We start from the raw sequence: 41,521 nt of genomic DNA, 5'->3' as shown, positions 1-41,521 counted from the left end.
GCGGCGCGGCTGCCGCCGCCCCGCTGGACGACGGCCTTGCCCGCGGGCGTCGCGCCGGCCCGCCGGCTGCCGCCGGTCGTGCTGGCGCACTGGACGACGACGGCCTTGGCGTGCCGGTGGATGAGGATCGTGTTCGCGGGCGTCGGGGCAGTGGCGGTGGTCGTGCCGGTCGGTCGGGCGGCGCTGGCGCGGCGGACGACGGCGATGACTGGCTGGAGGGTCTCCGGCCGGGGGCCGACGAGCGGGGAGCGAACGGTGGCGGCCGCCCGCCGGGCGCGCGCCGCCCCGCTGACGAGCGCGTGTGGTCCGCGGAGGACGGTGCGGCGGCCGGTGGTCGCGGGCCGGGTCCGCGCCGCCCCGCTGACGAGCGTCTCTGGTCCGGGGACGACGGCGCGGTGGCTGGTGTTCGCGTGCCGGGTCCGCGTCGCCCCGCGGACGGGCGCACGTGGCCAGCGGAGGACGGCATGGCCGCCGAGGAAGCCCGCCGCCGCTCGGGTGAGCGTCCGCCGCCGGATGGCCGCCGGATGGCGGGGCGCGACGAGGCGCCGTCCGGGCGTTCCGGGGCGGGTCGCGGCGGGGCGCCTTCGGAGCGTCGTGAGGCCGGTCGCGCTGAGGTGTCGGACGGGATCTACCGTCCGGCCGACCCTCCGCCGTTCGAGCAGAGCGGGCGCCGCGGGCCGCGTCCGCCGTCCGGGCCGCGCCCGGCGAACGGCCACGGCGCGCCGGTCGACTACTACCCGCCACCCATTCCCGACCGCCCGGCCCGCCCCGACGACCGGTCACGCGGCGAGCGCCCGGCGTCCGGCCAGCGGGACGGCCGGTCGTCCGGCGAGCGTCCGGCCCCCGGCGAGCGCCCGGCGCTAGGCGGTCGGGCCGGCGGCGAGCGTCCGGCTCCCAGTCAGGCGCGCGGCGAGCGCCCCGTGCCGGGCCAGCGGGATGGTCGGGCCGGCGGCGAGCGCCCGCCCTCCGGTCAGGCGCGTGGCGAGCGCCCGGCCGCAGGTGGTCGGGCCGGTGGCGAGCGGTTGGGCCCGGGTCAGCGGGACGGTCGGGCCGGCGGTGGGCGTCCGGTCCGGCAGCCGCCGGGGGAGGGCTACCCACCGCGGGAGGCGGAGGGTTACCCGCCGCCCGAACACCGGTTACCAGCCCAGCGCCGCCCATCCGGCGGCCAAGGCATGGACGGCCACTACGCGGCGCCCGGCGACGGCCGCTACGCGCCCGGCGACCGCCGTGCCCGCCCCTCGGGCGACGGTCGCGCGCGCCCGGCCGGGGAGGGCCGCGGTCGTGGCCCGGCCGCTCCGGACTCGTACCAGTCGAGCCGGGACGACGGCTGGCGCTGAGCAGCGTCGCGGTCGGCGTGCCGGCCGGTTCTGGAACGCCGCCTTTGGCGGCGCCCGCCGGTGGCGGGGAGCGGCGGAGCGTGGTTGTTGGGGGGCCCGCGGGGGCTCCGCGGGCGCGCGGGCGGCGGCCCGCCCGGTTGGGCACCGCCGCGTGGGGCGGCGCCCGCCGGTGGCGGGGAGCGGCGGATCGTGGTACTTCGGTGCCCCTCCAGGGGCACCGAAGTACCACGATCACCGATCGCGGCGCTGGGAGCGTAGGCGGGGCAGCTCTGTAGGCCGGCGGACGACACATGCCCGCCTGCCCCGAGCGGGCGCCGGTGCCCGCGGGCCGGCTGGGGCCGCGGACGGACCGAACGGGCAGGCGGGCGCGGTCAGCGGGAGGCGGCCTTCTTGTAGCGGTTGACGGCCAGTGGCACCGACACGATCAGCAGCACCACCACCCACGCCAGGCTCGTGAACACCGGGTGCCGCAGCGGCCACGCGTCCGGCTGGGGCACGGCCGGGTTGGTGTTGCCGAACAGGTCGCGGGCGGCCTGGGTCACCGCGGAGACCGGGTTCCACTCGGCGAACGCCTTGAGCGGGCCGGGCAGGTCGGTCACGCCCACGAACGTGTTGGCGATGAACGTCAGCGGGAAGATGAAGATGAAGCTGGCGTTGTTGACCACCTCGGGGCTGCGCACCGAGAGGCCGACCACCGCGAACACCCACGAGAACGCGTACGCGAACAGCAGCAGCAGCGCGAAGCCGCCCAGTGCCTCCAGCGGGGAGGAGTGGATGCGCCAGCCGACGATCAGGCCGGTCACCGACATCACGATGATGACGATGACGTTGTTGACCAGGTCGCTCGTCGTGCGGCCCACCAGCAGGGCGGAGCGGGCCATCGGCAGGGAGCGGAAGCGGTCGACGATCCCCTTCTGGATGTCTTCGGCCAGGCCGTATCCGGTCAGCGTCGACCCGAAGAGCATCGTCTGGGTGAAGATGCCGGCCATCAGGTACTCCCGGTAGGAGACGCCGGGAACGTCGATCGCGCTGCCGAAGACGTATGCGAACAGCAGCACGAACATGATGGGCGAAAGCGTGGTGAAGACCAGCAGGTCCGGTACCCGCTTGATTTTGATGAGGTTGCGCCGCGCGACGGTGATGCCGTCGCGCAGTGGCTTGAAGGCCGGGTTGGCCAACATGGACTCGGTCGTCACGACGACTCCTCCTCAGCGGCGTGGCCGGTCAGCGTCAGGAACACGTCGTCGAGGCTGGGCCGCCGCAGCCCCACGTCGAGCACCTTGACGGCCTCGGCGTCGAGCCGCCGCAGGCTCTCCATCAGCGCGGACGCGCCACCGGTCACCGGGACGGTGACGCGGCGGGCCGGCTCGTCGACGGTGATCTCGCCGGAGGCGAGCGGGGCGAGCACCGCGCGGGCACTGTCGATGTCGGCGGGCGTGCTGACGGTCAGCTCCAGCCGCTCGCCACCGACCTGGTTTTTCAGGTCGTCGGAGGTGCCGAGCGCGATCACCTTGCCGTGGTCGATCACCGCGATCCGGCTGGCCAGGTGGTCGGCCTCCTCGAGATACTGCGTGGTGAGCAGCAGCGTGCTGCCGGCCGCGACGAGCTCGGAGATCACATCCCACATGCCGAGGCGGCTGCGCGGGTCGAGCCCGGTGGTGGGCTCGTCGAGGAACAGCACCGGCGGCTGGGCGACCAGCGCCCCGGCCAGGTCGAGGCGGCGCCGCATGCCCCCCGAGTACCCCTTTACCGGGCGGTCGGCGGCGTCCTCCAGGTCGAACCGGGCGAGCAGCGCCCGCGCCCGCTCCCGGCTCGCCTTGGCCGTGAAGCCGTAGAGGCGGCCCACCATGTCGAGGTTTTCGAAGCCGGTGAGGTGCTCGTCGACCGCCGCGTACTGCCCGGAGAGGCCGATCAGGCCGCGCAGGCGGCGCGCGTCGGCGACCACGTCGAGTCCGGCGACCCGGGCCCGGCCGGCGTCCGGCTTGAGCAGCGTGGTGAACACCCGGACCGCGGTGGTCTTGCCGGCCCCGTTGGGCCCGAGCAGGCCCATCACCGTGCCCTGCGGCACCGAAAGATCGAAGCCGTCGAGCGCCACCACGGCGCCATATTTCTTGACGAGGCCTTCTGCCTCGATCGCGATTTCCATCATCACCCCTTCCGGAACGGCCCCATAGTGCCGTACCCGTCCGACATTTCGCGGCCCATTTCCGGCCTGCCGTCACCGGTAAGACCGCCCACACCCTGGGAATTCATCGCTGCCACGGATAACTCTTCCGGGTACCGTGGCGGCCATGCAGATCGGGATTGTCGGCGCCACCGGCCAGGTCGGTGGCGTCATGCGGCGGGTGCTGGCCGAGCGGGCCTTCCCCGTGGACCGGCTCCGCCTCTTCGCCTCGGCCCGCTCCGCCGGGCGCGCCCTGCCGTGGGGCGACACGCAGGTGACGGTGGAGGACGCGGCTACGGCCGACTACCGGGGGCTCGACGTCGTCCTGTTCTCGGCCGGCAAGGGCACCGCCAAGGAGCTGGCGCCCCGCGTGGCCGAGGCCGGCGCGGTCGTGATCGACAACTCCTCGGCGTGGCGGATGGACCCGCGGGTACCCCTGGTCGTCGCGGAGGTCAACCCCGACGCCGCCGCCGACCGTCCCATGGGGATCATCGCCAACCCCAACTGCACCACGATGGCCGCGATGCCGGTCCTGCGCCCGCTGCACGCGGAGGCCGGGCTGGTCAGCATGGTGGTCGCCACCTACCAGGCGGTCTCCGGCAGCGGCCTCGCCGGCGTGGCCGAGCTGGACGAGCAGGTGCGCAAGGTGGCCGACCGGGCCTCGGAGCTGGCGTTCGACGGCGAGGCGGTGCAGATCCCGGCCCCCCGGGTGTACGCGCGGTCGATCGCGTTCAACGTGCTCCCGCTGGCCGGCTCGATCGTCGAGGACGGCTCCGACGAGACCGACGAGGAGCAGAAGCTCCGCAACGAGAGCCGCAAGATCCTCGGCATCCCCGAGCTCAAGGTGGCCGGCACATGCGTGCGGGTGCCGGTGTACACGGGGCACTCGCTCCAGGTCAACGCCCGCTTCGCGGCGCCGCTGACCCCCGCGCGGGCCCGCGAGCTGCTCGCCGCCGCGCCCGGTGTGGAGCTCTCCGACGTGCCCACCCCGATCCAGGCGGCCGGCAAGGACCCGACGTACGTGGGGCGGATCCGCGCCGACGAGACCGTCGAGCACGGCCTGTCGTTCTTCTGCTCCAGCGACAACCTGCGCAAGGGCGCCGCCCTCAACGCGGTGCAGATCGCGGAGCTGGTGGCGAAGGCCTGAGGGTCAGGGGTCGACCGGGCGCCAGGAGAGGGGCGTGGAGAGGACCATCGTGCTGGAGGGCTGCCCGTACGGCGCCAGCCGGTCGATGACCGTCTCGAAGTCCTCCATGGCGCCCGTCGCCACCTTCAGGATGCAGCAGGCGTCGCCGGTGACCCGGTGGATCTCCAGCACCTCCGGCCAGGTGGCGACGTCCGGGTCGCGGAGTACGCACTTCGCGCCGTAGCAGGACATCCGGATCACGGCGACCACGTGGCGGCCGGCCTTGGCCAGGTCGACGTGCGCGTGGTAGCCGGTCACCACGCCGATCCGCTCCAGCCGCCGTACCCGCTCCGCCACCGCGGGCGGGGAGAGGTGCACGCGGCGGGACAGTTCGCTGTACGAAAGCCGGGCGTCGCGCTGCAGCTCGCGCAGGAGCGCCCAGTCCATCTCATCCACCGCCACCAGCCTAAACGCACTCACCGGTAACCGGCCGGGCGGCGCTGCCGCGTGCCGGGGCGGGCGGCGGGCGGCGCGGCTCAGGCGAGGGCGGCGAGCAGCTCCTCGCAGGCCCGCTGGCAGCGGCGGCAGGCCTCGGCGCAGACCCGGCAGTGCTCGTGCCGGCTCGCGTGCCGCTCGCATTCGAAGGCGCAGGTGGCGCAGACGGTGGCGCACGCCTGGACGGTCCGCAGCGCGACCGCGGCGTCGAAGCCGGTCGGCCGGGACATCATCCGCCCGGTGGTGTCGCAGATGTCGGCGCAGTTGAGGTTGAGAGCTACGCAGCGGACGAGGTCGGCGACCATGTCGTCGGCCAGGCACGCGTCGGCGCACGCGGTACACGCCTGCGCGCAGTCGAGACACGCCTCGACGCAGCGCGTGACCAGCCCTTGGTCGACGCCGGCCAACCCGTCCGGATGGGTTTCCAGCATCGCGCTCGCGTGACCCATCAGGTTCTCCTTCCGCTCGCGGAGTCGTCCTTCCGAGAAGGGGTACCCGACCCACGCGGCGGGTAACGGTGGCGCCGGCAGCCACTCAGGAAGCTACGGAGCGGGGAGGTGGGCACCGGTCTTCCCTTGGGGGCGGTGAATACTACGGCGGGTAGTATTAGAGTGCTAGCGTGTCGATCGAAGGTGGCTGCTGGCACGACGACCTCGCCGGCCGGGTCGCGGTGATCGTGCGTACCGAGCGGGACCGGCTCGCGCGGCGGCGGCCCGACCTGGACGCGGCGGATCTCGCGGCCGTCGAGGACACCCTCTGGCGGATCGCCGACCACCTGCTGCTGCGCCGCGCCCGCCAGGTCACCGTCGACCCGGTCGCGGCCGCCCGCCTCTGGGAGGTGCCGGTGCCGCGGCCCCGGGCGGCGCCCCCGGCCTGAGCGCGGGTCACGGGGTGCTGCCGACCGCCGGGCGGTTCTCCAGGTGGGCGGCGGCCACCGTCACCGCCACCAGCGCGGCCACCAGGAGCGCCACCGCCGGTACCGGCGCGGGGGTCAGCGGCGCGAGCAGCGCCAGCACGGCGGCCACGGGGTAGGCGGCGACGATCAGCCCGTGCTGGTGCGGGCGTACGTGCAGGAGCCAGACGCTGGACAGGTACAGGGCGACCGGCACCGCCACCGCGTACCCCACCGCGACACCGCCCAGGTGCGCCTCGTGGATCTCGTGGTCGACGGCCACCGACAGCCCGGCGCCGACGGCCGCGGCCGACGCGAAGATCAGGTAGTGGCCGTACCCCCAGAAGAGGGCGACCCGCATCGACGTGAGCAGGCCGCCGGCCGGGCGGTCGAAGTAGAGCCACCACATCCCGAACACGATCACGATCCCGGCGCCGGCGCCCCACAGCAGCCCGGCCAGCTCCTTGTGCTCGTCGACCGCGCTCTGTACGGCGATGCCCGCGGCCAGGATCGACTCGCCGAGCACGATGATCGTGAACAGCCCGTACCGCTCGGCGATGTGCTCCGGATGCCACGTCGTCTCGGCGACCCGCTCGGCCCAGATCGGCACCGCGAGCTCGGCCAGCACCAGCACCAGGAAACCGGGGACGAGCAGGTCGTCCGGGAGCGCGAGGCGCAGCACCCAGCCGACCTGGACCAGCGCGATGCCGATCGCGTACCGCCGGCCGCACGCCCGCCGCCCCGGATGCACGTCGGTGCGGGCGACCCGCAGCCACTGCGCGACCATGGCGAGTCGCATGAGCACGTAGCCGTACGTGATCACGGAGAAGTCGGCGTCCGCGAACGCGCGCGGCACTCCCGCGGCCAGCACCAGGGCGCCGGTGACCTGTACGAGCGTGGTGATCCGGTACAGGTCGTCGTCGGTGTCGTAGGCGGAGGCGAACCAGGTGAAGTTCATCCAGGCCCACCAGATCGCGAAGAACACCATCAGGTAGCTGGGCACCGCGTGCCCGATGTGGTCCTCGGCGACGTCGTGGTGCAGCTGGGCCGCCGCCTGCGCGACCGCGACCACGAAACACAGGTCGAAGAAGAGCTCGAGCGGCGTCGAGGCGCGGTGCGGCTCGTCCGGGCGGCGGGCCACCATCGGCCGGTACCAGGGGCGTCTCGCTGGCGTGTGGGTCACGATCGACACCCTAAGCCGCGGCGACGCCACCGGGTCGTACGAGCACGCGATCGCGGTAACGTCGGAGGGGCCGGCGATTCTCGCCCGCCGTGGCCCTTGTGCCGACCTCTGGCGGCTGATAAACATCGGATGTATGAGGATCGTCGCGCTGGACACCTACGACATCCGGTTCCCGACGTCCCGGGAGCTGGACGGCTCCGACGCGATGAACCCCGATCCCGACTACTCCGCCTCCTACGTGGTGCTCCGCACCGACGCGCCGGACGGCCACGAGGGGCACGGCTTCGCGTTCACCATCGGCCGCGGCAACGACGTGCAGTCCGCGGCGATCGCGGCCCTCGCGCCGTACCTGGTCGGCCGCCCCCTGGAGGCCACCCTCGGCGACCTCGGCGGGGTGTGGCGGGAGCTCGTGCACGACTCGCAGCTGCGCTGGCTCGGCCCGGAGAAGGGCGTGATGCACATGGCGGTCGCCGCCGTGGTCAACGCCCTCTGGGACCTCAAGGCCAAGCGCGCCGGCCTGCCGCTGTGGCGGCTGCTGTCCCGCATGTCGCCCGAGGAGCTGGTCGCCCTGGTCGACTTCCGGTACCTGAGCGACGCGCTCACCCCCGACGAGGCGCTCGACATCCTGCGCCGCGCCGAGCCCGGCCGCGCCGAGCGGGAGGAGGCGCTGCTCGCCGCCGGCTACCCCGCCTACACCACCTCGCCCGGCTGGCTCGGCTACGACGACGACAAGCTGCGCCGCCTCTGCAAGGAAGCGATCGAGCAGGGCTTCTCACAGGTCAAGCTCAAGGTCGGCGACGACCTCGCGGACGACCTGCGGCGGATGCGGATCGCCCGCGACGCCTGCGGGCCGGACGTGCGCATCGCCATCGACGCAAACCAGCGGTGGGACGTCGGCCCGGCCGTCGAGTGGGTACGCGCGCTCGCCGAGTTCGAGCCGTGGTGGGTGGAGGAGCCGACCAGCCCCGACGACGTGCTCGGCCACGCCACGATCGCCCGCCAGATCGCGCCGATCGGGGTGGCCACCGGCGAGCACGTGCAAAACCGCGTCGTCTTCAAGCAGCTGCTCCAGCTCGGTGCCGTGTCGTACGTGCAGATCGACGCGGCCCGGGTCGCCGGCGTCAACGAAAACGTGGCGATCCTGTTGCTGGCCGCCAAGTACGGCGTGCCGGTCTGCCCGCACGCCGGCGGGGTGGGGCTCTGCGAGCTGGTCCAGCATCTGTCCATGTTCGACTTCGTGGCCGTCTCGGCGAGCCTGGACGACCGGGTCATCGAGTACGTGGACCACCTGCACGAGCACTTCGTCGACCCGGTCGTCGTGCGGGCCGGCCGGTACGTCACGCCGACCGCGCCCGGCTTCAGCGCTACCATGCGGCCGGAGACGCTGGTCGACTACGCCTACCCGGACGGTCCAATGTGGAAGACACCCAGATGAACGACTTCGCGGGACTGCGGGCCCTGGTCACCGGCGGCGCGTCCGGCATCGGGCTGGCGACGGCCCGGCTGCTCGCCGCGCGCGGCGCCCGCGTGGCCTGCCTCGACCTCAAGCCCGACGGGCTCCCCGAGCCCCTGCTGGGATTCGGTTCCGACGTGCGCGACGACACGTCGGTGCGCGCCGGGGTCGCCACGGCGGCGGACGCGCTCGGCGGCCTCGACGTGCTGGTCAACAACGCCGGAATCGGCGCGCAGGGGACCGTCGAGACCAACCCCGACGACGAGTGGCTGCGGGTCTTCGACGTCAACGTGGTCGGCATCGTCCGGGTCACCCGGGCCGCGCTGCCGCACCTGCGCGCCTCCGACCACGCCGCGATCGTCAACACCTGCTCGATCGCGGCCACCGCCGGCCTGCCCGCCCGGGCGCTCTACAGCGCCAGCAAGGGCGCCGTGCAGTCGCTGACCCTGGCCATGGCCGCCGACCACGTGCGCGAGGGCATCCGGGTCAACTGCGTCAACCCCGGCACCGTCGACACGCCGTGGGTGCGCCGCCTGCTCGACCCCGCCGCCGACCCCGCCGCCGAGCTCGCCGCGCTCCGCGCCCGGCAGCCCACCGGACGCCTGGTCAGCGCCGAGGAGGTGGCCGCCGCGATCGCGTACCTCGCCAGCCCGGCCGCCGCCGCCACCACCGGCACCGCCCTCGCCGTCGACGGCGGCATGCAGGGCCTGCGCCTGCGCCAGCCCTAGGGCCTGAAGACATCGGAGGTGCGCATGGAGTTCGGCCGGCTGGGACTGGGCTGCGCCCAGCTCGGCAACCTCTACCGCGAGGTCGACGACGGCACCGCCGCCGCCACCGTGGCCGCCGCCTGGGACGCCGGCGTCCGCTTCTTCGACACCGCCCCGCACTACGGGCTCGGCCTCTCCGAGCGGCGGCTGGGCGCGGCGCTCCGCGCGTTCCCGCGGCCCGAGTTCGTGCTCAGCACCAAGGTCGGCCGCCGGCTCGTGCCCGACCCGGAGGGGGCCGGCCGCCGCGACAGCGAGGGCTTCGCGGTGCCCGCCGACCACCGCCGGGTGTGGGACTTCACCGCCGACGGGGTACGCCGTTCGCTCGACGAGAGCCTCGCCCGGCTCGGCCTCGACCGAGTCGACCTGGTGCTGGTCCACGACCCGGAGGACCACCTGGCGGCGGCGGTCGACGAGGCGTACCCGGCCCTGGCCGACCTGCGCTCCCAGGGCGTCGTGCGGGCGGTCGGGGTGGGCAGCAAGCAGGTGTCGGCGCTGCACCGCTTCGCCCGCGACACCGACGTCGACCTCGTGATGATCGCCGGGCGGTACACGCTGCTCGAACAGTCCGCCCTCGACACGCTCCTGCCGGAGTGCGGCCGCCGCGGCGTACGGGCGGTCGCCGCGGGCGTCTTCAACAGCGGGCTGCTCGCCGAGGACCGGCCGCACGAAGGGCTGCCCTACGACTACGGGTCGGCGCCGCCCGCCGTGCTCGACCGGGCCCGCGCGCTCGCCGCCGCCTGCGCCCGGCACGGCACGTCGCTGCCGGCCGCGGCGATCGCGTTCACGGCCGCGCATCCGGCGGTGGCCTCCGTCGTGGTCGGGGCCCAGGACCCCGACCAGGTACGGCGCAACGCCGCGCTCGCCACCGCCGACCCGCCGCCCGAGGAGCTCTGGGCCGACCTGGTCGCCGAGGGGCTGCTCCGCCCGGACGCGCCGGTGCCCGGGGGCCGGCCGTGACCGTGATCGACGCGCACCACCACCTCTGGGGCGCCGGCCAGGGGTACACCTGGCTGGAGGCGCCCGAGCTGGCCCCGATCCGGCGCACGTTCACGCCCGACGACCTGGCCGCCGCCGTCGACGGGACCGGCGTCACGCGGACCGTCCTGGTCGAGGGGGGCCGCTGCGACACCGCCGAGGCCGAGACGCTGCTCGGGTACGCGAAAGGGTCCCCGCTCATCGCCGGTGTGGTGGCCTGGGCCGACCCCGAGGATCCGGCGCTCGCCGACACCATCGCCGGCTACCGCGCCCTGCCCGGCGGCGAGCGCCTCGTCGGGATCCGGTCACAGGTGCAGGGGGAGCGCGACCACGGCTATCTGGACCGTGCCTCGGTGCGCCGCGGCCTTCGTACCATCGCGGCTGCTGGACTCCCCTTCGACCTGGTGTTGCGGCCGGACCAGATCGGCGCGGCGGCCCGGCTGGCCGGCGACCTGCCGGAGGTGCGCTTCGTGCTGGACCACCTCGGCAAGCCCTCGATCGGCGACGCCGCCGCCGGTTTCGGGCGGTGGCGCGGCCCGCTGGCCGCGCTCGCCGCCCACCCGAACGTGACCGCGAAGCTCTCCGGGCTGGTGACCGAGGCGAACCGGGCCCGGTGGATGGTGGGTGACCTCGCGCCGTTCGTGGCGGTGGCGGTCGACGCGTTCGGACCGGACCGGGTGATGTGGGGCTCGGACTGGCCGGTGTGCCTGCTCGCCGCCCCCTACGGCCGGGTCAGGGAAGCCCTGTCCGAGGCCCTGCCGCCGCTGAGCGCGGCCGAGCGGGCGGCGGTGTTCGGCGGGACGGCGGCGCGGACGTACGATCTGCAACCGTAGCCCCGGAGGCGGCCGGCACGAGTCGCGCGGCGAGGCGGAAGCGCGAGGGTTCCGGCGATCTTGGCGGGAGGCGACACATGGCGGTCACCGACGAGGCGATCGAAAAGATCAAAGGCATGATCGTGTCGGGGGAGATGCGCCCCGGCGACCGGCTGCCGCGCGAGGCGGATCTGGCCGAGCGGCTCGGGCTGTCCCGCAACTCCCTGCGCGAGGCGGTCAAGGCGCTCTCCCTGATCCGGGTGCTCGACGTGCGCCAGGGCGACGGCACGTACGTGACGAGCCTCGCGCCCGGCCTCCTGCTCGACGCGCTGAGCTTCGTGGTCGACTTCCACCGCGACGACACGGTGCTGGAGTTCTTCGAGGTGCGGCGGATCCTGGAGCCCTCGGCCACCGCCCTCGCCGCCCAGCGGATGACCGACGACGAGGTCGAGGGGCTGCGGGCGGTGCTCGCCGAGCTTGGCGACGACCCCACCATCGACGCGCTGGTCGCCAACGACCTCGAGTTTCACCGGCGGATCGCGGCCGGCTCCGGCAACAACGTGCTCTGCTCGCTCATCGACAGCCTCTCCGGCCCCACCACCCGGGCCCGCATCTGGCGCGGCCTCACCCAGGAGGGCGCGGTCGCCAAGACCCGCGAGCAGCACGCCGCGATCCTGGAGGCGATCGCCTCCCGCCAGCCGGAGCTGGCCCGCTCCTGGGCCACCGTCCACGTCGCGGGTGTCGAGGACTGGCTACGCCGGGCGCTCTGACTTTCTCTTTGACTTCGTGCGCGCTCTAGCGTCTACGGTCGCCGCCATGGATACCGTTGCACTCGGAAACACGGGCGAGCGGGTCAGCCAGCTCGCGCTCGGCGCCATGCTCATGGGCACCCGCACCGGCGAGGCCGACTCGTTCGAGATCCTCGACCGGTACCTGGCCGCCGGCGGGAGCTTCGTCGACACCGCCGACTGCTACGCCTGGTGGCCCGCCCCCGGCGACCGCGGCGGCGAGAGCGAGTCGCTGCTCGGCCGCTGGTTCGCCAAGCGCGGCCGCCGCGACGACGTCTTCCTCGCCACCAAGGGGAGCGCCTGGATAGCCGACCCCGAGGCGGTACGCGCCGGCCGGCGGTCGGCCAGCGACGCGTACGAGGGGGCCGGCGGCGACACCCTCCGCCGCGCGGTGGACGGCAGCCTGCGCCGGCTCGGCACCGACCACATCGACCTGTACTACGTGCACGTGGACGACCGCAGCACGCCGATCGAGGAGACGCTCCAGGCACTGGACGAGGTGGTCCGGGCCGGCAAGGTGCGGCACATCGGCTGGTCCAACGTGCGCACCTGGCGGCTGGAGCGGGTGCGGCAGATCGCCGACCGCAACGGCTGGCCGGCGCCGGTCGCGCTCCAGCAGCAGCACAGCTACCTGCGCCGCCGGGCCGGGCTCACCCATTCGTCCATCGTGGACGACGAGCAGCTGGACTACCTGCGGGCCAACCCGGAGGTCACACTGGTGGCGTACTCGCCGATCCTCAAGGGCATCTACGACGACCCGGAAAAGCGGCGCGGGCACGACATGATGGCCGCGTACGAGGGCCCGGACGCCGACGCCCGGCTGGCCGTCCTCACCGAGCTGGCGGGCGAGCTGGGCGTGACGCCCAACCAGCTCGTCGTCGCCTGGCTGCTCCACCAGACCGACCCGGCCCTGGTGACGCTGCTCGGCCCGCGGACGGTCGACCAGTTCGCGGCGGCGCTGCCCGCGCTCGACGTCAAGCTGGACGAGTCCCATCTGTCCAGACTGGACGCCGCCAGCGCCTAGCCGGGCCGACCTGGTCGTCCGGCGTGAGATTGTGAACCGCGGAGGGTGAGGCCGCGGGAAAGCACCCCAAGAAAACGCTCCGCTGCGCTCCACGTTTCCCCGGGGGCCCCGCGCAACGGTCCGGACCACCGCGGGCGTCGCGGTAGCTCGAAATGTGGGTTTGTCTTTGTCGTTGGGCGATCGGCCCGACGGGGGTGGGTCCGGCGGCCGGGCTCGGGACCGTGGGCCCGGCCGCCGGACTTCCTACCCGCAGGTGTTGCCGTTGAGGGTGAAGGCGGCCGGGGCCGGCTGCGCGCCGCCCGGGGTGCCCAGGAAGCCGAACTCCACTGTGGCGCCGGGGGCGATCGCGGCGTTCCAGGCGGCGTTCTTGGCGGAGACGGCGGCGCCGCTCTGCGTGACGGTGGCGTTCCAGGCGCTGGCGGCCCGCTGGGTGCCGGGGAAGGTCCAGCCGACCGTCCAGCCGTTCACCGGCTCGGTGCCGGTGTTGGTGAGCCTGACCGTCGCCCGGAAGCCGGTGCCCCAGGCCTGCGTCTCGTACGTGACGCGGCAGGCGACCGGCGGCGCGACCCGGCCGAACGACAGCTTGTGCAGCTGGCCGGGAAGGTCGTTGACCAGGTAGATCTCGCCGCTGGAGTCGACGCCGAGGCTGGTCGGCTGCACGATGTCGAGCGTGGTCAGCAGGCGGCTCTCGTGGCTGCCGTCGGCCAGTTCGCGGATGCCCCACACCGAGGCGGAGCAGTAGTCGGTGGCGAAGTAGGTGCCGCCGGCGATGTCCGCGAACTGGGTGCCGCGGTAGACGAACCCGCCGATCACCGCGCAGCCGTCGACCGAGGTCTGGTGGACGTGCACCGGGTCGACGTACGTCGCGTCGGCGACGCACCGGTCGGGGTTGAAGACCACCCGGCCCTCGCGGCAGGACCAGCCCATGTTGGCGCCGCCCTGGGCCGCGCCGAGGTGGTTGACCTCCTCCCACGTGCCCTGGCCGACGTCCGCGATCCAGAGCGAGCCGTCGCCGCCGGGGCGGGTGTCGAACGAGAAGCGCCACGGGTTGCGCAGGCCCCACGTCCAGATCTCCGGGCGGGCGCCGGCCTGCCCGACGAACGGGTTGTCCGCCGGCACGCAGTATGCCTGGGCGCCGCAGGTGCGGCTCACGTCCAGCCGCAGGATCTTGCCGAGCAGGGTGCCGAGGTTTTGCCCGCTGCCCAGCACGTCGTCGGCCGCGCCGCCGTCGCCGGTGCTCCAGTACAGGTAGCCGTCGCCGCCGAACGCGACCTGGCCGCCGTTGTGGTTGGAGAACTCGCTGTGCGCCTGGGTCAGGATGACCTGCTCGCCGGCGGCGTCGCCGAGGCGCACCCGGGAGAGGGTGAGGGTGCCGTCCGGGAGAGCGGTGTACGCCACGTAGACGAGCTGGGTGGTGGCGAAGTCGGGGGCCGGCGCGATGCCGAGCAGGCCGCGCTCGTTGCCGGATGTATCGACCTTCGAGCCGATGTCGAGGACGGGGTCGGCGGCGAGGCCGGTGGTGGGGTCGTAGAGCCGTACGGTGCCGAGCTTTTCGGTGACGAGCAGGCGGCCGCTGTCGATGCCGGCGATCGCGGTGGGGCGCTGCAGGCCGAACGCGACCTGCGTGGTGGTGACGGTTATCTGGTCGAGGGGAACGGCGGCGTGGGCGGGTGCCGCCGCGGCGAGCGGGACGGTGGTGGCCAGCGCCGCCAGGCCCGCAAGCCATCGAGGTCTGAACATATTTACTCCGATCGTTGACGGCACGATAGCATCCCGGTGATTATGTATGGACATCAAACTATGTGGCGGTCGCCGGGCGAGGTCGCACGAGCATGCGAAGGAGCATGATGAGACGCGCAGTCCTGACGTCCGGCGTCGTCGTGGCGTCGCTAGCCGGAGGCCTCCTGGTGGCGACATCCGCCGAAGCGGCGGTGGCCTGCCGGGTGAACTACTCCGTCACCTCGCAGTGGAGCGGCGGCTTCACCGCGAACGTCGGCATCACCAACCTCGGCGACCCGGTCGACGGGTGGCGGCTCACCTGGTCGTTCCCGACCGGGCAGTCGGTGGCGCAGGCGTGGAACGCGTCGGTCACCCAGAGCGGCGCCGCGGTCACGGCGACAAACGCGAGCTGGAACGGTTCGCTGGCCCCGAACGGCACGGCGTCGTTCGGCTTCAACGGCCAGTTCAGCACGACGAACACCAGCCCGACGGCGTTCTCCCTGAACGGTGTGGCGTGTACGGGGTCGGCTCCCACCACTCCACCCACCACTTCCCCGCCTCCTACGTCCGCGCCGCCCACTTCCGCGCCTCCCACGTCCGCGCCGCCTTCGACTGGATGGAACCCACCGTCCAATCTGGTCACTCCGCTGAACGAGGTGTGGGCGCACCAGGAGGAGACGTACAACAACGGCAACCTGTACGGGTTCCGCAACTACGGCTGGGACCAGATCATGGCCAACCGCGGGTACATCAACTACTGCGTGCGGTGGGACTCCACGGCGATCGTGACGACCCAGCTCCGGGACGAGATCCACGCGGCGCTGCAACGGCAGTACAAGAAGTGGATGGACGTGATGGTCGGCCACAACAACTGGCCGTACACGGACGTGCCGGTGCGGGTCGTCGGCTGGGCGGTGCGCGACCGCGCGCAGCTACAGTGGACGGACAGCTCGGTCGACATCTACGTCAACGACATCCGGGAAAACGCTCCACAGTGCTCAGAGCCATGTGGACGGTTCTTCAACCAGAGTGGCAACTACCCCAACTGCCCCGGCGGCGTGGCACGGCACTACGACCACTCGCTGTGGCTGACCGACGGCTTCGGCGGCGGCGCCGGCGGTGACTGGGGCCAGCGGATGGGGCGGGAGTACTTCGTCAACGCCCGCAACTCGGACAGCATCACCATCTTCCTGCACGAGCTGGGGCACACGTACGGCCTGGACGACTTCTACGACTGGACGCCGACCGGGCAGTGCTGCTTCATCATGAAGGCCGGCAGCTCGTCGACCATCACCGAGTTCGACCGCTGGATGTTCCGCGACTGGTGGCGCCATCTGAAGTCGCGCTACGGGTATTAAGTCACGCTAGGGATATTAGGGTCTTAGCTCTCGCTGTTGTCTTTGGTCCTCATCTTTTTCGGCGTCTTTCGTTCAGCAGGTGGCTACGTCCACGGGTGTCGTCAGGTACGAGTGGACGTAGCCGCCGCTGGCGAGGCTCAGCCACATCGAGCCGTACTTGTCGCTGCCGTAGGTGGGCTCGCCGGTCACCCAGCAGAGCACGTCCACCTGGGTACCGGCGGGCAGGTCGGCCAGCACCGTGGACGTGGTGTCGGGCAGGGCCCGCAGGTTCGCCTCCTGTTTGAGGGTGGCGAGCTGCCCGAGCGGCGCGTACCCCTCGGGCACCGCGTACGGCACCGGCACCGGTACGGGTACCGGCACGACCCGCGGCGCCGCGGGCGGTGGCGGCTGGGCCGGTGCCGCCGGCGCGGCCGTCGTCGCCGGCGGTGCGGCCGGGGTGGACTGGGCGGGTGCGGCTGGCGTGGTCTGCGCGGGTGCGGCCGGTGTGGTCTGCGCGGGTGCGGCCTGGCCGACCGGCTGGTCCGGTGACTGGTTGCAGCCAGCGGCGATCAGGACGGCGAAGGCGGCCACGGCGCTGGATTCGCGAAGCACTGCTGCCTCCCAGGGCTGGGAGTTGTGTGATGGTCGGTGGCTCGTTCGGCTGGGGCCTCGCTTTGGGGTGTGGCCTGTTGAGGTGGCCCGTGGTGCGCGCGACCCGTCCCGCGGCGACCGCTCGTCGCGGGACTGCTGCCCGCGGGCGTCTTGCCTCGTACCGCAGAGGTTCGCCGTGGTGGCCGGGTGCTTCGCGGCCGCCGCTGGGTGGTCGATGAGCCCCGGTGGCGCGCACCGCCCTGTGCCCTTCTTCCCGTGGATCAGCTCGCTCTTCTTCCCGTGGGTCAACCCGGCTGGGCGCGTTGAGGTGATTGCCCGTGGTGGTGGGTGCGCTCGCTCCAGCTTCCGGTGATGAAGTGTCCGGAGACCCGTCGCGCTGGGAAATGCGTGGTTGGCTCCTTGAGCTACGACGGCGTTACGAGGCACTTAATAGCGTTCGGTGCGGCAGCGGCCTCTTATTGCCACACTATCGGTCGGTAGCTCAAAATATTCTCCATTCACTTTGTGCTGATAGCGCGTAACCAATTTCCCTTGATCGACGAATATGACTGGTGGTCTTGGGTGTGGGTGGGGGAGAATCAATGGGTGTTGGTCGACGTGTTGGCAGAGCTTCAAACGCTCGCCGGTAAATGCGCTGACGCGCCCACCTGGCCGCTTTCCGACACCGCGCTAGTCGATTCTCTGGACGCCATCCACCAAATCACCGCGACCGTTGCCGCGGTGCAGGTGCATCTGGTTCGGGAAATCGACGGCCGTGGCCTACCCGTCGCCCAGCACGCGTCGGGCACCGTCCAGTGGCTGCGTGAGCATCTGCGGATCAGCATCCACGCCGCCAAACGCCTCGTCGACCTGGCCCACACCCTCGACCAACGCCCCGCCCTCGACACCGCCCTCGCCTGCGCCGCGGTCAACGTGGAGCAGGCCACCGTCGTAGCCGCCGCGCTGGCGCAACTGCCCGCCGACCTCGACCCGCAGCTGATCGGCGAGGCCGAGGCGGTGCTGATCGGGCAGGCCAGCCGCTACGAGCCCACCATCCTGCGCAAAGCCGGACAGCGGATCCTCACCCACGTCGCACCCGAAATAGCCGACGCCGCAGACGCCGCCGCCCTACAACGCCTGGAAGCCCGAGCCCAGCAAACCCGCGCGCTGCACCTGACCCGCCAAGGTGACGGTCGGGTCCGTCTCACCGGCTGGCTCGACGAAACCGCCGCCGCCACCGTCAACGCCGCCCTGGACCCACTGTGCGCACCCCGCCACGACCATGAGCCCCGCACCCCCGCCCAACGCCGCGCGGACGCCCTGGTCGAGGTCTGCGACCTGGCCACCCGCACCGACTCGTTGCCGGACAACGGTGGGCAGCGGCCGCACGTGGTGGTCACCATCCCCTACGACCTACTCCACCAACAACTCGGTGTCGGGACGTTGGACACCGGCGGCCGGCTCAGCGCCGAACAGGTCCGCCGGCTCGCCTGCGACGCCCACATCCTCCCCGCCGTGCTCGGCGGCGACGGGCAAATCCTCGACCTGGGCCGGACCCGCCGGCTGATCACCGGACCGTTGCGGCGGGCCCTGGAACTACGCGACGGTGGCTGCGCCTTCCCCGGCTGTGACCGACCACCCCGCTGGTGCCACGCACACCACATCCGCCCCTGGGTCGACGGCGGACCCACCACCCTGGCCAACAGCGTCCTACTCTGCGGCTACCACCACCGTGTCGTCCACCGTGGACACTGGACCGTCCAACTCGACGCGGACGCACGGCCCGAGTTCATCCCACCCTCCTACGTCGACCAGCGGCAACGTCCCCGCCGCAACCTCTACCACCACCGGACGTGACGAACCCAGGGGTGCATGCGGGCCCTCATCCCGTTATCCCAGAGTTCCAAATCGACGCGCGGTCCGCAGGGAGTTGGCTCTCGCGCGAGGACACGCGGGCGAGCAGGCACGGCAGGGGACGGCCGGGATGCGGTCGCGAGAGCCGCCGAGGCGGAGCTGTGTGCGGGAGCGACTCAGTGACGCGGACCAGCCTCCGGCGCGGGCGGATCGCCCTCGTGCGGGCGGGTGGCGGAGGCGGGTCCGTGCGGCGCGGCGGCCCCGGCGTGGGGTGCGGAGGCTGCGGCCTGAGGTGCGGAGGCTGCGGCCTGAGGTGCGGAGGCCGGGGTGTGGGGTGCGGAGGCGGGGATGGTCGGCGCGGAGCCTGCGGTGCGGGGCGTGGAGGCTGCGGCGCGGGCGGCGTCCAGGACGTCCGTGACGGGGATGCCGGCGGCGCGGGCGGCGGCGAGCGCGTCGTCGTACTCGGGTTGGGCGGTTACGACGTCGTCGCCGAGGAAGGCGCGCTTCACGCGGACCTCGCTCCCCGCGACCAGGACCGTTACGGTGTCGCGGTTCAGCGCGCGGCGGCTGACCGGATGTACGCGCACGCCCAGCGTGGTGGTCCAGGTGAAGACGAGGCGGCAGGTCAGGTCGAGCCGTGCGGGGTCGACCAGCACGGTCAGCACCTGGCCGGGGCGGCCCTTGCGCATCAGGGCCGGCACGCACCAGGCATCCGCGGCGCCGATCGACCGCAGTTCCTCCAGGAGGTCGGGCCATATGCGGGGGTCGAGGTCGTCCACTGTGGCCTCGACCTGGAGGAGTTCGGTATCCCGCCAGTCCAGGTCCGACGCCGCGGGCGCGACGGACGCCGACGACGAGACCACGGATGACGAGGCCGCGGATGACGAGGCCGCGGATGACGAGACCGCGGATGACGAGGCCGCGGGCGGCAAGGCTGCGGACGCCGCAGAGTGACTGGGCGACGAGGCCACCGACGCATCGGACGACCAAACCACGGACGCCGGCATCGCAGGTGGGCCGGACGCCGAGACCATGGCGGATGCCGACGGCGCCCTGGTCGGCGTGGCGGTGCCGACGAGTACGCGGAGTACGTTGGCGTGGCTGGGCGGGTCGGCCGTACCGGCGCCCACGCCTGCCGCGTACGGGGTCATCGCCGGGGGTGGACCCCAGGCGGTGGCGAGCGTCGTCAGCAGCGCGGCGCCCGTCGGGGTGCAGAGTTCCATCGTGGCGGAGTGGGCGGCCAGCGGAGCGCCGGCCGCGGTCAGGAGCTCGGCGACCGCGGGGGCGGGTACCGGAAGGGGGCCGTGTGCGGTGCGGACGGTGCCGGAGCCGACGGCGACCGGTGACACCACGCGGACCGCGCCTTCCAGCAGGCGTAGGTCGTGCAGGGCCAGCGCGCAGCCGGCCACGTCGGCGATCGCGTCCAGGGCGCCCACCTCGTGGAAGTGTACGTCGTCCACAGTGGACCCGTGCACCCGCGCCTCCGCCTGGGCGAGCCGGGTGAAGACCGCGGAGGCGAAGGAGAGGACCGGGGCGGGCAAGGGGCCCAGGACGGCGAGCACATCAGACAGTCCACGGTGGACGTCGGTGTCAGCCGCGTCGACGCGGACGTGGGAGGCGCGGAAGCCGTGGCGGCGTACGGGGGAGAGGTCGACGGAGATCGGCAGGTCCAGGGACGCCAGGCCGGAGCGGACCGCGTCCAGCGAGGCGCCGGCGTCGAGCAGGGCGGCCAGCAGCATGTCGCCGGCCGCGCCGTTCGAGGCGTCCACCCAGAGCGCGCGGGTCATCGGGAGCGCCGGGCGATGCGGGCCGCGGCCACGCCGGCGCCGAAACCGTTGTCGACGTTCACGGTGACGACGCCGGGCGCGCAGCTGTTGAGCGTGGCCAGCCAGGCGGTGAGGCCCTCCAGGTGCCAGCCGTATCCGACGCTGGTCGGAACGGCGATCAGCGGTGCGCCGGTGAGGCCGCCGATGACCGATGGGAGGGCGGCCTCCATCCCGGCGACCGCGACGACGGCGTCGGCCGTGTCGATGCGGTCGCGTTGGGCGAGGAGGCGGTGCAGGCCGGCGACGCCGACGTCGAGGATCAGGTCGGGGTCGGCGCCGAAGACGCGCACGGTCGTGACGCATTCGCGGACCACCGGCAGGTCGGCCGTGCCGGCGCCGACCACGGCGACCCGGCCGTGCGGGGCGCGCGGCTTGCCGAGCACCGCTGTGCGGGCGACCTCGTCCAGGTCGGCGTCGGGCAGTTCGGCGCGGACGAGGGCGACGGCGTCGTCGTCGAGGCGGGTGGCGAGCACGGCCCCGTCGGGATGCGCCTCGTGCAGCGCCCGCAGCGCCGCCACCACCTGCGCCGGCGTCTTGCCCCGGCCGAAGACCACCTCCGGGTCGCCGGTCCGCGCGGCCCGCTGCAGATCCAGCCGGGCGAAGCCGAGATCCGCGACCTCGGCCCCGTCACGGGCAGGGGCCCGGTCGGCGAGGCCGAGATCCGCGGCCTCCGCGCCGCCAAGATCCGCGACCTCGGCAGCGCCACGCGCGGAGGCCCGATCGGCGAAGCCAAGATCCGCGGCCTCGGCCCCGTTACGGGCAGGGGCCCGACCGGCCAAGCCGAGATCCGCGAGCTCCGCGCCGCTCCCGTTTGGGTACCGTTCAGTCATGCTGCCCCCCTACACGGCCGACCGCCTGGTCACCGAAATCGCAGGATACGGCCGGACGCTGGTGGCGTTCTCCGGCGGCGTCGACTCCAGCGTGGTCCTGGCCGCCGCCGCGCGGGCGTTGGGCCCCGGTGGGGTGGCGGCCGTCACGGCGGTCTCGCCCGCGGTGCCGGCGGCGGAGGTGGCGGAGGCGGCGGAGTTCTGCGCGCGGCTCGGCGTCGCGCACCACGCGGTCGAGACGCGCGAGCTGGACGTGGCCGGCTACCGGGAGAACGGGCCGCGCCGCTGCTACTTCTGCAAGAGTACGCTGCTCGACACCGCCCGGCGGGTGGCGGCCGAGCACGGGTTCGACGCGGTCGCGACCGGCACCAACGCCTCCGACGTCGCGGCCGGGTTCCGGCCCGGCATTCGCGCGGCCGCCGAGCGCGGCGCGCGTACCCCGTTGGCTGATCTCGGGTTGGACAAGGCCGCGGTCCGGGCGATCGCCCGGGTCTGGGATCTGCGCACCGCGGACAAACCGGCGGCGGCGTGCCTGTCCAGCCGGATCGCGTACGGGGTCTCGATCACGCCCGCCCGGCTGGCCCGGGTGGAGCGGGCGGAGGCCGCCGCCCGCCGCTTGCTCGCCGCCCATCATGTCCACAATGTCCGGGTACGGGATCTGGGCGCCACCGCCCGCCTCGAAGTCGACGCGCACGTGGTCGACGCCGCGCGCGACGACGCCGCCCTGCACGCGGCGATCCGGGCGGCGGGGTTCGACGGGGCGGAGGTGGCGGTGGAGCCGTTCCGCTCCGGGTCGATGAACGAGATGCTCGCCGACCCGGAGCGGTGGAGGAGCGCCTGACCAACCGGTCAGCACTCCTGGAAGGGGCTGGTCACGGCGTTGCTCGGCGCGGACGCGTTGCCGGCGCGGTCGACCGCCCGGACGGCGAACGTGTTCAGCCCGTCCACGCTGCCGTGGTAGGCGAACGTGCTGGTCACGCCGGTGACGATCCGCTGGACCCCGCCGTTGACGACGATCTCGTACTCGATCGCCGACGCCGGCTCGACGTTGTCGGTGGAGGCGGTCCAGACGAGGTCGACGTCGCAGCCGCTGTCCCGGGTGATCCGCAGCCCGCCGGGCGCGGTCGGCGGTGACGTGTCGGTGCTCGGCTGGGTGGTCGCGGTGGCGGCGTTGCTCGGCGGCGAGAGGTTGCCGGCCGCGTCGGCCGCCCGCACCGTGAACGTGTACGTGGTGCCCGGCGTGAGGCGGCGGACGGTCCGGGCGAGGCCGGCGGTCGCGGTGGGCGCGAGGAACTCCCACGGCGCGCCGTTCACGAAGATCCGGTAGCCCGGCGAGCCGGCGTCGTCGGTCGACGCCGTCCAGGACAGCGCGGCGGTCGACTGCGTGACGCCGGTGACCGTCAGCACCGGCGCGGTGGGCGGCGACGTGTCGGGCGTGGTCGTCGCGGTCACCCGGTTGCTCGGCGCGGAACGGTTGCCGGCCTTGTCCTCGGCCACGATCCAGTACGTCCTCGTGAAGCCCCGCACCCCGATCTCGTCGGTCTCGGTGGTGGACGAGGGGGAGTGGTACAGGCCCCACTCGCCGACGCTCGACGACTGGTACACGATGTACGCGTTGAGCCCGCCGGCGTCCCGCGACGCGTCCCACGCCAGCGAGATCGTGGTCGGCGTGACGCCGGTGACGCGCAGGTTGGCCGGCGCGGTCGGCGGGGTGCGGTCGCGGCCCGCGGCACCGGCCGGCACCGCGGTCGCCGCCACGAGCAGCGCGGCCGACGCCACGCAGACCGCGGCCCGCGCCCAGGTCCTCATCCTCATACGTCCTCCTCGGGGGTTGGTGCCTCCTGCCACAAAGCTGACCGGCGGGCGTCAAGGACCTGTCAAGGCGGAGTCGAGCGTCACTCCGGATGGATGGACGCGGGCTGATTGGGGTAGGGATTGGACCGTGCTGCGCTCCGGAGTATCCCTCGACGACCGCTACCGCCTCGAGGAACGCGTCGCCACCGGTGGGATGGGCGACGTGTGGCGGGCCACCGACCTCACCCTCGGCCGCACCGTAGCGGTCAAGGTGCTGCTGCCCAGCCTCTCCGCCGACCCCGGGTTCGGGGCGCGCTTCCTGGCCGAGTCGCGGATGCTCGCCGCGGTACGCCATCCCGGCGTCGTCCAGGTGTACGACCGCGGCGACTGCGAGCTGCCCGACGGCGGGCGCGCCACGTACCTGGTGATGGAGTTCGTCGACGGCGAACCGCTCTCCGCGCGCCTGGACCGCGAGGAGCGGCTGCCCGCCGCCGAGGCGATGCGGATCGTGGCCGAGGCGGCCCGGGCGCTCGACGCGGTACACGCCGGCGGCATCGTGCACCGCGACGTCAAGCCCAGCAACCTGCTGCTGCGCCCGGACGGGAGCGTGGTGCTGCTCGACTTCGGCGTGGCCCGCTCGACCGCCGTCACCAGCGTCACCGGCACCAACGCGGGCGTGCTCGGCACCGCCCTCTACATGGCGCCCGAGCAGGCCCGCCGCCAGTCGCTGTCGCCGGCCACCGACGTGTACGCGCTCGGCGCCGTCGCCTACCACGCGCTGGCCGGGCACCCGCCGTTCATGGGGGACAACCCGGTCGCGGTCGCGATGATGCACCTCGACACGCCCCCGCCCGACCTGCCCGTGGACGTGCCGCCGGCGGTCCGGGCCGTGGTGCTGCGGGCGCTGGAGAAGGACCCGGCCGAGCGGTACCGAAGCGGCGCCTCGCTGGCCGCGGCGGCGCTCTCCGCGGTCGGCGCCGGCCCGCTCGCGACCACGGCCGAGATGGCGGCGGGCGACCCGGACGAGACCGCGCCGGTCCCGGTCAACGGCGCCGGCCGGGCGGCCATCCCGGTCGCGCGTCCCGCCGGCCCGGGCGAGACCGGCGCGCTGCCGCCGGCCCGCGTCGCCGGCGGTGGGAGCCGGCGCCGCAACCTGGCCATCGCGGGCGCGCTCGCCGGCGCCGGCCTGGCCGTCCTCGTCGCGCTCGTGATCTTCCTGCCGGACGGCGGCACGCCGCCGGCGGATGGCGTGACCCCCACCGCACCCTCCGCGACCTCGGTGGCCACGAGCCGCCCCGCCGGCCAGGAGCAGCCGGACCGGACCGGCGACACCGGCGGCGGCACCGCGAGCGAGGCCCCGCCCACCGGCGAGCCGACGGGCAGCCCGGAGCCGACCGCGGAGCCGTCGACCCCGGACGCCGAGACGACCTCGCCCGACGAACCGGAACCCACCGGCAGCGACGGCGGCGGCGAGCCCAGCCCGGGCGACGACGGCGGCTCACCGCCACCCGCCGCCGAGGGCACCCCGCGCGCCGCCGGCTAGCGCGCACCGGTGCCGTTCTCGAACAACAGATTCGAGCTACCGCGACGTCCGCGGTGGTCCGGACCGTTGCTCCCGCCACGTCACCCTCCGCGGTCCACAACCCCCGAACCCCCGACGCGCGGCGGGACCGGGCGACCGGGCGGGGCGTGATAGCGTGCCGGGCTAAATGGCCACGAGCACGATCGGCGCCGTCGAGCGCTCCGATTCCACCACCGCCGCGCCACCGCCGGATCGACCGGCGCGCTGGTGGCGGCGCCTTCCCGACCCGGTCGTCTGCGCGGTCGTGATCGCGATCGCCGCGTTCGCCGTGCTCGGGATCGGCTCGCCGCTCTGGGGGCGCACCTCACTCGTCGAGACCGGCCTGCTCAACCACGTCAGCCCGTACACGGACACGCAGTTTCGCGGCATCGGGCAGCAGACCCTCGACCTGGGCGACACGGTCGACAGCGCGATCCCGAGCGCCGGGCTCTTCGGCGACGCGATCCGTGACGGGGAGTACCCGTCCTGGAACCCGTACGTGCTGGGCGGCACCCCGCTGGGCGGTACCCCCAATCCTGGGCTCGCCTCGCCGGTGGCGCTGCCGTTCTGGTTCCTGCCGGCGTGGCTGGCGCCCGCGTTCGTCAAGCTGCTCGAGATCATCGTGGCCGTCGGCGGGGCGTACCTCTTCCTGCGGCTGCTCCGCCTCGGCCGGGCGGCGGCGCTGCTCGGCGGCCTCGCCTACGCCACGAGCGCGTTCATGGTGGTCTGGACGAACTGGCCGCAGTCGCGGGTCGCCGCGTTCATCCCGGCGCTCTTCTGGGCCCTGGAACGGATCGTGCGACATCGCCGCGTCCGCGACCTCGCCCTCCTCGCGCTCGTCGTGGCCGCGCTGCTGCTCGGCGGCTTCCCGTCCGTCACCGGGTACGCGCTGCTCACCGGCGCCTGCTACGTGGCCGTACGCGCCGCGGCGGAGAATCCGGGCGCCTTCCGCCGGATTGCCGGCACGCTCTGCCTCGCCGCCGGCGGTGTGCTCGCCGGCGTCGCGCTCGTCGCGGCCCAGCTCGTGCCCTGGGCCAGCGTGATGTCGACCGTGCTGGTCCGCGGGCGGGAGCAGACGGCCGACCTGCACATCCCGTTCGAGCTGCTGCTGACCACCGTCGCGCCGTACGCGTTCGGCACCACCGACCCGGCCAACCCGCCCAACTACTACCACGTGCGGATCTTCCTGGAGGAGGTCTCGTACGTCGGCGCGGCCGTCCTCGTGCTCGCCGTCGTCGCGGTCGCGCTGGCCCGCTCCGGCCGGGCGGTACTGCCCCGGGCCACCTGGGCGTTCTTCGTCGCCGCGACGCTGCTGTGGGGCGTCGTGATCTACAGCGGCGGGCCGCTGCTCGCGCTCCTGCAGAAGCTGCCGTACCTCTTCTCCGACAACTCCGTCGAGCGGGCCCGCAGCATCCTCGGCTTCCTCGTGGCGGTGCTCGCCGCGGCCGGCTTCGAGGTGCTGCTGCGCCGCCGCCGCGAGGCCACCTCGCCCGCCCGCAAGCTCTACGCGGTGGCGGTCTGGGCGGTCGTCGCGGCGGGCGGCGCGGCCGCGTACCTGATCGGGCGCGACTTCGCCAACACGGCCGCCCAGCACCGCGTGTCGTTCCTCGGCGGCCACTACGTCGCCAAGCTCAACGCCGAGATGCTCCAAGGGCTGGCCTTCGTCGCGGTCGCCCTGGCCTGCGCCCTGCTGCTGTGGTGGGGGCCGAGACACGCGACGTTCCGGGTGGCGGTCGCCGCGCTCATCCCCGTGCTCGTCGCGGTCCAGGCCCTCATCTGGGTACGGCCGTACTACCCCCGCACCGAGCGGGAGAACTTCTACCCGGTCACCGGCGTCCACACGTACCTGGCGCAGCACCTGGACCACGAGCGCTGGTTCGGCAGCAACAACGCGCTGTTCGGCGGCATCCACACGCAGCACCGGCTGCGCGCGCTGCACGGGCACTCCTTTGTGGACGAACGCTTCGGCGAGCTGCTGGAGGCGATGCCGGGGCGGCAGTTCAGCCCGCCGCCCAAGCCGGCCACCTACCTGCGTACCGAGCCGCTCGACGGTGCGCCGCCGACCAGCCCGATCCTCGACCTGCTGAGCGTGACCCACTACGTGACGCCGCCGGAGCGGGTGCCGTTCGGCCCGCAGCGGGTGGACGCGGGTGACGGCAGCAGCGCGTCGCTCCGCCCCGGGCAGACGGTCAGCGTCGCGGTGCCGGGCGGCGGTCCACTGCGCGCCGTCGCCGTCACACCCGTCACGGACGGCATCAGCCAGACCCGCCGTACCCGGATCGGGATTGTCCTGAAGGACGGAGCCGGCGCTGTCGTCGCGGAGGCCGAGCGCTACGACCGCGGCATCGCCGCGGGCAAGCCCTTCTACGTCCCGCTGGCCGCGGAGGCGGCGCGGGGTCCGCTCACCGCGGAGATCACCCTCCGTGACGGCCCGGCGCTCGCGGTGGCGGGCCGCGCCGGGAAGCCGGCGCTCTCCGTCGTGGCCCCGGCCGACGACGGGCTCCGCCTCGTGTACGACGACGCGGCGGTGATCTACGAGCGCACCCGCGCGCTTCCCCGGGTGCGGTGGGCGTCGCGGGCCACCGTCGAGCCCTCCGCCGAACGCCGCCTCGAACGCCTCGCCGCCGGCACCGTCGCCCCGGACGAGGTGCTGCTCGACCGGGCCGGCCCGGCCGCCGCCGGCGCGCCCGCCGAGGTGCGGTGGGTGCAGGACGGCTTCGACGACATGGAGGTGGCGGTCGACGCGGCGGGCGCCGGGTACGTGGTGCTCGCCGACGCGATCCAGCCGACCTGGCAGGTCACGGTCGACGGAAAGCGGGCCGACCTGGTCCGCGCCGACCACGGCCTGGCCGCGGTGGCGGTGCCGGCGGGGGAGCACACGGTGCGGTTCAGCTACGCGCCGCGCGGGCACGACCTGGGCCGCTGGGTGACCGTCCTCGCCATCGCCGGCCTCCTGCTGGCCGTGCTGGGCGAGTGGTGGTGGCTGCGCCGCCGGCGTCCGGCCATTCCGGCTCCACGCCTGGCGCAGCGGGAGTCCTCTGACTAAGGTCAGAGAATGCCTCTGACGCAGGTGGAGCGGGTGCGGCGCTTCAACCGCACCGTCACGCAGCGGATCGGCGCCCTCGACGACGCCTACCTGGCCCGCGGCCGCCCGCTCGGCCAGTGCCGGGTGCTGTGGGAGATCGGCGACGAGGGGAGCGAGGTCCGCGCGCTCCGCGCCCGGCTCGACCTCGACTCCGGCTACCTGAGCCGCCTGCTCTCCGCCCTCCGCGCCGACGGCCTGGTCGAGGTGAGCGCCGCGGCGGACGGCCGGGTCCGCACGGCCCGCCTCACCCCGGCCGGAGCCGCGGAACGGGACGAGCTGGACCGCCGCTCCGACGACCTCGCCACCGACATCCTCGCCAGGCTGGACGAGAGCCAGCGCGGGCGCCTGGTGGCGGCGATGGGCGAGGTGGAGCGCCTGCTGGTCGCCTCGATGGTCCGGGTCGCGCCGGTCGACCCGGGTGCGCCGGAGGCCCGCGCCTGCCTCGACGCGTACGTGGCGGAGCTGGCCACCCGCTTCGACGGCGGCTTCGACCCCGCCCGCAGCATCCCGGCCGAGGGGGCGCTGATGCTGGTGGCGACCCTCCACGCCGAGCCGGTCGGGTGCGGCGCGCTGCGTTTCCACGGCTCCTGGGCCGCGGTGAAGCGGATGTGGGTCGCGCCCTCCGTGCGCGGCCTGGGCCTGGGCCGCCGCCTGCTCGCCGAGCTGGAGGCGACCGCCGCCGCCCGCGAGGTGCGCACGCTGCGCCTGGAGACCAACAAGTCGCTGACCGAGGCGATCGCCCTGTACCGGTCCGCCGGCTACCGCGAGGTGCCCGCGTTCAACGACGAGCCGTACGCGCACCACTGGTTTGAGAAGGACCTCTGATGCCCGCCCCGGACCGCTTCGCCGCCCTGACCACCGCCCACGTCGCGGACGGCTGCATCCGCGCCGGGGTACCGGTCCGCTGCGCCCCCGCCGGACTCCGTGCCGCATCCGGCGACCGCGTGGCCGGTCGGATCGCCCCGGCCCGGCACGCCGGCAGCGTCGACGTCTTCCTGGAGGCGTACGAGCTGGCCGAGCCGGGCGACGTCCTGGTCGTCGACAACGGCGGCCGCGTCGACGAGAGCTGCGTCGGCGACCTCGCCGTCCTGGAGGCGAAGGCGGCCGGACTCGGCGGCGTGGTCATCTGGGGCCTGCACCGCGACACCGCCGACGTACGCGAGATCGGCCTGCCGCTGTTCAGCCTGGGCTCCCTCCCCACCGGCCCGCTCCGCCTGGACCCCCGACCGGCGGACGCCCTGGACTCCGCGCGCGTCGGCGAGTGGACGGTCACCCGCGACGACCTGGTCTTCGGTGACGACGACGGGGTGCTGTTCGTACCTTCCGCGCGCGCCGCCGAGGTGCTCGACCTCGCGGAGACGATCCGCGACACCGAACGCCGCCAGGCCGACCGCATCCGCGCCGGCGAGACGCTGCGGGACCAGCTGCGGTTCGCCGACTTCCTGGCCCGGCGCGCGAAGGAGCCCGGCTGGACACTCCGCGACCACCTCCGCGCCATCGGCGGCGCCATCGAGGTGTAGCTCGGAGTCGCTACCGTTCCGGGCTGTGAACCCGTTCCTGCGCGTGCTCCTCGGCTCGGGCCGGCTGCCCGACCGGATCCGGGCCGAGCTCGCCGCGAGTGACGTCGTGCTGATCGAGGAAGGGCTGACCGGGTCGGTCACCTACCGCCGGTACCGGGCGCCCGGCGAGTACAGCTCCTGGCGCAAGGAAGCCGTGGCCGGCTCGGTCGCCGTCGGCGCCAACCGCCTCGTGGTCTGGGCCGGCCGCTTCAAGCACATCGACGTGCCGCTCGACCACCCGGTGCGGGCCACGATCGAGATCCGCGCCGACCGCCCCGACCGGGTCTGCTTCGCCTACGACGCCGGCACCACCAACCCGTCCCGCTCCGGCCGCGTCGAGGTGCGGCTCCGCACGCCCCAGGCCGCGCGGACCGCCCAGCTCCTGACCCGCTGAGAGCGATCCCCGCGGCGGATGGGGCCCCGGGATCCCCGGCCTCAGTCGTCCCAGGCGGGGCGTGGGGCCTGGGCGCCGAGCGGGCGGGTGGACTCCCAGGTGCGGCGCCACGAGCCGGCCGGAAACCGCTGGCCGGTCGGGAGCGCCAGCTCGCCCTTGGCCTGGGCGCGCAGCGAGCCGTACCAGCCCAGCTCCTCCTCGGCCCAGAGCTGGGCGATCGAGTCGGCCATCCGGGCGTTGAACGCGCGGGCGCCCTCGCCGGCCTGCGGGTGCAGCGGCGTGCCGTACCGGACGACCACGCGGGCTCGCCCGCGGACCGGCCAGTTGCGGCCCCGGGGCATGGCGGCGTACGTGCCGCGCAGCCCGATCGGCACCATCGGCACGCCCTGGGTCACGCAGAGGTGGGCCGCGCCCAGCCGCAGCGGGGACATCCAGCCGTCCTCGCTGCGGGTCCCCTCCGGGAAGAGCAGCAGGCTCCAGCCGCGGGCCAGCAGCATCGGGGCCAGGCTGCGCAGCCGCCGCGAGCGGTGCCGCTCGACCGGGAACGCGTTGAACACCAGTGCCGTCACGACCGCGCGCAGCCGGGCGTCGAAGAAGTAGTCGGCCGCCGCGCCGACCGCGATCCGCTCGCCCAGGTGGCGGGGGAGCGAGCCGAGGATCAGCGGGGTGTCCAGGTGGCTGCTGTGGTTGGCCACGAACACCACCGGCCCCTTGAGCCCGGCCAGCCGGTCGCGTCCCTGGATCTCCGGGCGGGTCTGGCTCCAGGTCAGCGGCGTCAGCACGCCGCGCTGGAGCGCCCGCCGGGCGACCTGGGCCGCCTGGGTACGGGCCCAGCCGGTGGGGAACTCGCGGGGCGGCTCCGGCGGCTCGTGCGCGACCGCCGAGCGGGGCGTACGCGAGCGCCCGCGCCAGTCCCGGCCGCCGGTGAGCGCCTTGATGTCCTTGCGCAGGCTCACGAGCAAAGCCCCCTCACCGTACGTCCGCCATCGTCAGCGGCGGGGCGTGCTGGTAGTTGATGGTCGGCGAGCCGCCCACCCGTTCCCGCGCCATCTCCAGCGCGTCGTCCAGTGTGGACGCCGAGCGGAAGCCCATGCGCGCCGTGGTCTTGCGGTCGCCGCCGACGAAGATGACCTCGCCGAGGTGCTCCAGCGCGTGCGCGCCCCAGTACCACATGTAGAGCGGGTGCACGCCGTGGTACGCGTAGCTGTTGCGGTACAGGTGGGTGTACCACGGGTCGGTGGCGAACTGCTCCTCGAACTTCGTCTCGATCGCCACCGGGTCGGTGGTCTCGGCGAGCACCTCTTCGAAGAAGTCGATGTAGCTCGGGTGGTGCACCGGGTGGAACTCGTTGCGCACCGGGTGGTAGTAGATCGCCACGCCGCCGGGGCGGACGATCGGCTGGTTGCGGTACAGGTTGAAGAAGTAGCCGAGCCCGAGCGACATCACCAGGATCGGGTTCATGATCGAGTTGACGTTGTACGGGCAGATGTACGGCAGGCCCCAGATGCCGATGTCAGCCGGACCGTCCACTTCGGTCAGCTGCTGCCGCAGCACGTTGCGCAGGGTCACCTCGTGCACCTGGATCGGGTCGCCCGCGGTGACCGACGTGATGCCGTACGGCGAGGCGGTCTTGTGCCAGATCTGCCGGCGCCGCTTGGGCGGGGCGAGGTCGTTGGCCCGCTTGACGGCCAGGTAGGCGGCCTGGTCCTTGAGCGTCCACTCCCACTCGCGCTTGTTGAGGAAGCCGAGCTGGGTCGGGAACGTGTCGTTGTTGAGCGTCGTCTCGATCTGGAAGATCTTGAGGCTGTCGCCGAGAAGGCCGGCCATCCGGTCGTACGAGTGGTGCATGGCCGAGTTGGGCGGGTCGTTGAACGAGCGCGAGTGCCGCAGCGTGTGCACGTTGTGGTGGTGCTTGAGGCTGCGGTAGGAGGCGAGCCCCACCGACACCGACTTCGGCCCGCCGCTCATCGCGGTCAGCGACACGTTGACGTACACGATGAGGTCGCTCTCCGCCGCACGGCGGTTGATCTCGACCACCTCGCCGTGCCGGGTCTGGCCGATCTCGGTGAGGTTGGCCCGGTCCTCGGCGTCGTGGTTGCGCAGGTGGCGGGGGAAGAACGAGCGGTACACCCGCTCGCCGACCGTCCGCTTCAGCTCGGCCGGCGTCATCCGGCGGTGCAGCGCGTTGCCGGCGATCAGCTCCACGTCGTCGACGCCCTTGGCCGCGGCCAGCTCCAGCACCTGCTCGATCACCCGCTGGCGGATGTCCGGGGTGCGCATCGGCGGCAGCGGGATGGAGAGGTCGTCGAAGACGATCGTCAGCCGCATGCCCGGGTAGAGCAGCTCGCGCAGCGGTTCGCGGCCGAGCGGGTTGTCCAGCGCGCGCCGGATCTCGCCGTCGACGTCGCGGAGCCCAGGCAGCGACTCCGGCGGGTAGATCACCCGGCTGCCGAGCGGCAGCTTCTCCAGGCGGAACCCCTCACCTTCGTGCATCAGAAGCGCCGGAGTCCGTTCGTCGACTTCGAGAACAAAACCGGGCCTGCTCACGCTGACTCCTCACAAGCTTCGGGCCGTGCGACGGTCTGCTCACTGAGTTTGATGGTTCGCTCGCTTCGCTCGCTCACGAGGGTCCCCCTATTGGTCCTTGGTCGGGTCGAACGCCACCTTGATCGAGCCGAGCCGCCCCGAGGAGCTGGCGTGGCCGATCGCGTCCCGCCAGCGCGAGAGCGGGTAGACCGCGTCGACGTAGCCGGTCAGCGGCGCGGACTTCGCGAGCGCCATCGCGTCCTGGAAGTCATGGCCGCCGGAGGCGTACGCCCCGACGATGCTGAGCTCCCGAAACCAGGCCGGCGTGAGGTCCACGCTGGCGTTGGGCATTCCCGACAACAGCACGGTACCGCCGGCCCGGACCACCCGCAGCGCGGTGTCCAGACCGGACCCGGACGTGCAGTCGAACGCGACGTCGGTGCCGCCGAGCAGGAACTCGGCGCCCTGCTCGGGCCGGGCCAGGAAGCCGCCGGTCGCGCGGCGCAGCGCCCGGGCCGCCCGGTCGGAGGAGAGCACCTCCGTGGCGCCCATCTCGCGGGCCCGCTCGCGCTGGTGGCCGTACCGGGCGATCACGTAGATCGGGCCGGCCTTCGTGTACTCGCGCAGCGCGAGCGTGGTGAAGAGCCCGACCGTGCCGGCGCCGACCACGAGCACGCTCGCGCCGTCCGGGATCGGGACGCGGCGCACCGAGTGGATCGCGCAGGCGAGCGGCTCGACCAGGACCGCCCGCTCGTCGTCGAGCTCGTCCGGCACCTTGTGCAGCTGGCTGCCGTGCGCCACGAACATCCGGCTCCAGCCGCCGCCGGTGTCCGCGCAGAAACCGGTCTGCAGCGCGGCCGAGACCGTGCCGGAGGTGATGTGGTCGCAGCGGCTGTGCTGGTCGGCCGCGCACCCCGGGCAGAGCTTGACGTCGCGGGGGACGCAGCCGAGCACCGGGTCGAGCACGACGCGGCTGCCCTTCGGCAGGTCGGGCAGCGGGTCCAGCGTCTCGCCGACCACCTCGTGCCCGGGGGTGAAGGGCAACGAGATCAAGGCGCTCAGGTACGGCGAGTTGCGGCCCGTCAGCAGCCCCAGGTCGGAGCCGCAGATGCCGGAGAGCAGCGGCTTGACCCGGGTCCAGCCGGGCCCCGGCGGCCGCGGGTCGGGCCGGTTGACCAGCCGGACCGGTGACATGTTCGCCGCCCACCAGCCGGCGGCGCGGCCGGTCGCGATCGTGCCGGTCGCGGTCCGCGAGGCGACGTACCGGATCGGCGAACGGTGGTACTCCAGGTTGAGGTTCACGGCACTGTCTCCAGGAACGCGTCGCTGGCCGGCAGGGTGTACGCCTTCCACTGCGCCACCGCCCAGCGGCGGGACTTGGCGTGCCGGTACAGGTGCGGGTCGGGGTTGACCGCCACCGGGTGGCCGACCGCCTCCAGCAGCGGCCGGTCCGAGTAGCTGTCGCCGTACGCGTAGCTGGCCGGCAGGTCGGCGCCGGCGTGCTCCGCGTACCGGCGCAGCCAGGCCGCGCGGGCCTCGCCGACCAGCGGGGGCGCCTCCAGGAAGCCGGAGTAGCGCCCGTCGCGCATGTGCAGCCGGCTCGCCACCACCTCGTCGAAGAGCCCGGCGATCGGCTGGACGAGCACGTCGACGGTGCCGGTGATGAGGATCGTGCGGTGCCCGGCCGTGCGGTGCTTGCGCACCTGGCGGATCGCCTCGGGGTGGGAGCGGCGCAGCAGCGCGTCGCCGAGCCGCTCGTGCACGATCCGGGCCAGGCCGGCCTCGTCCGCGCCGGCGTACCGCCGCATGAACGTGCGCAGGAACTCGCCCCGGTCGCGCCGCTCCGCCGCCAGGTAGCGGGGCAGCTTGCGGACCAGGTCGGCCAGCTCGCCCGGCCAGCCCGACCGGGGCAGGTCGCAGAGGCGGGCCAGCAGGTACGTCTCGATCACGTTGGACGCGACGAGCGTCCCCTCCAGGTCGAAGACCGCCACGACGTCGCCGCCGTTGGGCGAGCGCTTGAGCGGCGGGAGCGCGTTGCTGCTGCTGCGCCGCCCGGTGGTCGCCCGGCGCATCGTGGCGGTGATCGCCGGGTAGTGCACCTCCTGGAGGTAGTGGTGCCAGTCGATGACGCCGGCGTCGAAGCCGTGCTCCTCGGCCCGCTCGGCGGGGAGCGCGCGGTGCAGGGCGAGCAGCTTGGTGTCGGTGTAGATGACCTCCGCCTCGGTGTAGACGCCGTACAGGTCGGCGTACTTGCGCAGGAAGTCGAGCTGGTCCTGCTGCCGGGTCAGGTCGTCCTGCCAGCGCCGGGTGCGCTTGTTGGCGGGCGCGGAGAGCAGCGCCTTCTGCGCCACCGACAGCACCCGCTCGCCGGTGCGCAGCTGCCGCTCCACCCGCCGCGCGCCGGGGAACGTCCACTCCGGCACCTTGATCTGCCCGCGCCCGCCGTCCGGCATCGGGTGGTCGGTGAAGTACTCCTTCACGCTGTCGTACATGGCCCGGAACGTCAGCGGGTTGCGGGCGCCCGAGCCGACGTGGAAGTACGCCGGCTCGTCGACCGGCGGGGGAGCGGCCGCGACCGCGAGCGTCGCGTTGACCACGATGTCGACCGGGATCACGTCGAGCACGCCGTCCGGCAGGCCGGGGAACTCCGGCAGGATCCCCCGCCCGAACGCCAGGATCAGCGGGTCGGCCATCTTGAAGCCGTCGATCCAGCCGGGGAACGGGTAGCGCAGCGCGCTCTCCACGATGGCCGGCCGCACCACCGACAGCGGCATCACGCCGGTCAGCATCTGCTCGGCCACCCGCTCGCCGAGCGCCTTCGTGAACGTGTACACGTCCGGCCAGCCGACGCTCTGCGCGCGCAGCCGCCCGTACTCGACGAGCTGTTTCTCCACCCACTCGACCCGGCGCCGTTCGGCGGCGGTCGAGGTGCTCCGCGGCCCGGACTTTCCATGGTCTTTGCGGGCGTCCGCGATGGCCCGCTTGAGCACCGCGGGGCGCCGCGAGTCCCACTCCACGCTCTCCCGGGCCGCGCGGGACGCGGCCAGCTCGATCCGCCAGTCCGCGTCGTGGTCCAGCGACCGCTCGGGTACGACGCCCTTGCGCGCTCCCGCCACGTAGGCCGTGGAGACGTGCACGACGTGCGGCTTGTTGTCTTTCGCGGCGGCCTTGACCGCCTCGTAGAGGTCGATCACGCCCTGCACGTTGGTGCGGAACGCGTCGTCGATCGGCGGGTCGAACGAGACCGTCGAGGCCGCGTGGATCACCGCGTCGACGTCGCCGGGCAGGCTCACCTCGGTGCTGCCCAGCTCGGCGTCTACGACGCTCACCCGCTCGGCGACGACGGCCGCCGCCCGCTCCGGCCCGACCGCCTCCCGCCACTTGGCGAAGACCGGCCGCTTGAGCAGCGTGGCCAGCCGGTCGGCGCCGGACGAGCTGCCGCGCCGGCGGATCAGCAGCGTCACCCGCGTCTCCGGGTAGCTCGAGAGCAGCTTTTCCAGCAGCGCCTGACCGAGAAACCCGGTCCCTCCGGTCAGCAGGATGTGCTTCCCCCGCAGATGCCCAGGCTGTGCCTGCCGCGCTCCGTCCCTCGGCGCTCCGTCGCCGTCGTGGTCCGGGCTCGTAGCCTCGGGACTCCCGCTCATGCCGTGGCGACCCTTACGCCGAACGCGCGCACCGCCTTGGTGACCAGGCTCAGCCCTTCCTGGCCGGGGAGCTTGTCGACCTTGGAGTCGAGCATCTTCACCATCTTGTTGCCCCCTTCGCCGCCGAGCAGGTGGTTGAGGACGAACCGGGTCTCGGACTTCGGCGTGATCGTAGAGCCGACCGGGGCCCAGAACCGTCGCAGCGCGAAGCGGGTGATCCGCTGGGCCTTGCGGCTGCGTTCCAGCCGCTCGCGGGCCTCGGACATGTAGAACGCCAAGTGTCGGCTCTCCTGTTGCTGGATGCGCTGCAGAATCTTCGTCAGCGTCGCATGCTGTTCAAGCTCGATCAACCTGCCGTAGGCGGCGTGCGCCGACCACTCGTTGACCGCGCCCCACGTCATGTGCGTGGCGATGAAGTCCTCCCCGAGCACGGCCGCGGTGAGGCATTGGGTGATCGGTGCGACCACGTTTCCCATGAAGCCCTGCGCCACCCGCACCGAGCGGTGCCGGGGCAGCCCGTTGATCTCCTTGTGTACGTCGAGGATCCGGTCGATCACGTCGCCGTGCCAGAACTCCTCGAAGTTCCACATGGTCAGGAAGGCGGTGATCCGGGGGTTCTGGTGGGAGGGGGTGACCAGCAGGTCGCGCAGGTAGCAGACGGTGTGCGTCTCGACGTCGGTCATGTAGTGCAGGACGCGGATGGCCTCGGCGGAGAGAGGCTTGTCGCGGAAGTCGTCGAAGTCGACGTCGTCGACCCGTACCGCCGTGGCGGTCTGTTTGTAGTGGTCCAGGTTGAAGGACATGTCGGCCGGCCTCCGGGGGCTCAAGTCACAGCACGCAGGTAGAGCTCGACGACCTGGTCGAGCCGCTTGCGATTCGGAACGAGGACCTCGCCCGGACGGGCCAACCCGTCGAGAAAGACGAAGGTCATCATCGGGCCGATGAAGAGCCGGGTCGCGAGGTCGAGGTCCACCTCGCGGATCACACCCGCCTCCCGGGCCCGTTCCAGTACGGCCTCGACGCGCGCCAGGAAACGGGCCGGGACCGTCTCCCGCCAGATCGCCAGCAGCCCTGGCGTGGTGGCCATCTCCGCGATGAAGATGCGGAACAGGGCCAGGTAGTCGTCGCTCATGAGGTGGCTGACCATCACCCAGGCCACCTCGGAGAGCACCTCCCGCAGGTGCTCACGGTCGGTCACGGTGCGGTCGGCCAGCAGCGGCGCCCGCTCGTCGAGGGAGGCGACGATGCCGCCCAGGACGTCGACGAGCAGCTCCTCCTTGCTGCGGAAGTACACGTACAGCGTCTGCTTGGAGACGCCGGCGCAGGCCGCGACGTGGTCCATGCTCGTGCCGGAGACACCGGACTCGAGGAACGCGGCGAGGGCGCCCTGGCGGATCTGCTCCCGCTTCGCCTGGGCACGTCGCGAGTCGAGCTCCACGACACCCCTCCATCGCCCCCCGTGCGGCGCCCCCGGGTGAGGGACCACCCAAACCAAACTGTTCAGTTTGATTTGCGGTCATGCTGTCACGCCCACCCCAGCCACATCAAGAGCGACCCCCGTCACAGCGATCTCTCCGGTCACGCGGGGATGCGGCAAAATCCCTGACTTTGCTGCCTCGGAGGCGGGCGGAAGCAGCAAAGTCAGGGATTTTGTGTGGATCATGAGCGGCGGCGGAGTGCGGCCTTCAGCTCGGCGACCACGCCGTCGAGGTCGTCGCGGAGGCGTTTGGACGTGACGTGCAGGACGATCCAGTCGGCGCCGAGCAGCCGGTTGAGGCGTTGGCGGTCGTGGTGGATCTGGTCCTGGCCCGCGTGCCACAGCCCGTCGTACTCCACCGCGACCTTCTGCGCCGGCCAGGCCAGATCCACCCGGGCCAGGAACCGGCCATCGCGCTCGATCACGTACTGGGTGACCGGCACCGGCACATCGGCCAGCACCAGCCGCACCCGCAACCGGCTCTCCTGCGGCGACTCGGCACCCGGGTCGGCGAGCGTGGCCGCCCGCAGCAGCCGCCGCCAATCACGGGCGCCCCGGCGCCGGGCGGCGTACGCCCGCAGGTCGGCGACGGTCAACAGCCGGCCTCGCAGCAGCAGGTCGATGACGACCACGGCCTCGACGAGGTCGAGCCACTGGGCGAGGTCCCAGCAGGTACGCACCGGCGTGGTCACCCGAACTCCGTCGAGATCACGCACATCCCCGCCGAGGAGTACCGCCGTGTGCACGTCGAGCCCGCCGAACGGGCCGAAGCGGGCTTCGCGGGGGACCACGACCTCCACGGGTTCGTCGGCCTTCGCGGTGCCGGCGCCGTACAGGGCGGCCGCCGAGCGCCCGGCGACCGCGCCGTCGACCGGCAGGAGGTACCGCGACACCGCCAGGCACCGGTGCCGGTGGGTGATCGCCAGCGAGGCGTCCGCGTAGACCCCGCGAAACAGCGGCCGCCACGCCGCGCTGCGCAGGTCGCTCGGCGTCAACAGCTTCCGCGCCAGCGCGGTGCGGGCCAGGAAGATCTTGCCGGCGAGTACGTCCGGGCGCCGGGGAGGTCGGGGCATCCACTCAGGCTGGCCCGCCGGGCGGCTCCGCGCTGACCCGTGGCGGGTGCGGTCGGTGAGGTGGCTGTGACGTTGCGGAGTGGGGCGCGACACACTTCGCGCTGGTCAGGCGTGTCGTCGCTCACCTTTACACGTCCCCGGAATGCGGGCGAAACACGGATGCCTTTTCCTATACGTGGTCGCTCGACCACGAAAATCACGCACTGCCGCCACAGGCGCCGGCTGGCGTGCCTTCATGCCGCTTTTCGCCCCTTTGATGTAGCTAGGAGATGAGTGTGACCCTGCGGGTCGACCCCACCGACGGCGCCTACCGTCCCTCCCCGACAGTTCCCACCCTTCAGCAGGACCGGAACCATACCTTCCCGCAGACCCCGACCCACCGCGGTGGTGGCGCGCCCGACGGCCGCCGCCGCATCCTGATGCTCTCCTGGGAGTACCCGCCCGTCCTGGTGGGTGGCCTCGGGCGGCACGTGCACCACCTCTCGACCTCGCTGGCCGCCGCCGGGCACGAGGTCACCGTCGTCACCCGGCACGCGCCCGGCGCTCCCCTGGAGGAGTACGCCGAGGGCGTGCGGATCGTCCGCGCCCCCGAGGACCCGCCGGTCTTCCCGCTGGCCACGCCCTCGCTGCTGGCCTGGACGATGGCGTTCAACCACACGCTGACCCGGGCCGCCCTGCGCGCCGCCGAGTCCGGCGAGTACGACGTGATCCACGCCCACGACTGGCTGGTCACGCACACCGCGATCACCCTCAAGGAGCACCTGGACCTGCCGCTCGTGGCGACCATCCACGCCACCGAGGCCGGCCGCCACCAGGGCTGGCTCCCCGACGAGATGAACAAGGCCATCCACTCCGTCGAATGGTGGCTGGGCCAGGAGGCGGCCCGCGTCGTGGTCTGCTCGGAGTACATGAAGTGGGAGGTCAACCGCCTCTTCGACCTGCCGACCGAGCGCCTCGACGTGGTCGCGAACGGGGTGGAGACCGACCGCTGGCAGGTGCCGGCCGAGGCGGTCGCCAACGCCCGCCGGCGGTTCGCCGGTGACGGCCCGCTGCTCACGTTCGCCGGCCGCCTGGTGTACGAGAAGGGCGTGCAGGACCTGATCGCCAGCCTGCCGAAGCTGCGCGACCGGCACCCGGGCCTGCGCCTGGTGATCGCCGGCGACGGCCCGTACAAGTCGGAGCTCGAGGCGGACATCCACCGCCACGGGCTGGGCCAGACGGTGACGTTCCCGGGGTTCCTGGGCGGCACCGACCTGCCGGCCCTGATCGCCGCCTCGGACTGCTTCGCGGTGCCGAGCATCTACGAGCCGTTCGGCATGGTCGCGCTGGAAGGCGCGGCGGCCGGGGCGCCGCTCGCGGTCGCCTCGACCGGCGGGCTCGCGGAGTTCGTGCAGCCCGGGTTCAACGGCATGACGTTTCCGGCCAAGGACCCGGACGCGCTCGCCGACGCGGTCGGCGCGCTGCTGGCCGACGCCGAGCAGGCCCGCACGATGGCCGGCCGGGCCCGCGCGATGGTGCACGAGCGGTACGGCTGGGCCTCGATCGCGGCCCGTACGGCGGCCGTCTACTCCGCGGCGATCGCGCAGGCGCCGGCGTTCAACGCCGCGCAGGCCGAGGCCCGCATGGCCCAGGGTCGCCCGGCGATCAACATCCGCGAGGGCAACCTCCTGGCGGTGGCGTGAGCGTGCTGAGTACCCTCTCCCGGATCAGTGACTTCGATCTTTTCCTCATCGCCCAGGGCCGGCACGAGCGGCTCTGGGAGGTCCTCGGCGCGCACGTCGAGGGGACCGGCACGCGGTTCGCGGTCTGGGCCCCCAACGCCCGCGAGGTTCAGGTGGCCGGCGACTTCACCGGCTGGTCGGGAGTGCCGCTGGAGCGGCTCGGCTCGAGCGGGGTGTGGTCCGGGCACGTCGACGGCGCCGCGCCCGGCCACCGGTACAAGTACCGGATCCACGGCGCCGACGGCCGCTGGGTGGACAAGGCCGACCCGCTCGCCCGGGCGACCGAGGCGCCGCCCCGCACCGCGTCGGTGATCGACCGCTCGGAGTACCAGTGGGGCGACGGTGACTGGGTCGCCGCCCGCCGCACCGACCACCACGCCCGGCCGATGTCCGTGTACGAGGTGCACCTCGGCTCCTGGCGCCCCGGACTGTCCTACGTGGAGCTCGCCGACCAGCTCGTGGCGTACGTGAGCGACCTCGGCTTCACGCACGTCGAGCTGCTCCCGGTCGCCGAGCACCCGTACGGCGGCTCGTGGGGCTACCAGGTGACCGGCTACTACGCGCCGACGGCCCGGTTCGGGACGCCGGACGAGTTCCGCTACCTGGTCGACCGGCTGCACCAGGCCGGCGTCGGCGTACTGCTGGACTGGGTGCCGGCGCACTTCCCGAAGGACGAGTGGGCGCTGGCCCGGTTCGACGGCACCTGCCTCTACGAGCACCCGGACCCGCGGCGGGGCGAGCACCCCGACTGGGGCTCGCTGGTGTTCAACTACGGCCGGTGGGAGGTGCGCAACTTCCTGATCGCCAACGCGCTGTACTGGCTGGAGGAGTTCCACGTCGACGGCCTGCGGGTCGACGCGGTCGCCTCGATGCTCTACCTCGACTACTCGCGCGGCCACGGCCAGTGGGAGCCGAACGCGTACGGCGGGCGGGAGCACCTGGAGGCGATCGACCTGCTCCGCGAGCTGAACGCCACGGTGTACCGCAACCACCCGGGCGTGGTGATGATCGCCGAGGAGTCGACCGCGTGGCCCGGCGTCTCCCGGCCGGTCGACTGGGGCGGGCTCGGCTTCGGTCTCAAGTGGAACATGGGCTGGATGCACGACACCCTCGGCTACGTCGGCCGCGACCCGGTGCACCGCACGTTCCACCACGACGAGCTGACCTGGCCGACCGTGTACGCCTTCGACGAGCAGTTCCTGCTGCCGATCAGCCACGACGAGGTGGTGCACGGCAAGGGCTCGTTGATCGGCAAGATGCCCGGCGACCGGTGGCAGAAGCTGGCCGGGCTGCGCGGGTTCCTGGCGTACATGTGGGCGTTCCCCGGCAAGCAGCTGCTCTTCATGGGCTGCGAGCTGGCCGACGAGCGGGAGTGGAGCGAGGCCCGGGGGCTGGACTGGTCGCTGACCGGCGAGGGCACGCCCGGCCTGCTGCGCGACCTCAACCGGGTCTACCGGGAGTCGCCGTCCCTCTGGGCGAACGACACCAGCGGCGACGGCTTCGGCTGGATCCGCCAC

At 73.2% G+C, this 41,521-nt stretch carries 37 protein-coding genes; 18 read left to right on the top strand and 19 right to left on the bottom strand.

Annotated elements, in window-relative coordinates:
* From RB614_RS41810 to RB614_RS41795, 4 genes are all read right to left on the bottom strand, one after another.
* Positions 1–716: hypothetical protein (locus tag RB614_RS41810; RefSeq protein WP_308718275.1), on the bottom strand; the 716-nt coding region annotated here is incomplete at its 3' end.
* Positions 717–860: 144 nt separating this feature from the next.
* Positions 861–1,133, bottom strand: a complete 273-nt coding sequence (locus RB614_RS41805; RefSeq protein WP_308718274.1) for a hypothetical protein — start codon at positions 1,131–1,133, stop codon at positions 861–863.
* A 575-nt stretch (positions 1,134–1,708) separates the two neighbouring features.
* Positions 1,709–2,533 carry an ABC transporter permease gene (locus tag RB614_RS41800; protein WP_308718273.1) on the bottom strand — a complete coding sequence of 275 codons (825 nt, stop codon included), beginning with the start codon at positions 2,531–2,533 and terminating at the stop codon, positions 1,709–1,711.
* Positions 2,530–3,483, bottom strand: coding sequence for an ATP-binding cassette domain-containing protein (locus RB614_RS41795; protein WP_308718272.1), 954 nt, complete (start codon positions 3,481–3,483; stop codon positions 2,530–2,532). The genes RB614_RS41800 and RB614_RS41795 overlap by 4 nt, the downstream gene beginning before the upstream one ends.
* 145 nt (positions 3,484–3,628) lie before the next feature.
* Here RB614_RS41795 and RB614_RS41790 point away from each other — a divergent pair, with 145 nt between their 5' ends.
* Positions 3,629–4,648, top strand: a complete 1,020-nt coding sequence (locus tag RB614_RS41790; protein WP_308718271.1) for an aspartate-semialdehyde dehydrogenase — start codon at positions 3,629–3,631, stop codon at positions 4,646–4,648.
* 3 nt (positions 4,649–4,651) lie between these two features.
* On the opposite strand, the gene RB614_RS41785 is transcribed toward RB614_RS41790, so the two are convergent.
* Both RB614_RS41785 and RB614_RS41780 read right to left on the bottom strand, forming a co-directional pair.
* Positions 4,652–5,083, bottom strand: coding sequence for an Lrp/AsnC family transcriptional regulator (locus tag RB614_RS41785; protein WP_308718270.1), 432 nt, complete (start codon positions 5,081–5,083; stop codon positions 4,652–4,654).
* 80 nt (positions 5,084–5,163) lie between these two features.
* Positions 5,164–5,571: a four-helix bundle copper-binding protein gene (locus RB614_RS41780; RefSeq protein WP_308718269.1), complete on the bottom strand. Its 408-nt coding sequence runs from the start codon at positions 5,569–5,571 to the stop codon at positions 5,164–5,166.
* Positions 5,572–5,741: 170 nt separating this feature from the next.
* On the opposite strand from RB614_RS41780, the gene RB614_RS41775 reads away from it, so the two are divergent.
* Positions 5,742–5,999, top strand: coding sequence for a hypothetical protein (locus RB614_RS41775; RefSeq protein ID WP_308718268.1), 258 nt, complete (start codon positions 5,742–5,744; stop codon positions 5,997–5,999).
* A 7-nt stretch (positions 6,000–6,006) separates the two neighbouring features.
* Here RB614_RS41775 and RB614_RS41770 read toward each other — a convergent pair whose 3' ends face one another.
* The gene (locus RB614_RS41770; protein WP_308718267.1) at positions 6,007–7,197 is read right to left on the bottom strand and encodes a low temperature requirement protein A; all 1,191 of its coding nucleotides are present in this window, start codon (positions 7,195–7,197) and stop codon (positions 6,007–6,009) included.
* Positions 7,198–7,330: 133 nt separating this feature from the next.
* Between RB614_RS41770 and RB614_RS41765 the strand changes: the two genes are divergently transcribed.
* The 6 genes from RB614_RS41765 (at position 7,331) to RB614_RS41740 (ending at position 13,016) form a co-directional block, all read left to right on the top strand.
* Positions 7,331–8,632 (top strand): L-fuconate dehydratase, encoded by a 1,302-nt coding sequence (locus RB614_RS41765; RefSeq protein ID WP_308718266.1) that lies wholly within the window; start codon positions 7,331–7,333, stop codon positions 8,630–8,632.
* Positions 8,629–9,378: an SDR family NAD(P)-dependent oxidoreductase gene (locus RB614_RS41760; RefSeq protein WP_308718265.1), complete on the top strand. Its 750-nt coding sequence runs from the start codon at positions 8,629–8,631 to the stop codon at positions 9,376–9,378. The genes RB614_RS41765 and RB614_RS41760 overlap by 4 nt, the downstream gene beginning before the upstream one ends.
* A 24-nt stretch (positions 9,379–9,402) precedes the next feature.
* Positions 9,403–10,374, top strand: a complete 972-nt coding sequence (locus tag RB614_RS41755) for an aldo/keto reductase (protein WP_308718264.1) — start codon at positions 9,403–9,405, stop codon at positions 10,372–10,374.
* Positions 10,371–11,225 (top strand): amidohydrolase family protein, encoded by an 855-nt coding sequence (locus RB614_RS41750; protein ID WP_308718263.1) that lies wholly within the window; start codon positions 10,371–10,373, stop codon positions 11,223–11,225. Before RB614_RS41755 ends, RB614_RS41750 begins: the two co-directional genes overlap by 4 nt.
* 77 nt (positions 11,226–11,302) lie before the next feature.
* Entirely contained in the window at positions 11,303–11,974 is a 672-nt protein-coding gene (locus RB614_RS41745; protein ID WP_308718262.1) for a FadR/GntR family transcriptional regulator, read from the top strand.
* A gap of 46 nt (positions 11,975–12,020) precedes the next feature.
* Positions 12,021–13,016, top strand: a complete 996-nt coding sequence (locus RB614_RS41740) for an aldo/keto reductase (protein ID WP_308718261.1) — start codon at positions 12,021–12,023, stop codon at positions 13,014–13,016.
* Positions 13,017–13,259: 243 nt separating this feature from the next.
* Here RB614_RS41740 and RB614_RS41735 read toward each other — a convergent pair whose 3' ends face one another.
* Entirely contained in the window at positions 13,260–14,756 is a 1,497-nt protein-coding gene (locus RB614_RS41735) for a PQQ-dependent sugar dehydrogenase (protein ID WP_308718260.1), read from the bottom strand.
* A 107-nt stretch (positions 14,757–14,863) separates the two neighbouring features.
* Here RB614_RS41735 and RB614_RS41730 point away from each other — a divergent pair, with 107 nt between their 5' ends.
* Positions 14,864–16,093: a cellulose-binding domain-containing protein gene (locus RB614_RS41730; RefSeq protein ID WP_308718259.1), complete on the top strand. Its 1,230-nt coding sequence runs from the start codon at positions 14,864–14,866 to the stop codon at positions 16,091–16,093.
* Between the two features lie 72 nt (positions 16,094–16,165).
* On the opposite strand, the gene RB614_RS41725 is transcribed toward RB614_RS41730, so the two are convergent.
* Positions 16,166–16,684: an SH3 domain-containing protein gene (locus tag RB614_RS41725; protein ID WP_308718258.1), complete on the bottom strand. Its 519-nt coding sequence runs from the start codon at positions 16,682–16,684 to the stop codon at positions 16,166–16,168.
* A 561-nt stretch (positions 16,685–17,245) separates the two neighbouring features.
* On the opposite strand from RB614_RS41725, the gene RB614_RS41720 reads away from it, so the two are divergent.
* Entirely contained in the window at positions 17,246–18,520 is a 1,275-nt protein-coding gene (locus RB614_RS41720) for an HNH endonuclease signature motif containing protein (protein WP_308718276.1), read from the top strand.
* Positions 18,521–18,693: 173 nt separating this feature from the next.
* Here the strand turns inward: RB614_RS41720 and larC are convergent, their stop codons facing one another.
* Positions 18,694–20,304, bottom strand: coding sequence for a nickel pincer cofactor biosynthesis protein LarC (gene larC, locus RB614_RS41715; protein WP_308718257.1), 1,611 nt, complete (start codon positions 20,302–20,304; stop codon positions 18,694–18,696).
* Entirely contained in the window at positions 20,301–21,173 is an 873-nt protein-coding gene (larB, locus tag RB614_RS41710; protein ID WP_308718256.1) for a nickel pincer cofactor biosynthesis protein LarB, read from the bottom strand. The genes larC and larB overlap by 4 nt, the downstream gene beginning before the upstream one ends.
* On the opposite strand from larB, the gene larE reads away from it, so the two are divergent.
* Complete coding sequence (gene larE, locus RB614_RS41705; RefSeq protein WP_308718255.1) at positions 21,172–22,011, top strand: ATP-dependent sacrificial sulfur transferase LarE; 840 nt, start codon at positions 21,172–21,174, stop codon at positions 22,009–22,011. The genes larB and larE overlap by 2 nt on opposite strands.
* 8 nt (positions 22,012–22,019) lie before the next feature.
* Here larE and RB614_RS41700 read toward each other — a convergent pair whose 3' ends face one another.
* Entirely contained in the window at positions 22,020–22,985 is a 966-nt protein-coding gene (locus tag RB614_RS41700; protein ID WP_308718254.1) for a fibronectin type III domain-containing protein, read from the bottom strand.
* Between the two features lie 127 nt (positions 22,986–23,112).
* Here RB614_RS41700 and RB614_RS41695 point away from each other — a divergent pair, with 127 nt between their 5' ends.
* The 5 genes from RB614_RS41695 (at position 23,113) to RB614_RS41675 (ending at position 29,563) form a co-directional block, all read left to right on the top strand.
* Positions 23,113–24,507, top strand: coding sequence for a serine/threonine-protein kinase (locus RB614_RS41695; protein ID WP_308718253.1), 1,395 nt, complete (start codon positions 23,113–23,115; stop codon positions 24,505–24,507).
* A 166-nt stretch (positions 24,508–24,673) separates the two neighbouring features.
* A complete protein-coding gene (locus RB614_RS41690) occupies positions 24,674–27,571 on the top strand; it encodes a YfhO family protein (protein ID WP_308718252.1) in 2,898 nt (965 codons plus the stop codon).
* Positions 27,572–27,580: 9 nt separating this feature from the next.
* A complete protein-coding gene (locus RB614_RS41685; RefSeq protein ID WP_308718251.1) occupies positions 27,581–28,435 on the top strand; it encodes a GNAT family N-acetyltransferase in 855 nt (284 codons plus the stop codon).
* Entirely contained in the window at positions 28,435–29,130 is a 696-nt protein-coding gene (locus RB614_RS41680) for an RraA family protein (RefSeq protein ID WP_308718250.1), read from the top strand. The genes RB614_RS41685 and RB614_RS41680 overlap by 1 nt, the downstream gene beginning before the upstream one ends.
* 25 nt (positions 29,131–29,155) lie before the next feature.
* Positions 29,156–29,563, top strand: a complete 408-nt coding sequence (locus RB614_RS41675) for a hypothetical protein (protein WP_308718249.1) — start codon at positions 29,156–29,158, stop codon at positions 29,561–29,563.
* 41 nt (positions 29,564–29,604) lie between these two features.
* Here the strand turns inward: RB614_RS41675 and RB614_RS41670 are convergent, their stop codons facing one another.
* The 7 genes from RB614_RS41670 to RB614_RS41640 all read right to left on the bottom strand — a co-directional run bounded on the left by RB614_RS41670 (position 29,605) and on the right by RB614_RS41640 (position 38,283).
* On the bottom strand, positions 29,605–30,519 hold the full coding sequence (locus tag RB614_RS41670; RefSeq protein WP_308718248.1) for a lysophospholipid acyltransferase family protein: 915 nt from the start codon (positions 30,517–30,519) through the stop codon (positions 29,605–29,607).
* A 13-nt stretch (positions 30,520–30,532) separates the two neighbouring features.
* On the bottom strand, positions 30,533–32,110 hold the full coding sequence (gene larAH, locus RB614_RS41665; RefSeq protein WP_487379844.1) for an NPN-dependent hydroxyacid isomerase, LarAH14/15/16 family: 1,578 nt from the start codon (positions 32,108–32,110) through the stop codon (positions 30,533–30,535).
* A gap of 87 nt (positions 32,111–32,197) precedes the next feature.
* Positions 32,198–33,391 (bottom strand): zinc-dependent alcohol dehydrogenase, encoded by a 1,194-nt coding sequence (locus RB614_RS41660; protein ID WP_308718246.1) that lies wholly within the window; start codon positions 33,389–33,391, stop codon positions 32,198–32,200.
* Positions 33,388–35,733, bottom strand: a complete 2,346-nt coding sequence (locus RB614_RS41655; RefSeq protein WP_308718245.1) for an HAD-IB family hydrolase — start codon at positions 35,731–35,733, stop codon at positions 33,388–33,390. The genes RB614_RS41660 and RB614_RS41655 overlap by 4 nt, the downstream gene beginning before the upstream one ends.
* A complete protein-coding gene (locus RB614_RS41650) occupies positions 35,730–36,536 on the bottom strand; it encodes a hypothetical protein (RefSeq protein WP_308718244.1) in 807 nt (268 codons plus the stop codon). Before RB614_RS41650 ends, RB614_RS41655 begins: the two co-directional genes overlap by 4 nt.
* Before the next feature lie 20 nt (positions 36,537–36,556).
* The gene (locus tag RB614_RS41645) at positions 36,557–37,171 is read right to left on the bottom strand and encodes a TetR/AcrR family transcriptional regulator (RefSeq protein WP_308718243.1); all 615 of its coding nucleotides are present in this window, start codon (positions 37,169–37,171) and stop codon (positions 36,557–36,559) included.
* Positions 37,172–37,392: 221 nt separating this feature from the next.
* Positions 37,393–38,283 (bottom strand): endonuclease domain-containing protein, encoded by an 891-nt coding sequence (locus tag RB614_RS41640; RefSeq protein ID WP_308716130.1) that lies wholly within the window; start codon positions 38,281–38,283, stop codon positions 37,393–37,395.
* A gap of 269 nt (positions 38,284–38,552) precedes the next feature.
* On the opposite strand from RB614_RS41640, the gene RB614_RS41635 reads away from it, so the two are divergent.
* Together RB614_RS41635 and glgB are read left to right on the top strand one after the other, a co-directional pair.
* On the top strand, positions 38,553–39,965 hold the full coding sequence (locus tag RB614_RS41635) for a glycosyltransferase family 4 protein (protein ID WP_428983139.1): 1,413 nt from the start codon (positions 38,553–38,555) through the stop codon (positions 39,963–39,965).
* A partial coding sequence (gene glgB / locus RB614_RS41630; RefSeq protein WP_308718242.1) for a 1,4-alpha-glucan branching protein GlgB occupies positions 39,962–41,521 on the top strand: 1,560 nt, incomplete at its 3' end. The genes RB614_RS41635 and glgB, both read left to right, overlap by 4 nt.

The sequence above is a fragment of the Phytohabitans maris genome, assembly GCF_031085175.1.
GTDB lineage: Bacteria > Actinomycetota > Actinomycetes > Mycobacteriales > Micromonosporaceae > Phytohabitans > Phytohabitans maris.
Note: the sequence above shows the minus strand (reverse complement) of the source record. Positions and strands in the feature narration are given on the sequence as shown.

Coding starts and splice junctions, on each gene's coding strand:
- RB614_RS41765 (WP_308718266.1), top strand. CDS start 7,331: ATGAGGATCGTCGCGCTGGACACCTACGACATCCGGTTCCCGACGTCC.
- larE (WP_308718255.1), top strand. CDS start 21,172: ATGCTGCCCCCCTACACGGCCGACCGCCTGGTCACCGAAATCGCAGGA.
- RB614_RS41795 (WP_308718272.1), bottom strand. CDS start 3,483: ATGGAAATCGCGATCGAGGCAGAAGGCCTCGTCAAGAAATATGGCGCC.
- RB614_RS41790 (WP_308718271.1), top strand. CDS start 3,629: ATGCAGATCGGGATTGTCGGCGCCACCGGCCAGGTCGGTGGCGTCATG.
- larC (WP_308718257.1), bottom strand. CDS start 20,304: ATGACCCGCGCGCTCTGGGTGGACGCCTCGAACGGCGCGGCCGGCGAC.
- RB614_RS41745 (WP_308718262.1), top strand. CDS start 11,303: ATGGCGGTCACCGACGAGGCGATCGAAAAGATCAAAGGCATGATCGTG.
- RB614_RS41655 (WP_308718245.1), bottom strand. CDS start 35,733: ATGAGCGGGAGTCCCGAGGCTACGAGCCCGGACCACGACGGCGACGGA.
- RB614_RS41690 (WP_308718252.1), top strand. CDS start 24,674: ATGGCCACGAGCACGATCGGCGCCGTCGAGCGCTCCGATTCCACCACC.
- RB614_RS41755 (WP_308718264.1), top strand. CDS start 9,403: ATGGAGTTCGGCCGGCTGGGACTGGGCTGCGCCCAGCTCGGCAACCTC.
- RB614_RS41735 (WP_308718260.1), bottom strand. CDS start 14,756: ATGTTCAGACCTCGATGGCTTGCGGGCCTGGCGGCGCTGGCCACCACC.
- RB614_RS41640 (WP_308716130.1), bottom strand. CDS start 38,283: ATGCCCCGACCTCCCCGGCGCCCGGACGTACTCGCCGGCAAGATCTTC.
- RB614_RS41730 (WP_308718259.1), top strand. CDS start 14,864: ATGAGACGCGCAGTCCTGACGTCCGGCGTCGTCGTGGCGTCGCTAGCC.
- RB614_RS41760 (WP_308718265.1), top strand. CDS start 8,629: ATGAACGACTTCGCGGGACTGCGGGCCCTGGTCACCGGCGGCGCGTCC.
- RB614_RS41635 (WP_428983139.1), top strand. CDS start 38,553: ATGAGTGTGACCCTGCGGGTCGACCCCACCGACGGCGCCTACCGTCCC.
- larB (WP_308718256.1), bottom strand. CDS start 21,173: ATGACTGAACGGTACCCAAACGGGAGCGGCGCGGAGCTCGCGGATCTC.
- RB614_RS41740 (WP_308718261.1), top strand. CDS start 12,021: ATGGATACCGTTGCACTCGGAAACACGGGCGAGCGGGTCAGCCAGCTC.
- RB614_RS41685 (WP_308718251.1), top strand. CDS start 27,581: ATGCCTCTGACGCAGGTGGAGCGGGTGCGGCGCTTCAACCGCACCGTC.
- RB614_RS41680 (WP_308718250.1), top strand. CDS start 28,435: ATGCCCGCCCCGGACCGCTTCGCCGCCCTGACCACCGCCCACGTCGCG.
- RB614_RS41700 (WP_308718254.1), bottom strand. CDS start 22,985: ATGAGGATGAGGACCTGGGCGCGGGCCGCGGTCTGCGTGGCGTCGGCC.
- RB614_RS41780 (WP_308718269.1), bottom strand. CDS start 5,571: ATGGGTCACGCGAGCGCGATGCTGGAAACCCATCCGGACGGGTTGGCC.
- RB614_RS41650 (WP_308718244.1), bottom strand. CDS start 36,536: ATGTCCTTCAACCTGGACCACTACAAACAGACCGCCACGGCGGTACGG.